At 60.7% G+C, this 55,133-nt stretch carries 55 protein-coding genes (1 of these 55 running past the window's edge); 32 read left to right on the top strand and 23 right to left on the bottom strand.

Annotated features, from left to right (window positions below; all coding sequences use genetic code 11):
* From N5D22_RS23675 to N5D22_RS23660, 4 genes are all read left to right on the top strand, one after another.
* Positions 1 to 756, top strand: the 3' portion of a protein-coding gene (locus N5D22_RS23675) for a choline ABC transporter substrate-binding protein (RefSeq protein ID WP_142840416.1). It extends 198 nt beyond the left edge of the window; 756 of the gene's 954 nt are visible here — the last part of the coding sequence; its start codon lies off the left edge, out of view; the stop codon is at positions 754 to 756.
* Positions 757 to 1,037: 281 nt separating this feature from the next.
* Complete coding sequence (gene choW, locus N5D22_RS23670) at positions 1,038 to 1,889, top strand: choline ABC transporter permease subunit (protein ID WP_279658347.1); 852 nt, start codon at positions 1,038 to 1,040, stop codon at positions 1,887 to 1,889.
* Positions 1,886 to 2,932 (top strand): choline ABC transporter ATP-binding protein, encoded by a 1,047-nt coding sequence (gene choV / locus N5D22_RS23665; protein ID WP_279658346.1) that lies wholly within the window; start codon positions 1,886 to 1,888, stop codon positions 2,930 to 2,932. The genes choW and choV overlap by 4 nt, the downstream gene beginning before the upstream one ends.
* 547 nt (positions 2,933 to 3,479) lie before the next feature.
* Complete coding sequence (locus tag N5D22_RS23660) at positions 3,480 to 3,800, top strand: metalloregulator ArsR/SmtB family transcription factor (protein WP_003524068.1); 321 nt, start codon at positions 3,480 to 3,482, stop codon at positions 3,798 to 3,800.
* A 130-nt stretch (positions 3,801 to 3,930) separates the two neighbouring features.
* Here the strand turns inward: N5D22_RS23660 and N5D22_RS23655 are convergent, their stop codons facing one another.
* A complete protein-coding gene (locus tag N5D22_RS23655) occupies positions 3,931 to 5,106 on the bottom strand; it encodes a DUF3095 domain-containing protein (protein WP_279658345.1) in 1,176 nt (391 codons plus the stop codon).
* A 283-nt stretch (positions 5,107 to 5,389) separates the two neighbouring features.
* Between N5D22_RS23655 and N5D22_RS23650 the strand changes: the two genes are divergently transcribed.
* From N5D22_RS23650 to queF, 4 genes are all read left to right on the top strand, one after another.
* The gene (locus N5D22_RS23650) at positions 5,390 to 6,496 is read left to right on the top strand and encodes a branched-chain amino acid ABC transporter substrate-binding protein (protein WP_279658344.1); all 1,107 of its coding nucleotides are present in this window, start codon (positions 5,390 to 5,392) and stop codon (positions 6,494 to 6,496) included.
* 66 nt (positions 6,497 to 6,562) lie between these two features.
* Positions 6,563 to 6,964 carry a glyoxalase superfamily protein gene (locus N5D22_RS23645; protein WP_279658343.1) on the top strand — a complete coding sequence of 134 codons (402 nt, stop codon included), beginning with the start codon at positions 6,563 to 6,565 and terminating at the stop codon, positions 6,962 to 6,964.
* A gap of 154 nt (positions 6,965 to 7,118) precedes the next feature.
* Entirely contained in the window at positions 7,119 to 8,021 is a 903-nt protein-coding gene (locus tag N5D22_RS23640; RefSeq protein ID WP_279658342.1) for a cation diffusion facilitator family transporter, read from the top strand.
* Positions 8,022 to 8,037: 16 nt separating this feature from the next.
* Entirely contained in the window at positions 8,038 to 8,502 is a 465-nt protein-coding gene (gene queF, locus N5D22_RS23635) for a preQ(1) synthase (RefSeq protein ID WP_004430149.1), read from the top strand.
* 25 nt (positions 8,503 to 8,527) lie between these two features.
* Here the strand turns inward: queF and N5D22_RS23630 are convergent, their stop codons facing one another.
* Both N5D22_RS23630 and N5D22_RS23625 read right to left on the bottom strand, forming a co-directional pair.
* Positions 8,528 to 9,265 (bottom strand): DUF2076 domain-containing protein, encoded by a 738-nt coding sequence (locus N5D22_RS23630; RefSeq protein WP_279658341.1) that lies wholly within the window; start codon positions 9,263 to 9,265, stop codon positions 8,528 to 8,530.
* A gap of 100 nt (positions 9,266 to 9,365) precedes the next feature.
* The gene (locus N5D22_RS23625; protein ID WP_279658340.1) at positions 9,366 to 9,956 is read right to left on the bottom strand and encodes a HupE/UreJ family protein; all 591 of its coding nucleotides are present in this window, start codon (positions 9,954 to 9,956) and stop codon (positions 9,366 to 9,368) included.
* A 233-nt stretch (positions 9,957 to 10,189) separates the two neighbouring features.
* Here N5D22_RS23625 and N5D22_RS23620 point away from each other — a divergent pair, with 233 nt between their 5' ends.
* Positions 10,190 to 10,771 carry an ATP-dependent Clp protease proteolytic subunit gene (locus tag N5D22_RS23620; RefSeq protein ID WP_003523060.1) on the top strand — a complete coding sequence of 194 codons (582 nt, stop codon included), beginning with the start codon at positions 10,190 to 10,192 and terminating at the stop codon, positions 10,769 to 10,771.
* Between the two features lie 71 nt (positions 10,772 to 10,842).
* Here N5D22_RS23620 and N5D22_RS23615 read toward each other — a convergent pair whose 3' ends face one another.
* A complete protein-coding gene (locus N5D22_RS23615) occupies positions 10,843 to 11,100 on the bottom strand; it encodes a pentapeptide MXKDX repeat protein (RefSeq protein ID WP_279658339.1) in 258 nt (85 codons plus the stop codon).
* A 185-nt stretch (positions 11,101 to 11,285) separates the two neighbouring features.
* On the opposite strand from N5D22_RS23615, the gene N5D22_RS23610 reads away from it, so the two are divergent.
* Positions 11,286 to 11,834, top strand: coding sequence for a sigma-70 family RNA polymerase sigma factor (locus N5D22_RS23610; protein ID WP_279658338.1), 549 nt, complete (start codon positions 11,286 to 11,288; stop codon positions 11,832 to 11,834).
* Complete coding sequence (locus tag N5D22_RS23605; protein WP_279658337.1) at positions 11,831 to 12,475, top strand: NrsF family protein; 645 nt, start codon at positions 11,831 to 11,833, stop codon at positions 12,473 to 12,475. Before N5D22_RS23610 ends, N5D22_RS23605 begins: the two co-directional genes overlap by 4 nt.
* A gap of 84 nt (positions 12,476 to 12,559) precedes the next feature.
* Here N5D22_RS23605 and N5D22_RS23600 read toward each other — a convergent pair whose 3' ends face one another.
* Positions 12,560 to 13,642 carry an esterase-like activity of phytase family protein gene (locus N5D22_RS23600; RefSeq protein ID WP_279658336.1) on the bottom strand — a complete coding sequence of 361 codons (1,083 nt, stop codon included), beginning with the start codon at positions 13,640 to 13,642 and terminating at the stop codon, positions 12,560 to 12,562.
* 277 nt (positions 13,643 to 13,919) lie between these two features.
* On the opposite strand from N5D22_RS23600, the gene N5D22_RS23595 reads away from it, so the two are divergent.
* From N5D22_RS23595 to leuA, 3 genes are all read left to right on the top strand, one after another.
* Positions 13,920 to 15,098, top strand: a complete 1,179-nt coding sequence (locus N5D22_RS23595; protein WP_279658335.1) for a benzoate/H(+) symporter BenE family transporter — start codon at positions 13,920 to 13,922, stop codon at positions 15,096 to 15,098.
* A 79-nt stretch (positions 15,099 to 15,177) separates the two neighbouring features.
* Entirely contained in the window at positions 15,178 to 15,420 is a 243-nt protein-coding gene (locus N5D22_RS23590; RefSeq protein WP_170985846.1) for a CopG family antitoxin, read from the top strand.
* Between the two features lie 317 nt (positions 15,421 to 15,737).
* Positions 15,738 to 17,447 (top strand): 2-isopropylmalate synthase, encoded by a 1,710-nt coding sequence (leuA, locus tag N5D22_RS23585; protein WP_279658334.1) that lies wholly within the window; start codon positions 15,738 to 15,740, stop codon positions 17,445 to 17,447.
* Between the two features lie 213 nt (positions 17,448 to 17,660).
* Here leuA and N5D22_RS23580 read toward each other — a convergent pair whose 3' ends face one another.
* Positions 17,661 to 18,611: a metallophosphoesterase gene (locus N5D22_RS23580; RefSeq protein ID WP_279658333.1), complete on the bottom strand. Its 951-nt coding sequence runs from the start codon at positions 18,609 to 18,611 to the stop codon at positions 17,661 to 17,663.
* A gap of 66 nt (positions 18,612 to 18,677) precedes the next feature.
* Here N5D22_RS23580 and N5D22_RS23575 point away from each other — a divergent pair, with 66 nt between their 5' ends.
* Positions 18,678 to 19,169: an NUDIX domain-containing protein gene (locus tag N5D22_RS23575; RefSeq protein ID WP_279658332.1), complete on the top strand. Its 492-nt coding sequence runs from the start codon at positions 18,678 to 18,680 to the stop codon at positions 19,167 to 19,169.
* A 13-nt stretch (positions 19,170 to 19,182) separates the two neighbouring features.
* On the opposite strand, the gene N5D22_RS23570 is transcribed toward N5D22_RS23575, so the two are convergent.
* Positions 19,183 to 20,175 carry a glutathione S-transferase family protein gene (locus N5D22_RS23570; RefSeq protein ID WP_279658331.1) on the bottom strand — a complete coding sequence of 331 codons (993 nt, stop codon included), beginning with the start codon at positions 20,173 to 20,175 and terminating at the stop codon, positions 19,183 to 19,185.
* A gap of 296 nt (positions 20,176 to 20,471) precedes the next feature.
* Here N5D22_RS23570 and N5D22_RS23565 point away from each other — a divergent pair, with 296 nt between their 5' ends.
* Both N5D22_RS23565 and N5D22_RS23560 read left to right on the top strand, forming a co-directional pair.
* Positions 20,472 to 21,041 carry an N-acetyltransferase gene (locus N5D22_RS23565; RefSeq protein ID WP_279658330.1) on the top strand — a complete coding sequence of 190 codons (570 nt, stop codon included), beginning with the start codon at positions 20,472 to 20,474 and terminating at the stop codon, positions 21,039 to 21,041.
* 284 nt (positions 21,042 to 21,325) lie between these two features.
* Positions 21,326 to 22,639, top strand: a complete 1,314-nt coding sequence (locus N5D22_RS23560) for an MFS transporter (RefSeq protein ID WP_279658329.1) — start codon at positions 21,326 to 21,328, stop codon at positions 22,637 to 22,639.
* 59 nt (positions 22,640 to 22,698) lie between these two features.
* Here N5D22_RS23560 and N5D22_RS23555 read toward each other — a convergent pair whose 3' ends face one another.
* Positions 22,699 to 23,664, bottom strand: a complete 966-nt coding sequence (locus tag N5D22_RS23555; RefSeq protein ID WP_279658328.1) for an MBL fold metallo-hydrolase — start codon at positions 23,662 to 23,664, stop codon at positions 22,699 to 22,701.
* 87 nt (positions 23,665 to 23,751) lie between these two features.
* On the opposite strand from N5D22_RS23555, the gene N5D22_RS23550 reads away from it, so the two are divergent.
* Both N5D22_RS23550 and N5D22_RS23545 read left to right on the top strand, forming a co-directional pair.
* Positions 23,752 to 24,705 carry a LysR family transcriptional regulator gene (locus N5D22_RS23550; protein WP_279658327.1) on the top strand — a complete coding sequence of 318 codons (954 nt, stop codon included), beginning with the start codon at positions 23,752 to 23,754 and terminating at the stop codon, positions 24,703 to 24,705.
* 152 nt (positions 24,706 to 24,857) lie between these two features.
* Positions 24,858 to 25,550, top strand: coding sequence for an alpha/beta hydrolase (locus tag N5D22_RS23545; RefSeq protein WP_279658326.1), 693 nt, complete (start codon positions 24,858 to 24,860; stop codon positions 25,548 to 25,550).
* 72 nt (positions 25,551 to 25,622) lie between these two features.
* On the opposite strand, the gene N5D22_RS23540 is transcribed toward N5D22_RS23545, so the two are convergent.
* The 5 genes from N5D22_RS23540 to N5D22_RS23520 all read right to left on the bottom strand — a co-directional run bounded on the left by N5D22_RS23540 (position 25,623) and on the right by N5D22_RS23520 (position 32,956).
* Positions 25,623 to 26,051 (bottom strand): GNAT family N-acetyltransferase, encoded by a 429-nt coding sequence (locus N5D22_RS23540; protein ID WP_279658325.1) that lies wholly within the window; start codon positions 26,049 to 26,051, stop codon positions 25,623 to 25,625.
* Positions 26,052 to 26,112: 61 nt separating this feature from the next.
* Entirely contained in the window at positions 26,113 to 28,197 is a 2,085-nt protein-coding gene (locus N5D22_RS23535; protein WP_279658324.1) for a hypothetical protein, read from the bottom strand.
* A gap of 1 nt (position 28,198) precedes the next feature.
* On the bottom strand, positions 28,199 to 31,009 hold the full coding sequence (locus tag N5D22_RS23530) for a DUF4159 domain-containing protein (RefSeq protein WP_279658323.1): 2,811 nt from the start codon (positions 31,007 to 31,009) through the stop codon (positions 28,199 to 28,201).
* A complete protein-coding gene (locus tag N5D22_RS23525) occupies positions 31,006 to 31,920 on the bottom strand; it encodes a DUF58 domain-containing protein (protein WP_279658322.1) in 915 nt (304 codons plus the stop codon). Before N5D22_RS23525 ends, N5D22_RS23530 begins: the two co-directional genes overlap by 4 nt.
* A 25-nt stretch (positions 31,921 to 31,945) precedes the next feature.
* Positions 31,946 to 32,956, bottom strand: coding sequence for a MoxR family ATPase (locus tag N5D22_RS23520; RefSeq protein WP_003523087.1), 1,011 nt, complete (start codon positions 32,954 to 32,956; stop codon positions 31,946 to 31,948).
* A 175-nt stretch (positions 32,957 to 33,131) separates the two neighbouring features.
* Between N5D22_RS23520 and N5D22_RS23515 the strand changes: the two genes are divergently transcribed.
* The 3 genes from N5D22_RS23515 to N5D22_RS23505 are packed head-to-tail and all read left to right on the top strand — an operon-like array spanning position 33,132 to position 35,643.
* Entirely contained in the window at positions 33,132 to 33,761 is a 630-nt protein-coding gene (locus N5D22_RS23515) for a DUF1285 domain-containing protein (RefSeq protein WP_279658321.1), read from the top strand.
* Entirely contained in the window at positions 33,758 to 34,390 is a 633-nt protein-coding gene (locus N5D22_RS23510; protein WP_003523089.1) for a CoA pyrophosphatase, read from the top strand. Before N5D22_RS23515 ends, N5D22_RS23510 begins: the two co-directional genes overlap by 4 nt.
* Entirely contained in the window at positions 34,387 to 35,643 is a 1,257-nt protein-coding gene (locus N5D22_RS23505; protein ID WP_279658320.1) for a CCA tRNA nucleotidyltransferase, read from the top strand. The genes N5D22_RS23510 and N5D22_RS23505 overlap by 4 nt, the downstream gene beginning before the upstream one ends.
* A 24-nt stretch (positions 35,644 to 35,667) precedes the next feature.
* Here the strand turns inward: N5D22_RS23505 and N5D22_RS23500 are convergent, their stop codons facing one another.
* The 3 genes from N5D22_RS23500 to hemF form a co-directional block, all read right to left on the bottom strand.
* Positions 35,668 to 35,853: a DUF1059 domain-containing protein gene (locus N5D22_RS23500; protein ID WP_003523091.1), complete on the bottom strand. Its 186-nt coding sequence runs from the start codon at positions 35,851 to 35,853 to the stop codon at positions 35,668 to 35,670.
* 228 nt (positions 35,854 to 36,081) lie between these two features.
* Complete coding sequence (locus N5D22_RS23495) at positions 36,082 to 36,351, bottom strand: hypothetical protein (protein WP_279659178.1); 270 nt, start codon at positions 36,349 to 36,351, stop codon at positions 36,082 to 36,084.
* Positions 36,352 to 36,473: 122 nt separating this feature from the next.
* Positions 36,474 to 37,385 carry an oxygen-dependent coproporphyrinogen oxidase gene (gene hemF / locus N5D22_RS23490; RefSeq protein ID WP_279658318.1) on the bottom strand — a complete coding sequence of 304 codons (912 nt, stop codon included), beginning with the start codon at positions 37,383 to 37,385 and terminating at the stop codon, positions 36,474 to 36,476.
* Positions 37,386 to 37,516: 131 nt separating this feature from the next.
* Here hemF and N5D22_RS23485 point away from each other — a divergent pair, with 131 nt between their 5' ends.
* On the top strand, positions 37,517 to 37,792 hold the full coding sequence (locus tag N5D22_RS23485) for a hypothetical protein (RefSeq protein ID WP_080790104.1): 276 nt from the start codon (positions 37,517 to 37,519) through the stop codon (positions 37,790 to 37,792).
* Positions 37,793 to 37,852: 60 nt separating this feature from the next.
* Here N5D22_RS23485 and N5D22_RS23480 read toward each other — a convergent pair whose 3' ends face one another.
* The 3 genes from N5D22_RS23480 to N5D22_RS23470 all read right to left on the bottom strand — a co-directional run bounded on the left by N5D22_RS23480 (position 37,853) and on the right by N5D22_RS23470 (position 40,756).
* Positions 37,853 to 39,505, bottom strand: coding sequence for a Na/Pi cotransporter family protein (locus N5D22_RS23480; RefSeq protein ID WP_279658317.1), 1,653 nt, complete (start codon positions 39,503 to 39,505; stop codon positions 37,853 to 37,855).
* 172 nt (positions 39,506 to 39,677) lie between these two features.
* Positions 39,678 to 40,139, bottom strand: a complete 462-nt coding sequence (locus tag N5D22_RS23475; protein WP_279658316.1) for a tRNA (cytidine(34)-2'-O)-methyltransferase — start codon at positions 40,137 to 40,139, stop codon at positions 39,678 to 39,680.
* 56 nt (positions 40,140 to 40,195) lie between these two features.
* Complete coding sequence (locus tag N5D22_RS23470; protein ID WP_279658315.1) at positions 40,196 to 40,756, bottom strand: nucleotidyltransferase family protein; 561 nt, start codon at positions 40,754 to 40,756, stop codon at positions 40,196 to 40,198.
* Positions 40,757 to 40,899: 143 nt separating this feature from the next.
* Here N5D22_RS23470 and N5D22_RS23465 point away from each other — a divergent pair, with 143 nt between their 5' ends.
* The 4 genes from N5D22_RS23465 (at position 40,900) to N5D22_RS23450 (ending at position 48,100) form a co-directional block, all read left to right on the top strand.
* Positions 40,900 to 41,775 carry a phosphodiesterase gene (locus tag N5D22_RS23465; RefSeq protein ID WP_279658314.1) on the top strand — a complete coding sequence of 292 codons (876 nt, stop codon included), beginning with the start codon at positions 40,900 to 40,902 and terminating at the stop codon, positions 41,773 to 41,775.
* A gap of 379 nt (positions 41,776 to 42,154) precedes the next feature.
* Entirely contained in the window at positions 42,155 to 44,005 is a 1,851-nt protein-coding gene (locus N5D22_RS23460) for an ABC transporter ATP-binding protein (RefSeq protein WP_279658313.1), read from the top strand.
* Positions 44,006 to 44,129: 124 nt separating this feature from the next.
* The gene (locus tag N5D22_RS23455) at positions 44,130 to 45,995 is read left to right on the top strand and encodes an ABC transporter ATP-binding protein (protein WP_279658312.1); all 1,866 of its coding nucleotides are present in this window, start codon (positions 44,130 to 44,132) and stop codon (positions 45,993 to 45,995) included.
* A 191-nt stretch (positions 45,996 to 46,186) separates the two neighbouring features.
* The gene (locus N5D22_RS23450; RefSeq protein ID WP_279658311.1) at positions 46,187 to 48,100 is read left to right on the top strand and encodes a methyl-accepting chemotaxis protein; all 1,914 of its coding nucleotides are present in this window, start codon (positions 46,187 to 46,189) and stop codon (positions 48,098 to 48,100) included.
* Positions 48,101 to 48,169: 69 nt separating this feature from the next.
* Here N5D22_RS23450 and N5D22_RS23445 read toward each other — a convergent pair whose 3' ends face one another.
* The gene (locus tag N5D22_RS23445; RefSeq protein WP_279658310.1) at positions 48,170 to 49,102 is read right to left on the bottom strand and encodes an endonuclease/exonuclease/phosphatase family protein; all 933 of its coding nucleotides are present in this window, start codon (positions 49,100 to 49,102) and stop codon (positions 48,170 to 48,172) included.
* Positions 49,103 to 49,412: 310 nt separating this feature from the next.
* Between N5D22_RS23445 and petA the strand changes: the two genes are divergently transcribed.
* The 5 genes from petA to N5D22_RS23420 all read left to right on the top strand — a co-directional run bounded on the left by petA (position 49,413) and on the right by N5D22_RS23420 (position 53,373).
* Positions 49,413 to 49,991 carry a ubiquinol-cytochrome c reductase iron-sulfur subunit gene (gene petA / locus N5D22_RS23440; protein ID WP_279658309.1) on the top strand — a complete coding sequence of 193 codons (579 nt, stop codon included), beginning with the start codon at positions 49,413 to 49,415 and terminating at the stop codon, positions 49,989 to 49,991.
* Positions 49,992 to 50,005: 14 nt separating this feature from the next.
* Positions 50,006 to 51,331 carry a cytochrome b N-terminal domain-containing protein gene (locus N5D22_RS23435; protein ID WP_279658308.1) on the top strand — a complete coding sequence of 442 codons (1,326 nt, stop codon included), beginning with the start codon at positions 50,006 to 50,008 and terminating at the stop codon, positions 51,329 to 51,331.
* 22 nt (positions 51,332 to 51,353) lie between these two features.
* Positions 51,354 to 52,262: a cytochrome c1 gene (locus tag N5D22_RS23430; protein WP_279658307.1), complete on the top strand. Its 909-nt coding sequence runs from the start codon at positions 51,354 to 51,356 to the stop codon at positions 52,260 to 52,262.
* 82 nt (positions 52,263 to 52,344) lie between these two features.
* Entirely contained in the window at positions 52,345 to 52,737 is a 393-nt protein-coding gene (locus tag N5D22_RS23425; protein WP_279658306.1) for a GFA family protein, read from the top strand.
* 93 nt (positions 52,738 to 52,830) lie between these two features.
* The gene (locus N5D22_RS23420) at positions 52,831 to 53,373 is read left to right on the top strand and encodes an adenine phosphoribosyltransferase (RefSeq protein ID WP_003494623.1); all 543 of its coding nucleotides are present in this window, start codon (positions 52,831 to 52,833) and stop codon (positions 53,371 to 53,373) included.
* A gap of 41 nt (positions 53,374 to 53,414) precedes the next feature.
* Here the strand turns inward: N5D22_RS23420 and N5D22_RS23415 are convergent, their stop codons facing one another.
* The 3 genes from N5D22_RS23415 to N5D22_RS23405 form a co-directional block, all read right to left on the bottom strand.
* A complete protein-coding gene (locus N5D22_RS23415; RefSeq protein WP_279658305.1) occupies positions 53,415 to 54,023 on the bottom strand; it encodes a class I SAM-dependent methyltransferase in 609 nt (202 codons plus the stop codon).
* Between the two features lie 65 nt (positions 54,024 to 54,088).
* Complete coding sequence (locus tag N5D22_RS23410) at positions 54,089 to 54,556, bottom strand: MaoC family dehydratase (RefSeq protein WP_279658304.1); 468 nt, start codon at positions 54,554 to 54,556, stop codon at positions 54,089 to 54,091.
* Positions 54,553 to 55,026, bottom strand: coding sequence for a MaoC family dehydratase (locus N5D22_RS23405; RefSeq protein ID WP_279658303.1), 474 nt, complete (start codon positions 55,024 to 55,026; stop codon positions 54,553 to 54,555). Before N5D22_RS23405 ends, N5D22_RS23410 begins: the two co-directional genes overlap by 4 nt.
* Positions 55,027 to 55,133: the final 107 nt, after the last annotated feature.

The following is a 55,133-nucleotide window of genomic DNA, read 5'->3' as shown; positions in this document are numbered from 1 at the left end:
CTCTCCGTACCCGTTACCTATACATCGCTGAAAAACAAGGACATCGACGTCTTCCTCGGCAACTGGATGCCGACCATGGAAGGCGATATCGCGCCTTACCGCGAAGACAAATCCGTGGAAACGCTGCGGGAAAACCTGACCGGCGCCAAATACACGCTGGCGACCAATGCCAAGGGCGCCGAACTCGGCATCAAGGATTTCAAGGACATCGCCGCCCATAGCGCTGATCTCGGCGGCAAGATCTATGGCATCGAACCCGGCAATGACGGCAATCGCCTGATCCTTGACATGGTGGCCAAGGACAGTTTCGGACTGAAGTCGTTCGAGGTGGTCGAATCATCCGAACAGGGCATGCTGTCGCAGGTGGCGCGCGCGGAAAAATCCGGCGAGCCGATCGTCTTCCTCGGTTGGGAACCACATCCGATGAATGCGAATTTCAAGCTGACCTATCTGACCGGCGGCGACGAGGTCTTCGGTCCCAATCTCGGCGGCGCGACGATCCATACCAATGTCCGCAAGGGTTATGTCGAGGAATGCCCGAATGTCGGCGCTTTCCTCAAGAACCTGCAATTTTCGCTGCCCATGGAAAACGAGATCATGGGCAAGATCCTGAATGACGGCCTTGAAGGCGAGGCGGCCGCAACCGCCTGGCTGAAGGCCAATCCGGCGGCGATCGAGCCATGGCTCGCCAATGTCAAGACCAGGGACGGCAGCGCTGACGCCCTGCCGGCCGCAAAGAAGGCGCTCGGCCTTTAAGCCGCAAGACGATGCATGACTGTATCCGGCCTGCATGGCAGGCCGGATCAGCGGGAAATAACGATGCCCATGCACGACCTTGCCTGTGAATTTTCAGAGATTGAAGGTCATGCGCCAGCACCGCGTCCGGCAGTTCCGCTGCCGGCCGTCATTTCTGCATTGGAGCAATCCGGTAACACGGGATAACGATGCTCCGTTTCTTTGTTGTCTGCGCAATTCCGGACGCAAAACCCAGTATTTTTGCCGGAATTGTTTTGGTTCACGAAAGGTCTTTTCTTACCGTGGAATGGCTCAGCGCTCCTGAAAACCGCCTGCCCGTCGGCCGATATGCCAAGGAGGCCATTGACTGGCTGACCGGCAATCTCGCTTTTTTCTTCGATTGGCTTTCCTTCATTTTCCAAAGCGTCATCAACGCCCTGCTTTATGTGCTGCAGGCGCCGCATCCGCTGATCATCGTGGCGATCCTGACGGCGCTTTCGGCCTGGACGCGCCGCTCCGTCGGCATGCCGCTCTTCACCGCGCTCGGCCTGCTGCTGATCATCAATCTCGGCTACTGGAAGGCGACGACGGAGACGCTGGCGCTCGTCATCGCCGCCAGCGCCGTTTGCATGATCATCGGCATACCGCTCGGCATATTGGCGGCGCGGCGCAAATGGATCTATGCCGGCATGCGCCCGGTGCTGGACCTGATGCAGACCATCCCGACCTTCGTTTATCTCATTCCGGCGCTGGTGCTGTTCGGTCTTGGCATGGTTCCGGGCCTCATCGCCACCGTCATCTTCGCCATTCCGGCACCCGTGCGTCTCACCCGCCTCGGCATCGTCTCGACGCCGCCGGCGCTGGTGGAGGCGGCGGTCGCCTTCGGCGCGACGCCGTCGCAGGTGTTGCGCAAGGTGGAGCTTCCCTTCGCTGCGCCGCAGATCATGGCGGGGTTGACCCAGACGATCATGCTGTCGCTGTCGATGGTGGTCATTTCCGCCCTTGTCGGCGCCAACGGTCTCGGCGTTCCGGTGGTGCGTGCGCTCAATACCGTCAATATCGCCATGGGCTTCGAGGCGGGACTGTGCATCGTCATTTTGGCGATCGTCCTCGACCGGTTGTTCCGCTTGCCCGGCCAGGAGGATGACCTATGAGTGACGCCATCATCTTCGGAAATGTCGATATCGTCTTCGGCGACCGGCCCGATGCGGCGCTGCCGCTGATCGACAGGGGCAGCACGCGTGACGAGATCAATGCCGAGACCGGGCTGGTTCTCGGCGTCGCCAATGCTTCGCTCTCGGTCAGCGAGGGCGAGATACTCGTGCTGATGGGGCTTTCCGGCTCCGGCAAGTCGACCCTGCTCAGGGCCGTCAACGGGCTTGCACCGGTGGTGCGCGGCAATGTCGGCGTGAAAACCAAGTCCGGTTACGTCGATCCCTATCGCTGCCCGGCGAAGGCGCTGCGCGACCTGCGCACGCATACGGTCTCCATGGTCTTCCAGCAGTTCGGCCTTCTGCCCTGGCGCAATGTGGCCGACAATGTCGGTTTCGGTCTCGAGCTTTCCGGCGTGCCGGAGGCAGAGCGCAAGCGCATGGTGGCCGAGCAGCTCGAGCTGGTGAACCTCTCGGCCTGGGCCGACCGCAAGGTGGGAGAGCTTTCCGGCGGCATGCAGCAGCGCGTGGGACTGGCGCGGGCCTTCGCCACAGGTGCGCCCATTCTCCTGATGGACGAGCCTTTCTCGGCGCTCGATCCCCTCATCAGAAGCCGCCTGCAGGATGAGCTTCTGGAATTCCAGAGCCGGTTGAAGAAAACGATCCTCTTTGTCAGTCATGATCTGGACGAGGCGTTCCGCATCGGCAACCGTATCGCCATGATGGAAGGCGGGCGCATCATCCAGTGCGGCACTCCGCAGCAGATCGTCAAGCAGCCGGCCACGTCCTATGTCGCGGATTTCGTGCAGAACATGAACCCGATCTCCATGCTGACCGCCGCCGACGTGATGAAGCGCGGCGTGGACGAACGCAACGGCCAGATGACCGTCGCCGCCACCGCCCGTCCATCATCGCCGCTGATCGATATACTCGATGCGCTGTCCAAACATTCCGGCGCGATCGGGGTTGTTGACAATGGTGCGATCATAGGCACGATTTCGGCAGATGAAATCGTGGCGGGGCTGACGCGTCACCGCAAAAAATAATGATTCGCCTGTGAGGGAAAAAACGAAGGGCCTTCCGCCATCGGAGGGCCCTTTTTCTTGTTCCGCAAGATCTTTGCAATGCAAGTTATACCTTCCCACGGTAGCAAAGAATATTTTTGATATCGCAAGTTATGCATTAAAATAATTACTAATAAAAATCATATTGCAAACTAAGAGAAAATTGCGCAAAGTTAATCTAGATTCTGTAGCTCGCTGCTAAATTTAAGGTGGTAATAGATTGCAACCCTAAAATCAGGCATTGGCTATCAAGATTTCGGCGCTCAACTTTTGATCGTTTATTGCTTATGAATACTGCCACTAATACATGTCTTTATCATTGAACCGACAAAAAACAGGCGAAAAGCTGATAATTTAGTCATAATGTCTTAAGTCAATAACGGATGAAGAATAGTCTTTGAAAGGGACACGATATAAGCAAGATTTAGGTATATACAACGTATCAGCTGAACTATAAAAACACCTTTTGGAACACCTATTATAGCCACCATGACCGTCTTTTTCGACTGTCATCAGGAGACTTGAGCGTATGGATAACCAATCTCTGTCGGAACATAGCATCGCCGCTGCAGACTTGCTCTCAGCGATGGCGAATCCCAAGCGCCTGATGATCTTGTGCACGCTGGTGGATACGGAAGTGCCGGTTGGTGTTCTCGCCTCACAGGTTGGTCTCAGCCAGTCAGCGCTCTCGCAGCATCTTTCGAAATTGCGTGCGCAGCGGCTGGTGAAGACACGACGGGACGCGCAGACCATCTACTATTCCAGCAACTCCGAATCCGTGAAAAAAATCCTCGCCTCCCTCGAGGAAATTTATTGTCAGGCGCAGAAGAGCAGCAAGACAGCCGCCTGATCCCACGGCCCTGTCTAGCCCCCCGGCAGCATCACTCGATTGAAACCGGCGCACGACGCCGGTTTTTCTTTTCAACGGCCTTTTCGTGGTTTCCAATGCGGTTATCGAGGATCGGGAACAGGCGTGGTTTTCAGCCGGATGCCGCAACCTGCATCTGCTGCTTGAGACGGCTTGCCGCAGCCGCATAGCCGCCGTCCGCGCCGTCCACGAAATGCATGTGGTCTCTCGAAAGCGGAGAGGGCACGATACAGGTCATCAATGCGGCCTCCTGTTCATGCAGGCCATAATAACAGCTTCCCGATACGCGGCCCTGTTCCAGCCGGGCGCGGATTTTTTCGAGCCGTGCGGCATCGATATCCACCGTCATTTTCAGGCCGTCGTCGAATTTCCTGAAATCGGTATTGCTGGCGACCGAGCGGCGGTAGCGAACGGCGTTGAACCGGCCGAGCGACAGCTGCGTCGCGCTGAGGAGATTGACGAGCAGGCTCTCCGCGAGAATGCGGAATGAACGGCGCATCTTGCCCCAGACATCGTGATGGGCCGCGCCGGCCCGCGCTTCGAGGCTGAGACCTTCACGCACGAAACCGAGTTTCGGCCCATCCTCGGGCACGGGGTGACCGTGCCTCGCATCCTGTTCGGCCAGATCGACAACATCGATGACCAGTTTGCGGAATGCCGGCATGTCCCGCGACGGCCCCGGTACGGCAATGATCGACACCACCTTGCCGTGGGTCGCGGGAATGGGGTTCCAGCGGCATGAAAGACCTGTCAGGTCCGGGTGCTCGCCTGCTTCGGCGGCGGCCAGGGCATATTGCCCCTCCTTCATCCGCGCCTCCGCCCAGCTGTTGCCGCCGCCTGAAAACATGGCGTAGGAGACATCCTCGCTCGCCTGAAAACGTGCGACACGAATATCGAAGCCATTGCTGCGGATATCCTCGACGGGAACCAGCGCCACACGCATGGTGAGATCGAGATCGTCCTTTACCCAGCGCTGGACACTGGACAGCGCGATGCGCGCAAGGGGCAGGCCGGAGGGCGGCACGGCAACGGCGGCGCCATCGCCGCCGAAAACGAAAGGCAGGTCGTGACGCCCGAGACTGTTCGATACGCCCGATATGACCGCCGCACCCGCCATGTTGACCGCCTTGTATCGGCCGGTGCCGATGGCCGAGGTCGAGTCGACGATATCGGCGATGGCCAGCCCCCATCCCGGCGGCAGGGCGCGGTAGAGCGCCGGGTCGGCCACGTCTTCAAAATGCCGGAAGACGGGCAGGCCCGTCAGAAACTCTTCATCTGCTGCGATCATGGCGTATTATCCTCCAGCGGCGGCCAAACGCCAAGCGTTTACGGAAGCTCGATTCGTCCTTCCACGGGGGTAATCCCGGCCAGCCTGGCGATTGATTTACCGGGAATAGAGTTAATCCAGCAAAGGTGACTTGCATAAATCATCAAACCTTCCGTATGAGTTGAGTGGAAGGCTCGGAATTCAAAAATGGAACGAGTTTTCGCCGGGAGGCGTCCGATAGTTTCATTCGGTCGACGCCCATGGCGCTCACCGGGTCCGCGACCCCTTTTAAGGAGACACCAGGATGAAACTGAAGACATTGACCAGCGTGACGCTCGCAGCGTCCTTCGCATTCGCACCTCTTGCCCATGCCGAAATCGTCATCGGCCTGATTGCGCCGCTCACCGGTCCTGTCGCCGCTTATGGCGACCAGGTCAAGAACGGCGCCCAGACGGCAGTCAATGAAATCAACAAAAAGGGCGGCATCCTCGGCGAACAGGTCGTGCTGAAGCTCGCTGACGACGGCGGTGAGCCGAAGCAGGGCGTTTCCGCGGCCAACCAGCTGGTTGCCGAAGGCATCCATTTCGTCGTCGGTCCGGTGACGTCTGGCGTTGCCATTCCGGCATCGGATGTCTTTGCCGAAAACGGCGTGCTGATGGTGACGCCGACGGCGACCGCGCCGGGCCTGACCAACCGCGGCCTTTCCAACGTCTTCCGAACCTGCGGTCGTGACGACCAGCAGGCGGAGGTTGCGGCGAAATATGTTCTCGCCAACCTCAAAGACAAGAAGATCGCCATCATTCACGACAAGGGCGCTTACGGCAAAGGTCTGGCGGACGCCTTCAAGACCACGCTGAACGCCGGCGGTGTGACCGAAGTTCTCTACGATGCCCTGACGCCGGGCGAAAAGGACCTTGGTGCGCTGACGGCTCGCCTGAAATCCGACAATGCCGACATCGTCTATTTCGGCGGTTATCATCCGGAAGCGGGTCTTCTGGTGCGCCAGCTGAAGGACATCGGCTCCAAGGCTGCCGTCATCGGCGGTGACGGCCTGTCGAACAGCGAGTTCTGGAACATCGGCTCGCAGGCCGGCGAAGGCACGATCTTCACCAATGCTTCCGACGCGCTGAAGAACGACGATTCCAAGGCCGCTGCCGAAGCGCTGAAGGCCGCCAACATTCCGGCCGAAGCCTTCACGCTCAACGCCTATGCTGCCGTCGAAGTCCTGAAGGCCGGTATCGAAAAAGCCGGAAGCGCCAAGGATTCCACAGCGGTCGCCACGGCACTGAAGAGCGGCGACGCTTTCCCGACGGCAATCGGCAAGGTCACCTATGGCGAAAACGGCGACCTGACCTCGCAGGCCTTCTCGCTGTTCAAGTGGCAGGACGGCAAGATCGTCGCAGCCGAATAAGCTGATCCTACCGGCCGCACCTGGTGCGGCCGGTTTCATTTTACGGACTGAAAAAGGTGACGCAGCATGACCAATGCCGGGACGGGCGTTGAAGGAGACATCGGTTTCCAGCGGATATTCCCGATCGTCCGGATATTCGACGAAGCCAAGGCGCGGGAGTTCTACGTCGATTTTCTCGGTTTCGAGATCGACTGGGAACACCGCTTCGGCGATAATTTTCCGCTTTACATGCAGGTTTCAAGGGCCGGAATGGGGCTTCACCTCAGCGGCCATCACGGCGATGCGACGCCGGGTTCCAACATCTTCGTCACCATGTATGGCGTTCACGCCTATCAACGGGAGCTGGCGGCGAAGGACTATCGTTTCATGAAGCCCGGCGTTGAACAATTGCCCTGGGGCGATGTGATGGAAGTGACCGATCCGTTCGGCAACCGCATTCGTTTCTGCGAGCAGAAAAGCGAAGAATGATGTTTTGGGCGTGAGCGCAAGGCCCTTGACCTTGTACTCCGTTTGAACGATAGAGACCTCAATAGCGAACCGCGCGCACGGAGACCCCGTGCGCGCGGTTCGTGCGTTTTGGCAATCGGTCATGCAATTCGTTCGCATCCGCACGGGGGCAAAAATGAACAGTGAAGGCAATGCGCTGGTAAGGAAGCTGGCATTCTGGAGCATCCCGCTTTCCCTTGGCGTGCTGGGTCTCAAGCTCGTCGCCTGGTGGGTCACGGGTTCGGTCGCGCTTCTGTCTGATGGCCTGGAATCGACCGTCAATGTGGTCGCGGCCTTCATCGCCTATTTCGTCATTCGTTATGCGCAGAAACCCGCCGATGACGACCACCAGTTCGGCCACCACAAGGCGGAATATATTTCCGCTGTCGTGGAGGGCGTGCTGATCGTCGTCGCCGCGCTGCTGATCGTGCAGGAGGCCTGGGGCGCGCTCTTCAATCCGAGACTGCCGGAAGCGCCGGTTCTCGGCCTTGTCATCAATGCGGCGGCGGGTGCGATCAATGCCGTCTGGGCGACGATCCTCATCCGCGTCGGCAGGAAATATTCTTCGCCTGCGCTCACCGCCGACGGCCATCACATCATGTCCGATGTCGTGACCTCGGCAGGCGTGCTTGTCGGTCTCGTTCTGGCGCTGCTGACGGGTTACGCCATTCTCGACCCGCTGCTCGCCATCCTGGTCGCCATCAACATCCTGTTTCAGGGCTCGAAAGTCATTCTGCATTCGCTGAACGGCCTGATGGACCGGGTGGTGGAGCCGGAAGAAGACGAGGCGATCAAGAAGGCAATCGCGGAAAATTCAGCCGGCGTCATCGGTGTGCATGATCTCAGGACGCGGCGCGCCGGTTCGGCCGCCTTCATCGATTTTCATGTGGTCGTTCCCGCCATCATGACGGTGCGCGAGGCGCATGATATTTGCGACCGCCTTGAAGATGCCATAAGGGACGTCATACCGGGCGCCAGCCTTGCCATTCACGTCGAGCCGGAAGGCGAAAAGGCGCATGGTGTCAAAGTGATTGTTTGAAAAACAGGAGTTTTCCATGTCCGTGACGGATGTTTCCGGCCTGTCGCAGCTGGGCACGAAGGTCGATACGCCTGAAAGCCCGGAAAAGGCCGTTCTCGAAAAGGTGCCGAACGGCAATGCCGGCACCGACTACGTGGTGCGTTTCACCGCGCCCGAATTCACCTCGCTTTGCCCGATGACCGGCCAGCCGGATTTCGCCCATATCGTCATCGACTATATTCCGGGCGATTTCCTGGTGGAATCGAAGTCGCTGAAGCTGTTTTTGCAGTCCTTCCGCAATCACGGCGCATTCCACGAGGATTGCTCGGTCTATATCGCCAAGCGACTTGTGGAGCTGCTGCAACCGAAATGGTTGAGAATCGGCGCCTACTGGTATCCGCGCGGCGGTATTCCGATCGATGTCTTCTGGCAGACGGGACCGGCGCCTGAAGGCGTATGGCTGCCGGATCAGGGCGTCGCCACCTATCGCGGTCGCGGCTGATCCGGCTGTTTATGCGATCCGGAATTCAGGCGAACGAACCGTCGTCGCCTGAATCGAAATCCGCATCGTCGGCGCTGTCGTCATCGGCCTGCTGGATATCGTCATCGTCGTTGTTCTGCGGGCTGGCGCCGTCACCGTAGTAATTATTGATGACGGTTTCCTCGGCGGGCGCGTTACCTGCGGCATTGCCGCCGCCGAAGGGCGAGCCAAGGCCGAGCGACGACATGTGGCTGCCGAAAATGCCGCTCAGCGAATTGGCGAGCAGCATGCCGCCCGCGACACCGGCAGCGGTGCCGAGCGCGCCTTGCAGAAATCCACCGCCTGAACGTCCGCCTGCGGCGGCCTGGCTCCATGGGCCACCGGGCTGCTGCTGATTGGCTGCCGCTCCCCAAGGGCCCGCCGTCTGGCCTGCGGTATCGTTGCGCCATGAGTTCGGCGCGGCCGCAGGGGCTGGTGCGGGCGGCTGCGGTTGGCCGGTTCCGAAGATGGAGCTCAGAAAACCGCCCTGCGCTGCGGCCTGCGGGGCGCCGTTGCCGCTTTCCAGCGCGTGGATACGGTCTTCGAGCTGCTTGATATGGGCTGCCGCCGCTTCCAGACCCTTTTCCTGAACGATCACCGCCTGGGCGAGATAATAGGGGGCTGCGGGCTGATCGCGCACGGCGTCTGCGATCAATGTTTCCGCCTCGCGGTCACGCGGAGTGGCGGATGCGGTTCTGGTCCTGTCGAACAGGCCCTTGAGAAGCTGGCTTTCTTCCGGTGACATAGGCTGCCTCCTTACCGTGAAGCGAAAATCCACGATAAGGAGGTAGGCCTCAATTCTGGCTTTTCAAAGCGGCCCGAATTTTAAATTTCGGTAATGATCGTCAGCCGCCGAAGGCGAGCGACAGGCCGGCGATTGCCGTTAGCGCGCCGAAGGTGCGGCTGGCTGCCGAGCCGAAACGGGCAATGCCGAGGCCAAGCGCGATGCCGGCCGCATGTAGGGCGGCAGTAGCGATCATGAAGCCGATGCCGAATTGAAGCGCGCCTGCGCTGCCGAGTTCACCGCCATGGGCATGGCCGTGGAAAAGCGCGAAAGCGCCGACAATGGCTGCCGCCGCCACCGTGGGAAGCCTTGCCGCCATGGCAACGAGCAGGCCGAGACCGATGACGGAGGCGAGGATTGCCGGTTCGACGAAGGGAAGCCCGATACTATAAACCGCCATCAGGAAACCGGCGGCCATGGTGCCGACGAAGGCGGAGGGCACGATCCACAGCGCCTTGCGGTCGCTCTGAGCGACGGCGATCTGCGAGGCCCAGATGCCGACAGCCACCATCGCCAGAATGTGGTCCGCGCCGAAAAACGGGTGGGAGACGCCAGCCATGAAGGAACCGTGTTCTTCCGGGTTCAGATGGGCGAAGGCGGGCAGGGCGGTGAGGCCGAGCGCGGCGGTGGTGAGGCTTAGTCTTTTCAGCATGATTCCCTCTTTAAATTATTGCCGTCCGCAGCGGTATATTGGGTTTCCCGCGGCGGCCGGCGCGGCAATGAGGCGTTGACGATATTGCGAAGGCGGACAGGCTGTCCATGCGTCATCTGCCGGGGGTGGTGTTTATTGTTGGCGGGCAAACCTTGCCTTTTTCGCTCATTGCCTTACGTAACAAGTCGCACTATGTCCGAAGGGCATGCAAGACTTACGCTGGAGAGCCGTTGATGAACGAAGACGAAGACGACAAGAGCAAGGAACTGCCGATCGGCAAGGAAACGGAAGCGAATCTTTTCAAGTCGCGTTCGATCTTCATCTATGGTGGCATCACGCAGGAACTGGCGCAGAAGGTCTGCACGCAGCTCGTGGCTCTCGCCGCCGCCAGCGACGACGACATTCGCGTTTACGTCAATTCGCCGGGCGGTCACGTGGAATCGGGTGATTCCATCCATGACATGATCAAGTTCATCAAGCCGAAGGTCTATATCATCGGCACGGGCTGGGTCGCTTCCGCCGGCGCGCTGATCTATGTTTCGGTGCCGAAGGAACGCCGCCTCTGCCTGCCGAACACCCGCTTCCTGCTGCACCAACCCTCCGGCGGTACGCGCGGCATGGCGTCCGACATCGAAATCCAGGCCCGCGAAATCATCAAGATGAACCAGCGCCTGATCAAGATCTTCTCCAAGGCCACCGGCCAGAGCGAAGAAAAGATCGCCAAGGATATCGATCGCGATTATTGGCTCGGCGCGGAAGAGGCCAAGGATTACGGTCTCGTCGGCAAGATCGTCGAAAGCCAGTCGGAACTCTGAGTTTCCGGTTTTCAGTTGAGAAAGCCCGCATCGGTGAAAACCGGTGCGGGCTTTTTCCGTTCAGGCCGGTGTTATTTCATCATGTCGCAGGCCTTCATCATGTCGGCTTTTTTCATCTTGTCCATTTCCATGCCGGCCTTGTCCATGCAGTCCTTCTTGCTGGCCATGGACATGCCGTCCTTTTTCATCGCTTCCGTCTTCATGGTGTCTTTCTTCATTGTATCGGTCTTCATCGTATCGGTTTTCATGCTCTCGGCGTGGGCGAGGCCGGTGAAGGAAAGAGCGGAGAACAGGGAAGCGGCGGCAATGGCGGTAAAAATGCGGGTCATGAAGGGTCTCCTCTGGACGTCGTCGAATGTCCGCCGGCATCGTGCCGGGGCTCACAATAGTCCATTCGGGCGGAAACGGCCGGTCGTTACATCTTCACGCGCTTGTGACGACAAGTTCGGGCGAGATTTTTTTAAAGCCACTATGTAACAATATCCTGCCGATTGCGAATAACCCGATAGTGACGATGACAGGCAGCCCTTCGGAAGAGACACTGAAAATGTTGATGCTGCGTTCCCTCGATGGGGACGACGGCGCCTACAGGCATTTGCTTCATGCCCTGAGGCGGCTGCTTGTCGCCTATTACGGCAGGCGCATGGCCGTCGCCTCCAGAGGCGATGTGGAAGATCTTGTGCAGGAAACCCTGTTGTCGCTGCATGCGAAGCGGGAGACCTATGATCGTGCGCGACCGTTCACGGCATGGTTCTTTTCCATAGCGCGCTACAAGCTCATCGATCACTATCGAGGCCGGGGCGCTCGCGCGCAGGCGGAAGTGGAACTCGATGAAACACTGGAGGCGGAACCCTCCGTCGATGCGGTCACGGCCCGCATGGATGTGGAGCGGCTGCTCGACGACTTGCCCGAGCGGCAACGCGATCTCATTCGCAGGGTGAAGCTGGAAGGCCAGTCGATTGCCGAAGCGGCACAAAAATCCGGCCAGACCGAACTTGCGGCGAGGGTTGGTATTCACAGAACGCTGAAAGTCCTGGCGGCGAAGTTGCGGGGGGACACATGAGGAAAACGGAAGACATCATCGAACAACTGGCGGGTGATCTGAAACCTGTGCCCGCTTTCGCGCTGAAGCGCAGGCTCGCATTCGCGGCCCTGCTTGCGCTCGGCGTTTCACTTCTCCTGATGGTCGTCATTCTGGGGCTTCGCGGCGATATGGATGAAGCCATGACCGAACCGGGTTTCTGGGTTAAATCCGCGTATAACGCCCTGCTGGCGCTGACGGCATTTCTGGCCGTCATGCGTCTTGCGCGGCCGGAAGGCGAGAGGGGCGCCCTGTTCGTGTGGATCGCCGCGATTTTTGTCGCCATGGCGGCGATAGCGCTTGTCCAGCTTGGATTTGCCGTGCCCGGCACCTATCGCGCCCTCATTCTCGGATCATCGGCGCTGCATTGCCCGTTTTTGATTTTTGCTTTCGCGACGCCGCTGTTGCTGGCGAATTTCTCGGTTCTCAAGCGCTCGGCTCCCGCCGATCCGACGCTAGCGGGTTTTGTCGCCGGTATAGCGGCCGGTGCGGCAGGGGCCTGGGTCTATTCGTGGTTCTGCACGGAAAACGGCATGGCTTTCGTGCTGATCTGGTATTCGCTGGGCATTCTTGCGACCGGAGCGATTGGGGCTTTCGCCGGTTCACGTCTGCTCCGCTGGTGAAGGTGGGCCCTGTGCCGGTGGTGTTCTGGCCATGATGCCGGCCCGAACCTGTTTGTTCTAGCCGGCTCTTGTGCCTCAGGGATATTACTGCCCCAGATTGGCGGGAATTGCGAATGCGGCAAACTGGGTGAACTGCTTGCCGGTGTTGAAATTGTCATCGGAGGCGATGACGAAGAGCTGCTTGCCATCCACCACCGGACCGAAGGCGAAGCTCTCGATATTGTCGATATCGAGGCCGAAATCGCCTTCGTTGATTTCAAACCAGGCCGATTTGGATACGGCGGCCACGGATGCCGGATCGATCTTGTCCTTGCCGAGAATATTGTCGGCGCGGGACATGTCAGCGATGAAGAAGCGGATATGATTGCCGACACCAGAGGCGAAATTGCGCTCGACGGCGACGAAACGGCCATCCGGCAGGGCCGCGATGGCGGAAAGGCCGTTGTCGTTATATTTCGGCTCGGCGGCTGTCGGCGTCTTCGAGATCGCCTCGGTGACATAGACATGTTCGGCGACCGGCTTCAGCGTCGCCGTGTCGATGACGAGGATACGGGCCGGGCTGCCCGCCTGCGGCGTCGCCTTGGGGCCGTCCTGGGTGAGCGCATTTTCGGTGGCGGCGATCAGCCGGCCGGGCATCAGCGTCAGGCCTTCGAAAGCGAGGTTGTTCTGAACGCCTTTGGTCTTGGCGTCATCGACCAAATAGGCGTCGGGCAGCTCCAGCCGCTTCACATTGCCGCCGTCGAGGTCCGATACGTAAAGCGCCGGCTGGTTCTTGAGATCGCGTTCGGAAGACCAATAGAGTTTGCCGCCCTTGCGGTCGAGCGCGATGCCCTCCGCATCGATGCCCTTCGGCGCGAAGGCAGCGCCGGTCTCGTCCTTCAATTCGTGCATGGCGGCGATGTTGAGCGTGGCGGCGCCTTCCGTCACGGCCAGTTCCAGCTCGTAATAACGGGCCGAGCCTTTTTCCACGCGGTCATCGGAAATTGCGAGATAACGGCCGGTTTCGCTGTCGAAGGCGAGATCGGAAATGCCGCCGAAGGTGACGCCATCGATGGAGAGGCCCGATGGAACGACGATCTGGCCGAGAAAGGCGGGCGGCGGCGGGGTCTGGGCAGCGGCCGGAAGAGCTGCAAAACAGCAGGCGACGATGGTGACGATGCGGAGCATGGCAAGGGTCCCTCTTGTGGCGGATGACCGGTTGTGATGCAGGGAGGATTAGCGCCGTGCCGCTAAACTTTGATGACGTTTTCCATGCTGCCGTACCTGAAGTCTGGCGGCTCATCTTGCCAAGCGGCGTCTTTTTTGATCCTGAATATAACCACGCTTCATCCAAAGCGTGTCGCCATCCCCGGATTCGCGCGTCACGCTTCAGTTTTGTTTCTGCCTGTCGCCAATGCGGACCGCTGCGGTTGTTTGCGACAGACAGCAGGCCGCAGAGTGCTTCATGCTGAAAGATTTTTCCGTCCAGAGCCTGTTCATGGGCTGCCTCACCGCCTTTGTCGGTTTCGCCAGCTCCTTCGCCGTCGTGCTGCAGGGCCTGAAAGCTGTCGGTGCGACGGATTTCGAGGCGGCGTCGGGGCTGATGGCGCTTTCGGTGGCGATGGGGCTTTGCGCCATTATTCTCTCCGCCGCCACCCGACTACCCATCAGCATCGCATGGTCGACACCGGGTGCGGCACTGCTTGCGACCACCGGCGTCATTGAGGGCGGCTTTCCGGCGGCCGTCGGCGGTTTCATCATCTGCGCCGTGCTCATCATCGTCGCAGGCCTGTTCAAGCCGCTTGGGCGGGCGGTGGCCTCCATTCCCGCGCCGCTCGCCAACGCCATGCTGTCAGGCGTCATCATTGGCCTGTGTTTCGCGCCCATCAAGGCGATCGGCTTCAACCCGGCGCTCGGATTGCCCATCATCCTCGCCTGGATCGTGGTGGGAGCCTTCAAACGGCTGTTCGCCGTGCCCGCCGCCCTTGCCGCCTTCGTGCTGGTGATGATTTTCGGCGTCGAAATTCCGGCGGGTGCACTTGATAGCGTGGCGCAATCGCTGACGCCGCCAATGGAGTGGGTAACGCCCGTCTTCAGTCTCCACGCGGTTGTTTCCATCGCGCTGCCGCTCTTCATCGTCACCATGGCCTCGCAGAATATTCCCGGTATCGCGGTGCTGAAGGTCAATCACTATGATCCGCAGCCCGGACCGCTTTTTGCCTCGACCGGCTTTTTTTCGCTGCTTTCCGCACCCTTTGGCGGCCACGCCGTCAATCTTGCCGCCATCACGGCGGCCATGTGCGCGGGCGAAGACGCCCATCCTGATCCAAAGCGGCGTTACTGGGCGGCGATCATCGGCGGTGTCGGCTATATTATTTTCGGCCTGCTGGCGGGCGTGGTCACCGCCTTCGTGGCGCTGGCGCCGCCCATCCTCATTCAGGCGGTGGCGGGGCTGGCATTGGTTGGGGCCTTTTCCGGTTCCGCTGTCGCAGCGTTCAGGGAGCCGGAAACCCGCGAGGCGGCGGCCATCACTTTCCTCATCACGGCTTCCGGCCTTTCTTTCGGCGGCGTTTCCGGGGCCTTCTGGGGCCTGATCGGCGGCGGGCTGATGATGGCGTTGCAGCGGATGGTGAAGCGTGGTTAGGTAGGGAGCTTATTGTTTCGAAGAAATATTATTTATGGATTCATTTCCGTCGCGCGTTCCGGGGATTGGGAGCAGCGTTATGAAGACGATCAGCGCTGAAGAATTTGACAGGAAATTCGACGATGGTGAAGACATCGACGATTATCTCGACTGGTCCAAGGCGAGCCGTCCTGGACTGGAAATGGTGCATGTCGATATTGATCTGCCTGAAAAGCTTTTGCGGAAAGTGGATGCGGAAGCGGTGCGCCTTGGCAGGACACGACAATCCCTGATGGCCGAATGGATTGCCGAAAGGCTGGAGAGCGGCAGGCAGGGAAAATAACCTTCCGCAGCACAAGATCACTTGTCAGACCGCCAGCCGCTGTTTATACACATCGCTATGAGCAACAGCATCGCAACCATTTCCGGCATGAGCGCGCAGATTTCTGCGAAGGCCTCGCCGTGCGGTGCACTCTCGCTTCTTAGCCTCGACCTTACACGCGGTTGCCGGGTCCAGTGAGGAGCGCCCGGCGGCCGAAAGCCCGCTGGTGCGAACGCTCCTCATCTCGAAATCTCATTTTATACTGGATTTAGGCCCTCAAGGGCCGCGCATCCGCCGATGGCGAAAGACGCCCGCGGACTGCGCAAGGAGGAAGCGAAATGGACGGCAAGATCACCAATATTTCCAAGGGCATGTCAGACGCGAGCGTGAAGTATCGCCCTTACCCGACCATCAATATTCCTGACCGCACATGGCCGGGCAAGACTATCGACAAGGCGCCGATCTGGTGTTCGGTGGACCTGCGCGACGGCAACCAGTCGCTGGTCAACCCCATGGGCCACGACCGCAAGGCCCGCATGTTCAAGCTGCTCTTGGAGATGGGCTTCAAGGAAATCGAGATCGGTTTTCCTTCCGCCTCGCAGACGGACTTCGATTTCGCCCGCTGGTGCGTGGAAGAGGGCAATGTGCCTGACGATGTTTCCCTGCAAGTGCTGGTGCAGTGCCGTCCGGAACTGATTACCCGCACGTTCGAGGCGCTGGAAGGCGCCAACAAGCCGATCATCCACTTCTACAATTCCACCTCGGAATTGCAGCGCCGCGTGGTGTTCGGCAAGGATGTGCACGGCATCAAGCAGATCGCCGTCGATGCGGCCAAGATGATCACCGATATGGCGGCGAAGGCCGGCGGCGGCTACCGCTTCGAATATTCGCCGGAGAGCTTTACCGGCACAGAGCTGGAAGTGGCGCTGGAAATCTGCAACGCCGTGGTCGAGGTTGTGAAGCCGACGGCCGACAACAAGCTGATCCTGAACCTGCCCTCGACGGTGGAAATGGCGACGCCGAACATCTATGCCGACCAGATCGAATGGATGTGCCGCAACATCGACAATCGTGAAAACGTCATCATCTCGCTGCATCCGCATAATGACCGCGGCACCGGCATCGCCGCGACCGAACTGGGCCTGATGGCCGGTGCGGACCGCGTTGAAGGCACGCTGTTCGGCAATGGCGAGCGCACCGGCAATGTCGACGTCGTGACGCTGGCGCTGAACATGTATACGCAGGGTGTGGATCCCGAGCTGGATTGCCGCGATATCGAGCGCATCAAGGCGGTCTACGAATATTCCAACGAGATGACGATCCCCGAGCGCCATCCTTATGTCGGCGAGCTGGTCTACACCGCCTTTTCCGGCTCGCACCAGGATGCGATCAACAAGGGCATGAAGGCGATCAAGGTCGCCAATCATCCCGTCTGGGAAGTGCCCTATCTGCCGATCGATCCGAAGGATGTCGGCCGCTCCTACGAGGCGATCATCCGCATCAACTCGCAATCCGGCAAGGGCGGTATCGCCTATATTCTGCAGCAGGATTACGGCATCAACCTGCCGCGCAACCTGCAGGTGGAATTCCGCGAGGATATCCAGCGCATCACCGATGAAGAGGGTGTGGAGCTGCCGGCCAAGCGCATCTACGAGCGCTTTATCGAGCGTTATGTGACGCAGCCGAATGCGCGCATCAAGTTCGTCGATCACCACACCTATCCGGCCGGCGATTTCAAGGGCGTGCGCATCGTGGCTGCCGAAATTACCGATAATGGCGAGGTGAAGCGTATCGAGGGCAAGGGCACCGGCCCGATCGACGGGTTCATCAATGCGCTGTCGGTCTATCTCGGCATCGATCTGTCGGTGAATGATTATTCCGAGCATTCGCTGCAGCATGGGTCGAATGCTTCGGCCATCGCTTATGTCGAGATGGAGCATCCGGGCGGCAAGCTGTTCGGGGCAGGCGTCAATACGAATATCGTGGCGGCGTCGCTGGAGGCGATTGTTTCGGCGGCCAATCGGGTGCTGGAAGAGCGGGCGAAGTAAGCTTGTCTTCAGGGTGGGGCAGGGCACCCCCCTCTGTCCTGCCGGATATCTCCCCCTCAAGGGGGGAGATCAGCAGGAAGCACCACCACCGCTTCATTCTCAAACATTGAGATGGCCGAGGGCAAGCCTCGGGTCGATCTCCCCCCTTGAGGGGGAGATGCCCGGCAGGGCAGAGGGGGGTAAGCCACAGGCTCGAACCTTAATCTTGCGAACCTATTCTCCCAGCCGCGAAAACCCCAGCGGCCGCCCATTCTCATAAAACACCCGCACATCCTCCAGCGCCACACCCGTCCCCGTCTCATTGAGGCTGTGGCGCTCGCAGGCGACATTCCAGGTGCCGGGGCCACCGGAAATGTGGAAGAGATTATAGGCCGCGCGCGGTTTTTCACCGCCCGGTCCCTGGCTGGCGGAGGAAATGCCCACGACCGGGATGTGGTCTTCCCCGTGGTGGGTGTTCAGCCAGTAGACCGTATTCAAATGGGTATGACCGTGCAGCACGAGTTCCGCGCCACCGACGCCGAGAGCGGCGGCAAAGCGACGAACGCCGAACATGCGTTTATGGGCGGCAGTGGCACCCCGGATCGGCGGATGATGGATCATCACAACGCGGAAGAGGCCCTGTTCACCGGCTTTTTTCAGAAGCTCCGCCGTGGCGCGCGCCTGCCGGTTGCCGAAATAGCCGGTTGCCGAAAAGGGCGGCGTCGCAATCGAGGTGGAGCAGCCGATCAGTGCGACGGGACCGCGCACGCGCATATAGGGGAAAATCTTGCGGTCATCGTCCCATTCCGGCGGGTCGCCGTCGCCACGCACATAAGGGTACCAGGCCTGCATGGCCTTGTCGTGCGCGCCGGAAACATAGGCGTCGTGATTGCCGGGAACGACGGAGGTCTTTTCAGGATCGCCCACTTCCTCCAGCCAGTCGGCGGCGGCGCGAATTTCGATGCCGGTCGCAAGATTGACGAGATCACCGGTAATAGCCAGATGATCCGGTGACTTCGTCTCCAGATCGTCGAGCAGCTTTTCCAAGGTGTCGGTGAAGAGATGCTTGCGGCGGTTGCGGTGCCAGTTGACGAAACCGGTGATACGCTTGGATGCAAGTTCCCGGAAAGTGAGTTTTGGCAGTGGCCCCAAATGGACGTCTGAAATATGGGCAAGTTTGAACATGGCGGCAGAGATAACCTATGATATGCCGCGCGTCCAATAAAAGCCGGCAGGCGGGGAGAAACCAGGGTGAATGACGAGACAACCGGGCGGCAGGCCCGTCCGTTCCATATGCGTGTCTTCATCCGTTTCCTGCATTTCGTTTTCCTGTTCACGCGGGGCGCAACCCTTGGCGTGCGGGCGGCGTGTTTTGATGAAAAGGGCAGGATTTTTCTGGTGCGGCACACTTACCTGCCCGGCTGGTATCTGCCGGGCGGCGGTGTGGAGCGTGGTGAAACCCTGCTGATGGCGCTGCACAAGGAAATCCGCGAGGAAGGCAATCTCGAAGCTGCCTCAAAGCCGGAGCTTTTCCACGTCTACCTCAATCTGGAGGGCAGCAATCGCGACCATGTGGCGCTTTACCGGCTGGAGGTCACCCAGACCCGGCCGAAAAAGCCGGATCATGAAATTGCCGAAAGCGGCTTTTTCGACCTGTCGGAACTGCCCGAAGGGGTGACGGCCGCAACCCGCCGCCGCCTTGCCGAACTTGCCGGCGAAGCGGCGCTCGCCGATCACTGGTAGCGGCGGCTTTCCGTCAGGAAAGCGCCTCGCGGCCATGGGCCATGGTCAGGTCCAGCTCGGGGCCGATGGGCACGATGCCGGTCGGGTTGATGGTGCGGTGGCTGCGGTAATAATGTTCCTTGATGTGGCGCATATCCACCGTGTCAGGCACGCCGGGCGTTTGGTAAAGATCGCGCAGATAACCCGTCAGGTGCGGATAGTCGTGGATGCGGCGGATATTGCATTTGAAATGGCCGACATAGACGGGGTCGAACCGCACCATCGTGGTGAACAGGCGCCAGTCCGCTTCCGTCTGTTCTGAACCGAACAGGAAGCGTTTGTCCTTCAGGCGGTCTTCCAGCATATCAAGCGTTTCGAACACCTTCACGGCATTCTGCTGATAGGCGTCCTGCGTGGTGGCGAAACCGGCCTTGTAGACGCCGTTATTGATGGTGTCATAGATCACGTCGTTCAGCGCATCGATCTCGGCGCGCAGCGTTTCGGGATAATAATCCTCTTCCGATCCGGTGAGATCGTTGAAGGCGGAGTTGAACATGCGAATGATTTCCGCCGATTCATTGGAGACGATGGTGCCGCGTTTCTTATCCCAGAGAACCGGCACGGTGACGCGCCCGGAATATTTGGGGTCTGCTTTGGTATAGACCTGCCAGAGCGTGGACGAGCCGAAGAGGTGGTCCTCGGTCGCGCCCGGCGTGCGTTCGCCCTCAGGCTTGAATTCCCAGCCGTTTTCCAGCATCAGCGGATCGACGACGGAGACGGAGATCAGGTCCTCCAGCTTTTTCAGCCTGCGGAAGATCAGGGTGCGGTGCGCCCAGGGGCAGGCGAAGGAGACATAGAGGTGATAACGATCCCTCTCAGCCTCAAAGCCGCCTTCTCCGGAAGGGCCGGGTGCGCCATCAGCCGTTATCCAGTTGCGGAATTGCGAGGCGCTGCGCCTGAAGTGCCCCTTGGTTTCCTTGGTGTCATACCAGACGTCTTTCCATACGCCTTCCACCAGCATGCCCATGACGATCTCCTTGATTGTTTCCTTGGCGGCGATCCTACCCGTTTTGCGCCACGCGGCGAACCCGCAAGGCATTGAACAATGCGTTTCCGGCCCCGAACAGGGTGAATGGGGAAGCGTCGAGATTTGTTCTGGACGGGTGGTGATTTTCCTGATAATTGCGATTTTCACAAATCTGAGGAAATTTTTGACTATGATCGAACCACGGATGCTCCGACGACGCTGACGCTCCTGAACGCCCTTACCGGCGCAGCCGTCATCTATTGTCGCATCCGCATTCTGGAAGTTTCGGTCTCTTCATGTCCAAGCACGATCTTGTCTACCTCACCGAGGACGCGTCGCACGACGCCATCATCGACGTCATCAACGAAGAAGCATTCGGCCCGGGCCGGCATACCCGTGCCGCAGCGCGCATTCGTGAGCAGGGGCCGCATGACCGGTCGCTGTCCTTCGTCTGCGCCGATGATGGCGAGACCATCGCTTCGGTGCGCATGACGCCGGTGCTGGCCGGCGGGGTGAAGGGCCATATGCTTGGCCCGCTTGCGGTGCGGCCTTCGCACAAGAATATGGGCATCGGCCGGGAACTTGTCCGGATCGCCATTGCGGCTGCAAGGCGCAAGGGCTCCGAGGCCGTGATCCTGATCGGCGATCCGCCCTATTACATGCCGCTCGGTTTTGAAAAGGTCGCTTATGCGGCGCTCGATTTTCCCGGCCCGGTCGACCCGAACCGGGTGCTCGTCGTGCCGATTGGTGACGACGTGCACCAGCGGCTGAAGGGTAAGATCGGCTGGCGCAAATGTGAGGCTGCTATGCCGGCCGCTTCGGCGGAAGATGAGGGTTTTGAGGAGCCGCTCAGGGTTTACGGCTGAGGGGTTTCCTACAAGGCAGCTTTGCCTTTTCTCGCCAGCGCTACTGTGTTCCCTCATTCCTGTGCTTGTCACAGGAATCCAGCCGGCGCGCGTCTGCGCGACGCGAGGACTCTTTTCAGCCCAAGGACTCGGGCTGGCTGGATCCCTGTGGCAAGCACAGGGATTCGCCTATCGTTGCGCCGAGCATTTCGTCCCAACCGAGCGCATCATTCCACAGAATTCAATTCCGTTTCCTCCACCCATGCGATAGCTAGTGAAAGTCGATTTCTGCAAAGGGGCGGGGCATGACGGCTATCACCATGAACGATGCGCTGGAGCGCGCAGGCGCAGGCGCCTATCAGCGGCGGCTGATGGGCATATTCGGCCTCGTCTGGGCGGCGGATGCCATGCAGGTTCTGGCCGTTGGCTTCACCGCCGCGTCGATTGCCGCGACCTTCGGGCTGACGGTGCCGCAGGCTTTGCAGACCGGCACGGCGTTCTTTTTCGGTATGCTGCTTGGTGCTGCCGGTTTCGGGCGGCTGGCGGATCGTTATGGACGTCGCCGTGTACTGATCGTCACCGTGGCCTGCGATGCCCTGTTCGGCGTGCTTTCGGTGTTTTCGCCCGATTTCACCATTCTGCTCATCCTGCGTTTCCTCACCGGCGCCGCCGTCGGCGGCACGCTGCCGGTGGATTATGCGATGATGGCCGAGTTTCTGCCCGCCAAAAATCGCGGGCGCTGGCTGGTCTTTCTGGAAGGCTTCTGGGCTGTCGGAACGCTGATCGTGGCGCTGGCGGCCTGGGGGGCGAGCCTTGCCGGTGTGGCCGATGCCTGGCGTTATATTTTCGCCGTGACGGCCTTTCCGGCTGTCCTCGGCCTTGGCCTGCGCTTTCTGGTGCCGGAATCGCCGCTTTACCTCTTGCGCAGCGGGCGGTCGGAGGAAGCCAAGGCCGTCGTCAACCGCATGCTGGTGACGAATGGCCGCGCGCCGCTCGATGCCGGGACCGGGCTTTTCCAGCCTGATGTGGCCAAGGGGCAGGGGATATTTTCACCGGCGCTCCGGCAGCGCAGCATCATGATCCTCGCCATCTGGTTTCTCGTCTCCGTTTCCTATTACGGCGTCTTCACCTGGATGCCGGCGAAACTGGCCGGGGATGGTTTCGGTTTCGTGCGCGGTTACGGGTTTCTGGTGCTGGTGGCGCTGGCGCAAATCCCCGGTTATGCGCTTGCCGCCCATGGCGTCGAAAAATGGGGCCGCAAGCCGACGCTGATCGGTTTCTGCCTGCTCTCCGCGCTCGGATGCCTGCTCTTCACGCTCGCCTCGGCGGGTGCGATGATCGCCGCCTCGCTTCTCATCATGAGCTTTGCGCTGCTCGGCACCTGGGGTGCGCTTTATGCTTACACGCCGGAACTTTATCCGACGGAATCGCGGGCGACCGGCATGGGCGCGGCGGGCGCCATGGCGCGGCTCGGCGGCCTCTTGGCGCCGTCCCTGCTCGGTTATGCCATTGCGCAGGGTTTTGGTGTCGCGATCGGCATTTTCGCCGGTCTGCTGGTGCTGGCCGCCATTGCCGCAACCATGATCAATGCGGAAACGCGGCAGGTGGCGCTGACCTGACCCGCGGCTCCCCTGCAATGGCCTGAGCCGTTCAGGATCAGGCCATGCCGTTTGGCAGCTTACAGCGCCGTGTAATTGACCGGCAGCCAATCATAGTTGGTGCTGTCGGTGCGCACATGGCCGATACCGGGGAAGGCGATATGCGCGCCTGCCACCAGATATTTGCCTTCCACCGCCTGTTTGAACGCCAGATCGCGTGCGACGACGGCGGCCTTCTGGTCGACATCGAACTCCACGGCGACATTGGGCTCATCGAACTGGAGGATATCGCCATGGGTGATGTCGCCCCAGAAGACGATCTTCTGGCCGTCGTTTTCGAGAGTGACGGCGCTGTGGCCGGGCGTGTGACCTGCGTAAAGGATCGAGCCGAGACCGGGCACCGGCGCGGCATTGTCGCCGAAGGTCTCGAACTTGCCGGCATCCACATAGGGCTGGATGCTTTCTTTCGCTTCGGCATAACCTTTCTTCAGCGCTTCAGGAGCCGCCTTGGCCTTTGCCTCGTCAAGCCAGAAGGCGGCTTCACGCGCATTGACCCTCAGCGTCGCATTGGTGAAGACGCGCTTGCCACCTGCCGACAGCCCGCCGGAATGGTCCGTATGGATATGGGTGAGGATAATGTCATCTATATCCGCGGTTTTGTATCCGGAGGCCTCGATATTGGCGACGAGCCTGCCGAGGCTCGGGCCGAGATAGGCGCCGGTGCCGGCATCGATCAGCACCAGCCTGTCTCCGGTGTTGACGAGAAACGCATTGACCGATGTGGGCGTCTCTTCCGGCAGGAAGGCATCCCGCAGCACCTTGCCCGCATGTTCCGGCGTGGTGTTGGTGTAGATCTTGGCGAGCGGCAGCGCGACGACGCCGTCCGAAAGCGCGGTGACCTCCACCTTGCCGATCATCAGCCGGTAAAAGCCGGGGGCCTGCGTGGCGGCAAGCGGCGCCTTGGCGAATGCGAGTGAGGGAGCAACGAAGGGGGCGGCGATGATGGCGCTGGCGGCGCCTTTGAGAAGTGAGCGACGTGACGGCATTGATGGCTCCTGGGTTGAGGCAACGTCTTGAAACTTTCCAAACTCCAGCTAAGTGTAGGAAAGCCAGCAATCAAATCGATGTGACTTATGCAGACTATCGATCATTTCAATCTTCGTTCTTTCGATCTCAATCTTCTCATCGCCTTCGATGCGATGATGGAGGAAATGAGCGTCACGCGCGCCGCGCGCCGGCTGAAAATCCAGCAGCCGGCCATGAGCCATAATATCTCGACCCTGCGCACCCTGTTTCGGGATGAGCTTTTCATCCGTGTGGGGCAGGAGATGAAACCGACGGCGCGGGCGCTCAATCTGGCGGGACCGGTGCGGCAGGCGCTCAGGCAGGCGCAGGCGGCGGTGCTGACGGCGGATGTGTTCGATCCGGCGACGGAACGCCGCACGTTCCGGCTGGCCATGTCGAGCGAGGTGGAGCTTTTGCTGTTGCCGGATCTGACGGCTCTGCTGCGTGAGATCGCGCCCGGCATCCGCCTTCTGGTCCGCGGCGGGCAGGAGCAGGAAGTCACGGCGATGCTGGATACGGGCGTCGTCGATATGGCCGTGGGGTGCACCTATTCGCAGGAGCAGCGCCATCATTGCGAGCCGCTTTATTCCTCCAGCGTTCTTTGCTGTTTCAACCCGGCCTTGCTTGATCTGCCCAATCCTGTGGGATTGGACGCCTATATGGAAGCCAAGCACGCGGTCATATCGCAGACGGATAGCCTGCATGGCTGCTTCAAGGATGCGCTGGAACTGAGCGGTATCGAGATCGACGTCGTTACCGCCGCGCCGGATTTCCTTTCGGTTCTGTCAACCGCGCGATCCTCGGCGGTGCTCGCGACCGTGTCTTCGCGCATCGCGCTGCGTTATGCGCCGATGCTGGGGCTTGAGGTGAGCCCGGTGCCGGTGACCTTGAGTTTCCCGCCTGTCGCCATGGTCTGGACCTTGCAGACGGATGCCGATCTTGGCGCCATGTGGCTTCGCCAGCAAATCCGCGAGGTCATGGGCCGAACCGTTGATTGCAGCATATCGGGTATCGCGGCCTAGATGGAATTTCAGGTTGCGAACCCATAATGCGGAAATGCCGTGTTGGGTCAAAAGCTGCCTCAGATGAGCGGTCTGGCAAGAATGTGCGTGTCTTGAACGGCAACATATTGTATCGTTCCCGCAGCCTTTAACGCCTTTCCTGGGAGGGAAACATGCCTGACAAGCCAAGCATCGTACTGGTACATGGTTTTTGGGGCGGCGCAGCCCATTGGGCGAAGGTCATCAATGAGTTAAGCAAGAATGGCTATGGGGCCAAGAATATCCACGCGGTCGAGAACCCCCTGACGTCTCTCGCGGACGATGTGGCGCGCACCAGCAAGATGGTTGCTCAGATTGAAGGTCCCGTCGTTCTGGTCGGGCACTCATATGGCGGCAAGGTGATTACGCAAGCGGGCGACATGCCCAATGTGAAGGCGCTCGTTTACATCGCCGCCTTCGCACCGGACGCCGGTGAGAGCGCGGGCGGGATTTCGCAAGCCAGGCCGCCGGCGGCCTTTGCGAATATCGCGCCGGACAGCGATGGCTTTTTGTGGATCAAGCCCGAGAAGTTCCGGGAGAGCTTCTGTCAGGATTTGTCGGAAGAGGAAGCGCTGGTCATGGCCGTGACCCAAAAGGCTCCGGTCGGGAGCACTTTTGGCGACAATGTTACGGCGCCCGCCTGGCGGAAGAAGCCGAGCTATTATCAGGTCTCGACCAGCGACCGGATGATTAACCCGGAAAACGAACAGATGATGGCCGATCGAATGAAGCCGGTGAAGAAGATCGAACTCGAAGCCAGCCACGCGTCGTTGGCTTCGCACCCGGTTGATGTCACTGCGCTCATCCTTGAGGCGGCGCACGCTTAACCAGCCGCCCAAATTTGTGCGTTTACCGAATGGGCCATGGTCCAAGGCGCCTTAATAGGGCCGTGGGAGCGCTTATGATTCGACGGCCTGGAAACGTTTCTCCAGCCATGTGATCGACTGGCCGGTGGAGAGCGGCGAAAGCGATCCGATTTTTGTGAAGCCGAAGCGTTGGTAGAGCCGAAGCGCATCCGGGTTCATCGTGTCGATATAGGCTCCCATGCAGCCGCGCTTTCTGGCTTCCTCCTCCGCCATTGCAAGCAGTTTCGGGCCTGTGCCCTGACCGCGCATGGCCTCCGGCACGAAAAGAAGCTGCACATAAAGCCAGCCGCGCGCGGTATAACCCACCAGACCGCCGGTGACGATATCTTCGCCATCGCGGATGGTGATGATGAGTTCGCGTTTGTCGCTTTCGCCGAAACGGGCGAGATTATAGGCCACCAGCGGATCGCGGATGGCCTTTTCGGCCTCCGCGTCCGCGACATCGCTCAAAATGAAATTCATGCTCTTCTCCAGACGCCGGGCGGCGACCGCTTTCTGTTTCTAACTGGAGACGGAAACGCCCTTACCGGCCCTCACGCCACCACAGCGCGGAGAAGGCGAGCAGCAGGGCGGCAAGCCCGGCAAAACCGGCAAAGAGCGGCAGGGTGTTGACGCCTTTCAGCACCGTCTCGTCGGTCACGCGTATCAGCATGCGATCCTCGTCGGCAACCCTGATATCTCCCCGCACCGGCAATATATCGGGCAGCGCGATACGGCCGGAATTATCGGCGACGCGGTGCACGCCGCCTCTGGTGGCGTCGGCCAGCGGTTTCAGCGTTTCGGTGGTCGAAATCATCGCCTTGAATTCCGGCGCATCCACCGCGCCGACATGGACGAGGGTGGTGAAATCGCCGTTCCTGATTTCGAACAGGCCGGTTTCGTCCATGCGGCGCTCGATCCTGTAAAGACCGGGCTCGGTGCTGGTGAAGGCCATGTTCTCGGTCCTGCCGGAAGGGAAACGCACGCTGGCCTGACCGGGATCGTCGCCGATGGTCTGGCGGGTGATCTGCAGGGTGCGACCGTTCGCTCGCGCCGTCAGCGCCTCTTCCTCAAGTTCGGGTTCCTTCATCAGCCAGTGGGCGATGCGGCGATAAAGCGCCACATGCGGGCCGCCGCCTTCGAAACCGCGCGCCCACAGCCAGCCCTGATCGGACAGCAGCATGGCGACACGGCCTTCGCCCTGACGGTTGAGCACCAGAAGCGGATCCTGCCCATCGCCCAGCATCACGGTCTGGCCCTGCGGCGGGTCGACGCTGATGGTGCGGAACCAGCGGCCCCATTGCGGCGGCTCATTGCCCGATCCCTCCAGCCCGCGGGTGACGGGGTGTTTTTTGCCCGCTTCCGAAAGGCGCGGATAAAAGGCGGCCTGATGCACCTCACCGGTCGGCTGGGCCGGCAGCACGGAGGCCAAAGGCGTCATGGCGATCGAATCCTGACCGGCATGTTCCGGTCCGGCTGCGATCAGAAGCGCGCCGCCCTTTTCGACATATTGGGCGATGTAATCGTAATAGAGGATCGGCAGTACGCCGCGATGCTGGTAGCGGTCGAAGATGATGAGGTCGAAATCATTGATCTTCTCGACGAACAATTCGCGGGTGGGGAAGGCGATCAGCGAGAGTTCGTTGATCGGCGTGCCGTCCTGTTTTTCCGGCGGGCGCAGAATGGTGAAATGCACCAGATCGACCGAGGCGTCGGATTTCAGGAGGTTGCGCCACGCCCGTTCGCCGGCATGGGGTTCGCCTGAGACGAGCAGCACGCGCAGGTTCTGGCGGATGCCTTCGATCAGGTGAACGGCGCGGTTATTGGCAGCCGTCACTTCACCCGGAAGCTCGGCGACGGAAAATTCCATGACATTGTTGCCGCCGCGCGGAACCTTGAAATTGAACGGCGTCGGCTGGCCGGGTGTGGCCTGCAACGTGGCGATTTCCTGCCCGTTCATCTTGACGGTCACTTCCGCCGAACCGCCGCCGGCGGGGCGGCCGTCATCGAAGACACGCAGCGTCAGCTGCTGTTCCTCATTGACGATGCCGAAGCGCGGGGCGCGGACGATCTCGATACGGCGGTCGAATTCATCGGCCTTGCCGGTGATCAGCCCGTGCACGGGGGCGCGGAAGCCGAGCGCCTGTTCGGCATTGGGCAGGGCATTCGGTATGTCATGAATCTGGCCGTCGCTGAGGAAGATCGCGCCGCCGACACGCGACGGCGAGACATCCGAAACGGCGGAGGAAAGTGCGGAGAACAGCTGCGTCGAGGGTGAGTCGTTCTCACCGTTGTCGCGCACTTCCACGATGCGCGGTTCGATGCGCGGGAAACGGGAGAGCCGGTCTTTCAGCGTCTCCAGCGCCGTATCGGTCATCTGCGGCCGATCCTGCACGTCCTGGCTCTGCGAACGGTCGACGATGACGGGAACGATGGTGGAGAGCGGCTCGCGCTCCTCCTGCGTCAGAAGCGGATTGGCGATGGCCGCAAGCAAAGCGGCAAGCGCCAGCCCGCGCAGCCATGCGCCGCGCACGCCGCGCCACAGGCCGATGAAGGAGAGGGCAAGGGCGGCGACGGCCAGAACGGCAATCACGATCCACGGCAGGAAGGGGGCGAAGGTCAATGTCATGTCACTGCCCCAACCGTTCGAGAAGTGCGGGAACGTGGACCTGATCGGCCTTGTAGTTGCCGGTCAGCATATACATCATGATGTTGACGCCGGAGCGGAAGGCGTGCTCGCGCTGCATCTCGTCCGGCGGCACTGTTGGCAGAACCGGCGCACCCTGCGGATCGACGGCCCAGGCGCCGGCGAAATCGTTGCCCGTTATCATGATCGGCGTCACGCCATCGCCGGAAGAAGAGAGGCCTGAGGTGGTCTTGGCGGCTCCCTGTCGCGATTCCACCCAGAGCGGTGAGCCATTGTAACGGCCGGGGAAATTGGTGAGCAGATAGAAGGACCGCGTCAGAACGTGGTCTTCCGGCACAGGCTCCAGCGGTGGGATATCGATATTGGCGAGGATCGCCTGCAGGCGTTCGCCGTTAGGGCTGGTCGCGCCGGTGTCGAGCGAAGAGAACTGGTCGCGTGTGTCGAACAGCACGGTGCCGCCGGCGCGCATATAGGCGTCGATGCGCGAGATGGCGGCGCTCGACGGCATGGGTGCCGTTGCGGAAACCGGCCAGTAGATGATGGGATAGAAGGACAATTCATCCTTGGAAATATCCAGTCCAACCGGCTGACCGGGTTCCAGCGTCGTGCGCCAGGTCAGGAACTCGCTGAGGCCCTGCAGTCCCTGCTCGGAAATACGGTCGACATCGTTTTCGCCGGTGCGGACATAAGCGAGATGCGTCGTATCCAGCCGCTCGAAAATCTGCTCGTCTCCGGGTTTCGGATCGGCGGCGCGGGCGTCGGTTGGCGACATGGCGGCAAAGGCGCCAAGCGCCAGCAGCACGGTGGCGGCGGTCGCGCTGCGGGCTTTTGGCAGGCGGGCGAAGGCGCCGTTCATGAAGAGCACGATCAGGCTGTCGGCAATCAGCATCAGGAAAGCGGCGATGAACAGAGCAGGGCGCAGCGATTTCGCCGTTTCGCCGATCAGGGCTTCGCTGGTGGTGCTGACACCGGCGGCGGACGTGTCGAGCGGGCGCAGCGTCGCGCCTGCCGGCAGGAGGTTTAGAGCCACGAAACCATCCTCTGTGCCATAGAGGCCGGGGGGATTGTCGAAACCGGTGCGGGGCGGCTGGCCGGCGCGCATTTCCAGCGGCCGGGCAGTGCCGATTTCGGCTGAAAGCGCGCCTTCGGCCGTCAGCAGCCGGAAGGGCGGCAGGGCGGCAGCCGGGGCATTGGCGTTGGCGGAAGCGCCGCCCGCTTTCGACAATTGCACGATACGGCGCAGCATATCGACGAAATGGCCCGAGATCGGCAGGTCGGACCAGCTCGCCTCGGCGCTGACATGGAAGAGCACGATGCGGCCCGCCTCGACAGTGCGGGTGGTGACGAGCGGCGTGCCATCGGCAAGGCTTGCCCAGGTGCGCTCAGCCAGATCCGGTGTCGGTTCGGCCAGAACCTGGCGTTTGACGAGAATGCCATCGGCCTTCGGCATGCCGGCGAAAGCGCCGAAGCTCGGGAAATCGGCCAGCGGCTGCGGCTCGGCCCAGGAGAGCGCGCCGCCAAGTGCGCGTTCGCCCTGTCTGAGCGTTACCGGCACCAGCGGATCGTCTGCGGGTGCCGCCGCAAGTCGCGGTCCGGCGAAACGGATCAGCGTGCCGCCGCCGGCGAGCCACCGCTGCATCGGCTCATAGGTTTCCTGCGGTATACGGCCGATATCGGCCATGACGATGACCGAAGGATTGGATTGCAGGATTTCCGGGATCGCCTGCGCCAGATCGGCCTGCCGCTGCGGAATGAGATCGGCGAAAGGCTGAAGCGCGCGGCTGATATAATAAAGCGGCTGCAGCAGCGGCTGGAAATCATTGCCGGTTTCGCCAGCCAGCAGCGCCACGCGGCGGCGGCGGAAGCCGTCGTCGAGAAGATGCACCGCGCCCGCCGTCGACGCGCCTTCGAGGGAGAGGCGGGCGAAATCGTTGCGCAGTTCGAAGGGTGCTTCGACCGTTGCCGTCGTCTCGGCTTCGCCGGGCGCGAAGCTGGCGGTGCCGTTGGCGAGAATGCGGCCCTGGCTGTCCTGTGCATTGACGGTCAGCCGGACGGCTTCGGCCGTGTCCAGACGCGAAAGCGTGACGCTCATGGCGTCGGCATTGTTGGTGGCGCCTGATATGGCGGTGATCGCCTTGCCGTCGCCCTTCACGATGCGGAATTCGGCCGGGGAGAGGCTGGCAAGCGTTCGCATGGCGCTTTCATCCTGCGCACTCTGCACACCATCGGTGATGTAGGCCAGCGTGCCGGGGGGCGTGCTGTTCAGCGCCTCGGTGATGGCCTCAGCCGTGCGGATACGATCGGGAACCAGTGGCTTTGGCGTTGCTGCGGCGAGCTTTTCCAATGCAACGGCTGTCGTTCCCGGCACGGCGTCATGTTCGGCGTCGGCGGTGAACGTGATGGAAACGGGGCGGTCGGCCCGCTCCGCATCGCCGATCAGGGCTTGCGCGGTTGCCACGCGCCGCTCCCAGTCGGGTGCGGAGGCCCAGCTATTATCGACGACGAGCACCAGCGGGCCGCTGCCGGCGATGCTGCTGTTGCGCGGGTTCACCACGGGGTCTGCCAGCGCAAAGATCACGGCCGCAGCGAGCGCCATGCGCAGCAGGGTCAGCCACCATGGGCTTTTCGACGGCGTTTCCTCGCGTTTCAGCACCGTCGCCAATATCTTCAGCGGCGGAAACACCTCCGCCTTGGGGCGCGGCGGCGTGAGCCGCAGCAGCCACCAGATGGCGGGCAGCGCCAAGAGGCCGAAGAGGATGTAGGGGCTGGTGAACACGAAAGGCAATGCGTTCATCGACGGCCACCGCCTTGCGCGGGCGCGCCGGAAAGATACATGTGCATGGCGACGAGCGCCTCGGAAGCCAGATGATCGGTGCGGTGGAACACGAAGTTCCAGCCGAGACGGCGCAGCGACGAGGACAGCGCCTCACGCCTGGCGAGATAGGCGCGGGTGTAATCCTCGCGAATGGTTTCGGCACGGCCGGACACCAGTTTTTCGCCGGTTTCCGGATCGGTGAATTCGGTACGGCCGGAATAGGGGAAGGTCTCTTCGGCCGGATCGGCAATTTCCACCACATGGCCGCGCAGGCCTCGCCGCGCGAGCGGCGAAATCCGCTCCATCACGGCTTTAGCATCATCGAGAAAATCGCCGATGAGGACGATGTCGCTCGCGCCGCGGATCATGCCCGTTTCCGGCATGCCCGTTGTCAGCGGCGCATGCATGATGGCGGCTGCCAGCCGTTCGGCGGCGTTTCTGGCCGAAGCCGGCTCCATGATGCCGGGGCAGCCGATGCGCTCGCCCGAACGTGCGAGAATTTCCGCCAGCGCCAGCATCAGCACCAGCGCCCGGCTTTCCTTGGAGACGGAGCCGAGGGTGGATTTGAACATCATCGATGGCGACATGTCGGCCCACAGCCAGATGGTGTGGGCGGCTTCCCATTCGCGGTCGCGTACATAGGTATGGTCGTCGCGGGCAGAACGCCGCCAGTCGATGCGCGACAGGCTCTCGCCTTCGGCATAGGGACGGAACTGCCAGAAATTTTCGCCGATGCCGCGTTTGCGGCGGCCGTGCCAGCCGGCGGTGACGGTGTTGGCGATGCGCTTTGCCTCGACCATGCAGTCCGGCACCAGGGCTGCGCGCTGGCGCGCGCGCGCCAGAACTTCGCTACCCGGCGTCTTGTCTACGATCTGGCCGATGGATGCCACATGCAGTCCTTTCGCGAACGTGCTTTCAGTTCTTCGCCTGCTCCACGAGGGCTGCGATGACATCGCGCACCGACATGCCTTCGGCGCGGGCCGCGAAGGTCAGCGCCATGCGGTGTTCCAGCACCGGTTCGGCCAGCGCATGGACATCGTCCAGCGACGGGGCGAGCCGGCCTTCGTAGAGCGCACGGGCGCGGGCCGTCAGCATCAGCGACTGGCCGGCGCGCGGACCCGGTCCCCAGACAACGTGTTTGTCGGTCAATTTGTTGCCATGGCCGGGGCGGGCGGAGCGGACCAGCGAGAGGATCGCATCCACCACCTTGTCGCTGACCGGCATCTGGCGGATGAGGGCCTGGATTTCCATCAGGCGCCCGGCATCGATCACGCCGCGCGCTTCGCCGGAGGCGGTGCCTGTCGTGTCGAGCAGGATCTGGCGTTCGGCGGCAAGCTCGGGATAACCGACATCGACCTGAAGCAGGAAGCGGTCGAGCTGGGCTTCGGGCAGCGGATAGGTGCCTTCCTGCTCCAGCGGATTCTGGGTGGCGAGAACGTGGAACGGCTTCGGCAGCTCATAGGTCTGGCCGGCCATGGTGATGTGATATTCCTGCATGGCCTGCAGAAGGGCGGACTGCGTGCGCGGGCTGGCGCGGTTGATTTCGTCGGCCATCAGCAGCTGGCCGAAAATCGGACCCTTGATGAAGCGGAAGGAACGGCGGCCGTTTTCGTCCTGATCCATGACTTCGGAACCGAGGATGTCCGACGGCATCAGGTCCGGCGTGAACTGGATGCGGTTGGCATCGAGGCCGAGCACGGTGCCGAGCGTGGTGACGAGCTTGGTCTTGGCGAGGCCGGGAACGCCGACGAGCAGCGCATGGCCGCCGGAGAGGATGGCGAGAAGCGTGTTCTGCACCACTTTTTCCTGGCCGAAAATGACCTTGGAGACTTCCGTGCGGATGGCCGCTATGTCGGAAAGCGCCTTTTCGGCCGCGGCGACGATGGCCTTTTCATCGAGGGTTTCGCCGGTATTCATCACGCCCATGTCGCTCTCCTCATACCTTCGCCGCTGTCACAGTCGCATCCCGGTTTTGCTGGCAGTGGGCCGGGACGGATTTTGCGCTGCATATAGCTTATTGCTCTCTTGGCCGCTGACAAGCGCCATTCGAATGACTATGTCGTGACTTAGTATTTCCTTATCGGCAAAGCGAGACTCGAATATGGCAGCGGAGACGATAAATTCGGCTGATGATGCGGCCGGGCTTGCGGCGATGATTTCCCGCGCCGCCGAACAGACCGGCGACGCCAAACGCGGGCCGGCCCCGGTGGAGCGCTGGAATCCGCCCTTTTGCGGCGATCTCGACATGGAAATCCGCGCCGATGGCACCTGGTTCTACCTCGGCACCCCCATCGGCAGGGCGCCGCTGGTGCGGCTGTTTTCCACGGTTCTGCGCAAGGATGAGGACGGCAAAACCTATCTTGTAACTCCTGTGGAAAAAGTTGGCATCCGCGTCGTGGACGCGCCTTTCGTCGCCGTGGAAATGAAGCTGACGGCGGGTGAGGATGATGGCGAGCCGCTGCTGACCTTCCGCACCAATGTCGGCGATGTGGTGGAGGCGGGGCCGGAGCATCCGCTGCGGTTCGAGGTTTTCGGTGAGAACCGGGAATTGAGGCCCTATCTTCTGGTGCGCGGCCGGCTGGAAGCGCTCGTGTCGCGGGCGGTGATGTATGATCTCGTCGCACTTGGCGAGGTGATCGAAGTGGAGGGCGTCGACATGTTCGCCGTGCGCTCGGGCGGGATCGTTTTTCCGGTGATGCCCGCCAATGAACTGGAACGGCTTTCGCAATGACGACAACGGCATTCAAGACTTTTACCGCCGCCGATTTCCGCTGCCGGGTGCTGCAGGAAGGCGAGGGCGTGGCGGAGCGGGAACATGGCGACCATGTGCTCAATCCCGGCGTGGTGCTGTCTGGAAACGGCATCAGGCTGAAGGACGCCGCCGTGCTGGTGCCGGTCATCGACGATGGCAACGATGCGCGGGTGATCTTCACCCAGCGCACGGCCACCCTGCGCAAACATTCCGGCCAGATTTCATTTCCGGGCGGCGGCATCGATGCCGAGGACCGGACGCCGGAAGAGGCGGCGCTGCGCGAGACGGAAGAGGAAATCGGCCTTTCGCGATCTTTCGTGGAAACGGTCGGGCGCCTGCCGGATTATATTTCCGGAACCGGTTTCCGCATCAAGCCGGTGCTGTCCATCGTTCGGCCCGGCTTCGACCTGACGCTCAATCCAACGGAGGTGGATGAGGTTTTCGAGGTGCCGCTGTCCTTTCTGATGGACCCGGCCAATCACGGGCGCGGCAGCCGCATCTTTCAGGGGAAGGAGCGGTTTTTCTATGAAATGCCCTATGGCGAACGTTACATTTGGGGCATTACGGCGGGCATCGTCAGGACGATTTACGAGAGGTTTTATTCATGAGCAGCCTTGCCGGGCGGGACTGGTTTCAAAAACCGGCGCTGAAGCGCATCTTTACGCTTCTGAATGCCGATGGCGGCGAGGTGCGGATCGTCGGCGGCGCGGTGCGCAATGCGCTGATGGACCTGCCGGTGGTCGATGTCGACATGGCGACGACGCTGACCCCTGACGTGGTTGTTGCGCGGGCCAAGGCGGCGGGCATCAAGGCGGTGCCGACCGGCATCGAACACGGCACGGTAACGCTGGTGATCGATGGCGAAGGTTTCGAGGTGACGACGTTGCGCCGCGATGTCGAAACCAATGGCCGCCACGCACAGGTGGCCTTCGGCACCGACTGGCAGACCGATGCCGAGCGGCGCGACCTCACGATCAATGCCCTCTATGCCGACGAAAAGGGCGAGATCATCGACCTTATCGATGGTCTTCGCGATATCGAGACCGGTACGGTGCGCTTCATCGGCGATGCGGCGATGCGTATTTCGGAAGATTACCTGCGGATTCTCCGGTTTTTCCGCTTTTTTGCCCATTACGGTTCCGGCCGCCCGGATGCGGACGGCTTGCGGGCAAGCGCGCGGGCCAAGGACAGGCTGGGCACACTTTCGGCCGAGCGGGTGTGGAGCGAGCTGAAAAAGCTGCTTTCCGCCCGCGATCCTTCGCGCGCCCTTTTGTGGATGCGGCAATCGGGCGTTCTGGCGGAAATTCTTCCCGAAACGGAAAAATGGGGCATCGACGCCATTCACGGGCTGGTGGCGACGGAGCAGGCTCTGGGCTGGGCGGTGGACCCGATGCTGCGGCTTGCCGCCATCGTGCCGCCTGACAGGGACAGGCTGGCCGCTCTTGCCGCGCGTCTTCGGCTGTCGAAAGCCGAAGGGGCTTATCTTGCCCATTGGGCCTCGGCTCCGGCTGTAGACCCCGAGATGAAGGAAACGGCGCTAGACCGGCTGCTTTATCGTCAGGGCGTCGAGGGCGTGAAGACGCGGCTGAAACTGGCACTTGCTTCGGCCCGTGCCGATCTTTCCGCTGGCGACACGGCCATGCAGAAAGTGGCGCGGCTTTCGACTTTGCTGACGAGGGCGGAAAAATTCCACAAACCCGGCTTTCCGCTGAGCGGTGCGGATGTGATGGCCGCGGGCGTCGAGGCCGGCCCGAAGGTGGGCGAAGTGCTGAAAAGCCTCGAGGAAAAGTGGATCGACGTCAATTTCTCACTCGACCGGGCAGCGTTGACCGCCCGGCTGAAGGATATGCTGGAAAATTGAGGTCAGCGACGGCGGCGCTGCGGCTCAGGCCGCATTTGCCTCGTCGCGAATGCGGGATTTGATGTTTTCGATCATGTTCTCGCGGATGACGGTCTCGCCGTGCGCCGATCGCATATGTTCCACGGTGCGACGCACAACTTCGGCGTCGTCATCTGCGCGCGTGTGCCAGGCACAGCCGGGCACGAGCGTTCCACATTCAAACAGTCTCATGGTCTTGCCTCCCTGTTTTAGAGCGCCATGCGTCCGTTCGGACGCATAAAGGACGCTCTAACATCTTGAGTCTGCACATTCTCCCTGTCGAAAACCGGAATCGATTTTCGACAGGGAGAATGTGCGAGAGTGAGGGACAGCAATTCAATTGCCTGCTGTCCCTCCGACAAGAAACGAATGTTCACCGCTTATGTTCCAGAGCGGCGTCCTTCGACCTTATTCAGGCCCCTATTCGGGCATCGCCCAGCACTGGAAAACAGAGGATGTGCCGGCTGCCGGAATTTTTGTACGAGGCATTTCGTCATTGGCTGCCCGCCGTGCCGTTTTTTCTCCGGCGAGGGAGCGTTTTACCTGTTCGACATAAAAGGAATGCGGCAGTTCGCGATCACCCGTGGCGCGCATTTCCGCGGCCAGGCGGTCGATCAGATCAGGGGTATCGATGGATTGCGGTGCTGCCTCGGGGGAAGCAGAAATAGGCATGCTGTCCGAAGTAATCATGACGATAGCTCCTCCAGTACGTCTGCGGGAGGAGACTATCACTGCCTTGATTTTTCCATAAGTCCTAATTTGCGCTATTTGCGACAAAATGGCTGATGAGCGTCAAATTTGCGTGAGGTTTTTTAGGGCCAGCGCACCACCGGCGGCAGGGAGGAGAGAATCGATTCGACATTGCCGCCCGTCTTCAGGCCGAAGATCGTGCCGCGGTCATAAAGCAGGTTGAACTCCACGTAACGGCCGCGGCGGATAAGCTGCTCGTCGCGGTCCTCTTCCGTCCAGTTCTGGTTGAAATTGGCGCGGACGATCTTCGGATAGACCAGATTGAAGGCGCGGCCGACATCCTGCACGAAGGCGAAATTGGCGTCCCAGCCGCCTTTTTCCTCATCAGGGTGCAGCCAGTCGAAAAAGATGCCGCCGGTGCCGCGCGGCTCGTTGCGGTGCTTCAGGAAGAAATACTCGTCGCACCAGGTCTTGTATCTCGGGTAGTCGGCGACGGGGTGGCGATTGCAGGTGATCTCGAAGGCGCGGTGGAACAGCTGGGTATCCGGGTCCTGCTGCGTCCGCCTGCGGCCAAGCACCGGCGTCAGGTCCGCACCGCCGCCGAACCAGTGGCTGGTGGTGACGACCATGCGGGTATTCATATGCACCGCCGGCACATTGGGATTGACCGGATGGGCGATGAGCGAGAGGCCGGAGGCCCAGAAGCGCGGGTCTTCTTCGGCACCCGGTATCTGCTTGCGGAACTCGGGCGAAAACTCGCCATAAACGGTGGAGGTGTGCACGCCGACCTTTTCGAAGACGCGGCCTTCCATCATCGACATCCTGCCGCCGCCGCCTTCGCCATTGTCGCGCAGCCAGTCTTTCTGGACAAAACGGCCGGGCTCCTGATCGGCAAGGGGCCCGGTGAGTTCGTTTTCGAGCGTTTCGAAGGAGGTGACGATGGTATCGCGCAGGTGCTGGAACCAGGCTTCGGCTGTGGCCTTCTTGTCTTCGATGTCCTCGGGCAAGCCCTTCGGCAAGATTGGCCGTTCCATATATTCTCTCTCCTGCGGTGAAGTCTGTTGCCTGCCGCGTCTAGCAGGTGTTTGCGCCGCGCACAAATTCGACTCGCCAAGGCGGCGCGCCGACACTATCTTTACCGGTGTAGGTGCCAGAGGTGAATATCATGACGAAATTTGCCGGACCGCCGCCCCTCGACGGGTTGAAGCGCAGGATCGCCAATCACCGCAGGGAACGCGAAAGCGCTGGCGGTGAACAAAAGCGCGACGGCATGTTCGTGCGCCAGACCTTCTGCCTCGGCCGTGAGGAAGCCCGCGCCAAGGCGCGCGAATGGTTCGACAGCTTTCCCAAAGCGGCCTATTGGACGGAAGTGGAAAGCTGGCGGCAGCTTGAGGGTGACCGCATCGAATTCACCATGCGGCGGCTGCCCTCGGCCGATTGAGTTTTAGAGCGTTTTCGCATTTCCGGACGGAAAACCAGGGGTCAGCTTTCCTGGAAATTCTCAGGCGCGCGGTTCCGCGTAACGCAGGCGGCTTTCGATCAGCACGCCGCTTTCATCCAGAATGGGATGCGCCACCGAAACGATATGGGCGTTGATGCGCTTCAGATCCCGCAACATGTCGAGATGCAGCGAACTGGTCTGCATGCTTTCCGCCAGCCCGTCGCGTAGCCGCTCAAGATGGCGGTTCGAGGACTGTTTTTCGAGCCGGCGTATATCCACCTTGCTCTCCATCAGCCGGCGGGCGAGCTCGAAATCGCCGGTTACCAGAATGCTCTGGGCGGCGCGCAGGTTCTCGATGGTCATGTCGAACAGGGTCTTCAGCTCCTCATAACCGTCATCGGAAAACTTGAAGCTGTTCAGCACCTTCTTGCGGATCTGCTCGCAGATGCCCTTTTCGATGATATCGCCGATATGTTCGAGGTTGATCGCATAGTCGATGATGGCGATCGAACGGCGTGCTTCCTCGTCGGAAAGTCCCTTGCGCCCCAGTTGCGACAGATAGACCTTCACCTCCTGCTGGCGGCGGTCGACCTTCTTTTCGAGCAGGGACACTTCCTGAAGCGGCGTGAGATCATTGTGCTTGAAGGCGTTTTCGGCACGGATCAGCATCCGCTCGATGCTGTCGCCAACGCTTAGGACTTCGCGGGTGGCGTTGGCAAGCGCCACGACAGGCATATCCAGCGCCTGCTGGTCGAGGAAATTCGGACCGTCCTCCGCCTTCGGATCGCCCGGCACCAGCTTGGCCATCAGGTCGGGTATCAGGCCGGAGAAGGGCCAGGCCAGCGCCGCCAGAATGACATTGAAGATGAGGTGGGCATCAACAGGCAGTTTTGCGGGCGAAAGCGGCAATTGCTGCAGATACGTGGCGCCATAGGAGGCGAGCGGCAGCGCGATGAGGCAGCCGACGGTGCGCACGACGAGATTGCCGATGGTGATGCGCCGCGCGGATGCGGGGCCGGAAAGCGTGGCGATGACGGGCGGAATGGCGCCGCCGAGATTGGCGCCGAGAATAAGGACGATGATGAGCCCGGCGGACAAGGTGCCGGTGGCGGCCAGCGACAGGATGAGCACGACGACGGCGAGGCTGGAGGAGGAGACGAAGGCGAGCACGGCGGAGAAGATCAGCGCGACGGGCCATGCGCCGTCGAGCAGGCCGATGAAAACGGCAAGAGCGGGCGAGGCGCGCATCGGTTCGGTGGCGCCGCTCAACAGATGCAGCGAAAGAAGCATCAGGCCGATGCCGACCAGCGCCGTTCCACCGCCCTGTCTGGCGTTGGAACTGCCCTTTTTGAGCACGATGCCTGAAAGGATCAAAAGCGGCGACAGCCATTCCACACCTGCGGCCACGATCCATGCGGTGACGGCGGTGCCGACATTGGCGCCAAGCAGCACCACCTGCGCCATGCGCGGCTTGATGAGGTCCCGTTCCGCGAAGGAGGCGACCGTCAGCGCCGTCGCCGTCGAACTCTGCAGGGCGACGGTGGCGAAGAAGCCGGAAAAGAAGGAACGGGGGCCGTTCCGGGTGCCGGTGGCCAGCACGCTTCGGAGTTTCATGCCGAAGGCGCGGGTAACCCCGTCCTTGACCTGGGCAAGACCGAAGAGCAGCAGCGCGACTGCGCCAAGAAGGTTGACGATGACAATGGTGGATTGCATGCGACGTCTCCTCACACCCGCCGGCGGACGTTTCCGGCGAGGGCGATTTTTATTGTCCGGCTAATTAGTATAGGGGCCTCAACGCCCCCGGTACAGGCCGGGTTGCGACAGTTTTGAAGTAAAAACGGTCAAGTTTTGTATTTGCCCGAAAAATTGGCGCTAAAAATGGCGCTTACGTCCATGTCGTCTGGCGCAAAGCCTCGCCGGCGACCATCGCCGCAGACATGGCGACGTTGATCGAACGCTGGCCTTCGACCATCGGGATGATGATTCGCTCATCCGCCTTTTCATGCACATGGTCCGGCACGCCCGCGCTTTCGCGGCCGAAAAGCAGGATATCGTCGGGGCGATAGGCGATTTTTACATAGGGCAGGGCGGCCTTCGTGGAGGCAAGCACGAGGCGGCGGCCGGTGGTTGCCCGCCACTCTTCGAAACGATCCCAGTTGACATGGCGCGTCAGCGAGGCCGCCGCGATGTAATCCATGCCCGCCCGCTTCAGGTTGCGGTCGGAAATATCGAAACCCGCCGGCTCGATGATGTCGACGCCGAGGCCAAGGCAGGCGGCCAGCCGCAGGATGGTGCCGGTATTGCCGGGAATATCGGGCTGGTAAAGGGCGATCCTGATGTTGTTCATGTTTCCGCTGATTCAATATTTTGCGTGTTGTTGCGAACGCTTAACACGGCTCGGCATCACACCGCCATCGTCAGCCACGGCCATCTTGCCTGGTAGTCGCGGCATTTGCGCTCGAAGAGATCGACCTGCGGATTGTTGGGATTGAGACGCAGGATGCCGTTCCACATATCGTCCAGCCCGTCCGGCGCATAGAGGCTGCCATCGTCGATCCGAATTCCAAGCCGGGTACAGGCAACCAGATATCGGTCGATGCCGTCTTCAACCCGCAAGAGCGGCGGGCAGGAAACGCCGAATTTCCGTTCATACCAGAGATGCACGCGCGCCTGGTTCCTGATCTCGACCTTGTCGGCGAGATCGCCAAGCAGCCGGTTGGCCTGCTGGATCACGGCGTCTTCGGCTTCCCATGAAAGATCGTCGGCGTCGAAATAGAAGACGTCATAATCCCTGATCGCCCGTTGCGGCTCGTCGCCGCTTTTGAGATTCCAGACGGTCTGGAACAGGCAGCCCGCCGTCAATGTCGCCTGCGGCAGCTGCAAACCGGAAAGCCTCTCCAGCAGCCATTTATTGGTGTCGTTTCGGGTGACGTATTCGATGAATTGCAGTTCGGAAATCGCCATGGTTCACCGTGAATCAGTCTACCGGTCAGGTCCCCATGTTCCAGCATGGAGCGCCATTGTCACGGGTTTTCGCCGTGCGGGGTCATTCGGCTGTCATGCGCCGATGTTAGTCATCCCACAATAGCGATGATAGGAAAAAAGCCATGTTCGAACGGGTGAATTTCGTCCATCTGACCGATCTCCATATCGGCAATCCGCAGGTGCAGGACGACGATCTTTATTCCGAGACCTCGGCCACGCTTGCCGCCACGCTGACCCAGGTCAAGGCGCTGGTGCCGGCGCCCGAATTCATCGTCGTCAGCGGCGATCTGACCAACCGGGGCGATGCCGGCAGCTATGAAGAACTCAAGCGCCTGATGGCCGAGGCGGAACTGGATGTGCCGGTGCTCTTCGCGCTCGGCAACCATGACCGCCGCGATGGTTTTTACCCCGTCATGCTCGACCGTCATGAGGATCTGGACGAACCCTATGACCATGCCGAGGTCATTGCTGGCATCCACATCATCGTCATGGACACCAGCGTTCCGGGCAAGGTCGGCGGCGCTTTCGAGCCGGGCCAGATCGAATGGCTCGAGGATGAACTTGAAAACCACCCCGACCTGCCGAAGCTGCTGGTGATGCACCATGCGCCGGCGCTGGATTTCGACCGCCCGGATGCGGAGTGGGAATCCCTGTCCTTCGCCGATACCGAAGCTCTGGACGATATATTGTTCGAGCACGATGTGATCGGCATTCTGGCGGGTCACATTCATTACGACCGCATGTCGCACTGGCAGGGCATTCCTGTCGTGGTCGGCATCGGCCAGCATTTCGCCACCGATCCGCTGTGGCTGCATGCCGGCGTGCGGATGCTGTCCGGTGCGTCTTTCGCCATCGGCACGATAAGGGACACGGGCCTCACCGTCACCTTCGCGCCCCAGCCAAGCGACCGCCGGGAGCTGAAGCGTCATACGCAGGCTGGAATGGCCGAGCTGATTGCGGAATATGAGAACGGGCAGGCGCAGGACGCAGCCGAATAAGGCGACGTCCACATCGTTTGACGGGTGGAGGCCCTTCGGCTTGTCTTCACCTGCTCGCCTTATGGGCGGCCATTGCATGTTTCTCGCGCATTCGGTGTCTTTCCGTCTGGTCATTGCTTAATTTTTGCGCTACAAGGCCATGTCTTCAACACCAGCCAAGGGAGGTTCTCATGCCAAATGACATTCGTATTCGCCTCCCGGCCCCAGTAGTTCGTCTGCTGGCTTAGGTGGTACCCTGCGGCCCGGCCGCATTTCCCATATTTCGATTCACCATGTGGCTGTTGCGGCCATGTTCAAAGACTTTTCCGTTCCCTCGTGAGCCATATTTGTGTCCGCTCACCATGTCACGATGGAACGATTGATTGCCGGAGTTCGGCCTATGTTTGGCTGGTTTGAAAAACGCCTCGATCCTTTTCCCGCTTCGGCGCCCTCCGTGCCGCCGAAGAAGCTTTTGCCGTTCCTGTGGCACTATGTGAAGCCTGCGTGGCCATGGCTGCTGCTGCTCGGCCTGATGTCCATGGGCATCGCCATTGCGGAAGCCATGCTCTACAAATTCCTCGGCAATATCGTCGACTGGCTTTCCACGGCCAATCGCGAGACGTTTTTTGCCGATGAAGGCTGGCATCTGATCGGCATGGCGGGGCTGGTGCTATTCCTGCTGCCGCTGATGGGCGCGATCCACACCATGACGATGCACCAGACGCTGGCCGGCAATTTCGGCATGATCGCGCGCTGGAAGATGCACCGTTTCCTGCTGCGTCACTCGATGAACTTCTTCGCCAACGAATTTGCCGGCCGGGTTTCGACCAAGGTGATGCAGACGGCGCTGGCGATCCGCGAAGTGGCGCTGAAGGTGATCGACGTCTTCGTCTACGCGATCAGCTTCGTTGTCTCGATGCTGTTCATGGTGGCGGCGGCGGACTGGCGGCTGGTCATCCCGCTGCTCGTCTGGCTCGGTATCTATATGGCAATCCTCGCTTATTTCGTGCCGAAGCTCGGCCGGCTGGCGCAGGAACAGGCCGATGCGCGCTCGATGATGACGGGCCGGATCGTCGACAGCTACACCAATATCTCGACGATCAAGCTGTTTTCCCATGCGGGGCGCGAGGAAAGATATGCGCGCGAGGGCATGAACGTGTTTCTCGGCACGGTTCACCGCCAGATGCGCAAGATTTCCGGCTTCAACATCCTGATCGACCTCAACAACGCCCTGGTGCTGTTTTCCACGGCGGCGCTCGGTCTTTATTTCTGGATGCAGGGCTCGGTCACGGCCGGTTCGGTCGCCATCGCCATCAGCCTTGCCATGCGCGTCAACGGCATGTCGCAGTGGATCATGTGGGAAGTCACCTCGCTGTTCGAAAACATCGGCACGGTCTATGACGGCATGTCGATGATGACGAAGCCGCACGATATCGTCGATGTCGCCAAGGCGCCGCAGCTTGCGGCTCCGCAGGGCGCCATCCGTTATGACAACGTCCGCTTCCATTACGGCAAGAGCAAGGGCGTGATCGACGGGCTGACGCTCGACATCAAGCCGGGCGAGAAGGTCGGTCTGGTCGGCCGCTCCGGTGCGGGCAAGACGACGCTGATGAACCTGCTTCTGCGCTTCTACGACCTCGAAGCCGGCAGGATCACCATCGACGGGCAGGACATCTCCAAGGTGTCGCAGGACAGCCTTCGCGAGCTGATCGGCGTCGTGACGCAGGATACGTCGCTGCTGCACCGTTCGATCCGCGACAACATCGCTTATGGCCACCCCGAAGCCACCGACGAGCAGGTGATCGCAGCGGCAAAGCGGGCGAATGCCTGGGACTTCATCGAGACGCTTGTCGACATGCATGGTCGCCAGGGCCTCGATGCCCAGGTAGGCGAACGCGGCGTGAAGCTCTCCGGCGGCCAGCGCCAGCGTATCGCCATCGCCCGCGTCTTCCTCAAGAATGCGCCGATTCTGGTGCTGGACGAGGCGACTTCGGCGCTCGACTCCGAAGTCGAGGCGGCGATCCAGGAAAACCTGTTCTCGCTGATGGAAGGCAAGACGGTGATTGCGATCGCCCACCGCCTTTCGACGCTGACCGAAATGGACCGGCTCATCATCCTCGACAAGGGCCGGATCGTGGAAGCGGGCAGCCATGCGGAACTGGTGGCGATGGGCGGCATCTATGCCGACCTGTGGCGGCGCCAGTCCGGCGGCTTCATCGCCGATCATGAGGCGGAAGTGGCTGCGGAGTAAGGAAAGACGAGAGGGCGGGGAACATTCCCCGCCCTTTTTCATTTCCCGAACGTTACCGAAATATAATCTCCTCCCTCAGCCTCCGCGGCTGTTCCCGCTCCGGGAATCCGCCTATATCCGGATCATGGTCATTACCCGCATCTTCGAGTTTTTCGAGAACTGGATAAAGCCCTTCGCCCGCAAGGACGATTTGCGGCCGCCTGAAAGCACGTTCGCCTTCATCTGGTTCTACATATCGCAGGCCAAGGCGCCGTTTTTCGCCATGCTGGTGCTGGGCGGGCTGACGGCGGCCATCGAGGCGGCGCTGTTCTGGTTCGTCGGACGTCTCGTCGATATTCTCTCGACGGTCAAACCCGAAGAAGGCTGGGCGGGGCTGCTTGCGGCGCATGGCGGCGAACTGGTCGGCATGCTGGTGCTGATCGGCATCGTCCGTTTTGTCGTCACCATGATCACCGCTCTGGTGGATCAGCAGATCATCACGCCCGGCTTTTACAATCTGGTGCGCTGGCAGTCCTATATGCACGTGGCGCGGCAATCGCTGACCTTCTTCCAGAACGATTTTTCCGGCCGTATCGTCACCAAGGTCTGGTCGGGCGGGCAGGCGGCAGGCGATCTCGTCACCTCGCTGATGGAGAGCGTGTGGTTCGTCGGCATTTATTCCGTTTCCATGCTGTTCCTGATCGGCGGGCTGGACTGGCGGCTTGCGATTGTCGTTGTCGTCTGGGTGGCGATCTTCTCGCTGCTGGCGCGTTATTTCGTGCCGCGTATCCGCCACCATTCGAAGGAAACGGCGGAAGCCGCCTCGATGCTCTCCGGTCGCATGGTGGATGCCTATAGCAATATCCAGACGCTGCGGCTGTTCGGGCGCGACGACGCCAATGACCGCTACATGCGTCAGGGTTTCGATATTTTCCAGCACGCGACCATGACGTTCACGCGCTTCATCACCGGCGTGCGCGCATCGATGGCGCTGCTGTCCGGGGTGATGATCACCTCCATGGCGGCGCTCTGCATCGATCTGTGGCTGTCCGGCAGGATCAGCTCCGGCGCCGTGGCTTTCACGCTGGCGCTGGTATTGCGTCTCAACTTTCTGCTCGGTCGGCTGATGACGCAGTTCAACGGCATCATGCGCAATTTCGGCACGGTGCAGAATGCCGCCGAATTGATTTCGCAGCCGATCGGTCTCATCGATGCGCCTGAGGCGACTGTGCTGGAAGTCAGGAAACCAAGTATCCGTTTCGAGAATGTCAGCTTCCATTACGGGCGGGCGAACGGCGTCATCGATAATCTCAATCTCGATATCAGGGCGGGTGAGAAGGTCGGTATCGTCGGGCGCTCGGGCGCGGGCAAATCCACCCTCGTCAATCTGCTGCTGCGGTTTTACGATGTCGAAAAAGGCCGCATTCTGATCGATGGGCAGGATATCGCCGACGTCACGCAGGAATCGCTCCGGGCCCATATCGGCATGGTCACGCAGGATACGTCCCTGCTGCATCGCTCCATTCGTGACAACATCATGTTCGGCCGCACCGATGCCACCGAGGCGCAGTTGCAGCAGGCGACGCGACGCGCCAAGGCGGATGATTTCATCGCAAGGCTCGAGGATCAGCGGGGACGCAAGGGGTTCGATGCGCATGTGGGCGAACGCGGCGTGAAACTCTCCGGCGGCCAGCGCCAGCGCATCGCCATTGCCCGCGTGATGCTGAAGGATGCGCCGATCCTGGTGCTCGATGAGGCGACGTCGGCGCTCGATTCCGAGGTGGAGGCGGCGATCCAGAGCAATCTGGACGAGCTGATGCAGGGCAAGACAGTGCTTGCCATCGCCCATCGCCTGTCCACCATCGCCGCTCTCGACCGGCTGATCGTGATGGATCGCGGGCGCATCGTGGAGCAGGGCAAACATAGCGAGCTTGTCGCGCAGGGGGGGCTTTATGCCGATTTGTGGGCACGCCAGTCGGGTGGGTTTCTCGCATCGAGCGAGAACGCGTGAGAGGTTTCGAAATTTCGATTATTTAAAACCGCATATCATGAAATTTAAAGTTGTTGTTAGTACTCGGTAAAATGTTAATTTACGAAAATATGCAATCAAAGATTTCATAACGCGCCGGTAAGCTCTTGTTTATCCCTCAATGCGAGAAAAATGTCTGGCCGTCTTGGCTGTGGGCTTTTGGGGATGAAATGATGAGTTTTTTCAAAATTCGTATTCTTTTGCCGACATTGTTTGGCGTCACGGTCTTTTTCTCTCTGGTGCAGGGCGTCGCCAGCATTCGTTCCGTGGACGAGATGGACAGACAGGCAAGCAATATTGTCCTGCGAATGGAGCGGTCGCTTGCAATCGCCGATCTCGGTGACCGGCTTGACGATATCCGGCGCAATTATCTGTCCGTTTTGACCGCCTCCACCCCGGAGGCGCGAAACGCGCTTTTCCAGCGCACGCTGCAATATCAGGAAGAACGGGCAAAAGCATTCGAGGCCTATGCGGCTGAACTGAAAATTGCGAAAATCCGCGAAAAATTCGAGCGTCTCAACACTGCGGTGGCGAAGTATGAGGCCATGGGCGCAGAACTGCGGAAGACGCTTGTTGCCGGTGATATGGATGGCGCCACCGCCATAATCGCCCGGATGACGCCGGTGGGCAACAGTGCAGGCGCGCTGTTGAAAGAAATGATCGAAGACAATCGCCAGCTCGGTTTGAGTGACAAGCAGGCCGCGGAAGATGCGGGCAATCTGGCCCTCATCATGTCGCTTGCCGTAATGCTCATCGCCGCTGCGGTTGCGCTTGGTGCTGCCTTCTTCAGTTTCAGGCGTATTTCCCGTCCCATCGCCGATATCACTTTCGCCATGAACGGTCTTGCGGCCGGGGACAAGGAGAGCGCCATCCCGCATTCGGGCCGTAAGGATGAGATCGGTGAAATGGCTGCGGCCGTTGCCGTTTTCCGTGACAACGCCATCGAACGTGAGCGTCTGGAACACGAGACTGAAGCCAACCGCAGCCTCAGCGAGCGGGAGCGGATCGAACATGAGGCAGAAAAGGCCAGAGAAGCGGAAGAAGTTCGTTTCGCGGTCGAAAATCTCGGAAATGGGCTGAATCAGCTTTCCCGTGGCGATATGACCGTCCGCCTGGACATGGCCTTTGCCGAGCGGCTTGACGGCCTGCGCGGCGATTTCAACGAATCCGTCGCCACGCTGCAAGCGGCATTGCGCTCGGTGGGTGAAAACGCACGGGCCATCGATGCGGGCGCCGGCGAAATTCTGGAGGCGGCAGGCGATCTTTCCCGCCGCACCGAACAGCAGGCCGCCTCCGTCGAGGAAACCGCAGCCGCGCTGGAAGAAGTGACGACGGCCGTGCAGGATTCGGCTCATCGCGCCGCCGAAGCCGGCCGGCTTGTGGAGCGGGCGCGTGAGAGCGCTGAAATGTCCGGGGAGATCGTTACCCGTACGGTGCTGGCGGTGCAGGACATCGAAAAATCCGCCAATGAGATCAGCAACATCATCAGCGTCATCGACGAGATCGCCTTCCAGACCAACCTGCTGGCGCTGAATGCCGGCGTGGAGGCCGCCCGTGCGGGCGATGCCGGCAAGGGCTTTGCCGTCGTGGCGCAGGAGGTTCGTGAACTGGCCCAGCGTTCGGCCAATGCCGCCAAGGAGATCAAAATCCTCATCAACCGCTCCGGTGAACAGGTGCGCGAAGGTGTCACGCTTGTCGGCAAGACAGGAGAGGCGCTTGCGGGCATCGTCGGTGAGGTGCGGGAAATCAACCGCCATGTCGCATCCATTGCCGTTTCGACGCGCGAGCAGTCGACAGGTCTTTCGGAAATCAGTTCCGCCGTGAACCTGATGGATCAGGGCACGCAGAAAAACGCGGCCATGGTGGAGCAGACGACAGCGGCGAGCGGCAGCCTTGCCTCGCAGGCCAGCGCCCTTAACACGCTTCTTTCCCAGTTCGTGCTGCAGAAGGGCGCGGACCATGTCGTTCCTGCCGGTCCGGCCTCTGTCGCCCAGCCTTCGCCGGCGCGCACCATGGGGCGTAAAATCGCCGCAGCCTTTGGCGGCGGGCGTCAGGCTGCCGCAGCCGAGGACTGGTCCGAGTTCTGAACGGCTCTGCGACTCGGGACCATCTGGACGGCGGCTTTCGGGCCGCCGTTTTGTTGCGGGTCTTTGCCCTTACCGGCCGATCATGAAATCCGCCATCAGGCCGAAATGGTTGGAGCCGAGGCTGTCGGGCAGGCGGGTGGTTTTCATGAGTGTTGCCGGTTCGCGCGCGAAGATGTGGTCGATGGCGATACCGAAACGGCCAGCCTCCGTCGGCCATGTGGCGGGTTCGAAGGTGGCTTTCTTCAGCTCGTTGGCGGCGAGGAATGCACGCATATCCGGGGCGATGCTGGACGAATTGAAATCTCCGGCGAGAATGAGCGGGCCGGTGACGCGAAAGAGGATTTCGCTGACTTCATCGAGCTCATCGCGATGATAATCGTCGAAATAGGGCTTGGTGATATGGCCGGCGGCGAGCGTCAGCTCCGTGCCGTCGAGATCGATACTGGCGATCGCAAACCGATCACGGCGCAGATCGCTCAGGCTGTGGAAACGGCCTTCCAGCAAGGGTCGTTTTGACAGAATGACCAGGTCGCATCCGGGCGTTCCCGCAAAGCAGCCGAGCCTGTAGGGATAGGTTTGCTGCAGACGCGGCAGAACCGATTGCAATGCCGCCGCCTCGAAGAGATAGACGGCGTCGGCACCCGATTCGAGGATCTTATCGGCAATCGCTTCCGCATTGGCGGCATTGTCCATCAAGACATTGAAGGACAGCAGCCGAAACGGCTTTGCCCCTGGCGTTGCGACGGCGGATGTGGAAAATTCCATCAGCATCATCACCGCATGGATGGCGAGCGCGAGCGACCAGACGACGAGGACCGCCGAAACCGCATCGCGCGTCAGCCAGAAAACGAGACATGACAGCAGGATACAGGCGACGGCGATGTGCAGCTGGAAGCTGGTGACAAAGGCGAGAAGCCAGAAATCGGTGACGTAGCGCAGGCTGGCAATGAAAAGAACGGCAGTCACCGCCGTCAAGACCATGCAAGAGAGCTTCGCCGTCATCCGAATCCCTGCTTTCCGCGCTCTCCCTTGAAGTCTCCTAACATGGTGCATGGATGCGCACAATGTTGCCCGCCTGCCAAGGACGGCGAAAAAATGCGAGCCAAATCGGCCCCCTCCGGCAGAATTACGGCAGCTTTGTGTGCTTTGCTCTTGCCAAGTCAGTCAATATTTTGCGATCAAACACATGACGCGGTTTTCTCAAATGCCGCGAGAATGACCAGGACGATGGGACGGAGTTTGTCTTGGATCAAATCATAGCGGGAGGACTCATGCGATTTACGGCAAAAACAGCGCAGAGGATGGTGTAGCGGTGAGCGAGCACGTAACCAATCACGACGCTTCGGGTGAACCGACCCGTCGCGATTTTCTTTATCTAGTGACGGGAATGGCGGGCGCCGTCGGTGCCGCCGCCGCCGCATGGCCCTTTATCGACCAGATGCGTCCTGATGCATCGACCCGGGCGCTCGCCTCCATCGAGGTGGATGTCGCGGCCGTCGAGCCCGGCATGTCCCTTACCGTGAAGTGGCGCGGCAAGCCGATTTTCATCCGCAACCGCACGGAGAAGGAAATCGAGGAAGCCAAGGCCGTCGCTCTCGGCGATCTCAAGGATCCCGTGGCGCGCAATGCCAACATCGCCGACGACGCGCAGGCGACCGATATCGACCGTTCCGCCGGCGAGGGCAAGGAAAACTGGATCGTCATGGTCGGTTCCTGCACCCATCTCGGCTGCGTTCCGCTCGGCCAGGCCGGCGATTTCGGCGGGTGGTTCTGTCCCTGCCATGGCTCGCACTACGATACGGCGGGCCGCATACGTAAGGGTCCGGCGCCGCAGAACCTCGCCATCCCGACATTTGCATTCACATCCGATACCGTGATCAAGATCGGATAAGGGGACAGATATTCATGAGTGGTCATTCCAGTTATCAGCCGTCCACCGGCATCGAAAGGTGGATCGATTCGCGGCTTCCCTTGCCGCGCATGATCTATGACAGCTTCGTTGCCTATCCTGTCCCGCGTAACCTGAACTACGCCTACACCTTCGGCGCGATGCTTTCCGTCATGCTGCTGGTGCAAATCCTCACCGGCGTCGTGCTGGCCATGCATTATGCGGCCGAAACGACGGTCGCCTTCAATTCCGTCGAAAAGATCATGCGCGACGTCAACCATGGCTGGCTGCTGCGCTACATGCATGCCAACGGTGCGTCGTTCTTCTTCATCGCGGTTTATCTCCACATCGCCCGCGGTCTCTATTACGGCTCCTACAAGGCGCCGCGCGAAATCCTCTGGATTCTCGGCTGCGTGATCTTCCTGCTGATGATGGCGACAGGTTTCATGGGCTACGTCCTGCCCTGGGGCCAGATGTCCTTCTGGGGCGCAACCGTCATCACCGGCTTCTTCACGGCGTTTCCCGCCATCGGCGAATGGATCCAGCAGTTCCTGCTCGGCGGCTTCGCCGTGGACCAGCCGACGCTGAACCGCTTCTTCGCGCTGCATTACCTGCTGCCCTTCATGATCGCGGGTGTCGTCATCCTGCACATCTGGGCGCTGCATGTGACCGGCCAGACCAACCCGACCGGCGTGGAAGTGAAGAGCAAGACCGACACGGTTCCCTTCACGCCCTATGCGACGCTGAAGGATGCGCTTGGGGTTTCGGTGTTCCTGATCGGTTACGCCTGGTTCGTGTTCTACATGCCGAACTTCCTCGGTCACCCCGATAACTACATCATGGCCGATCCGCTGAAGACACCGGCGCATATCGTTCCGGAATGGTACTTCCTGCCGTTCTACGCCATGCTGCGCGCCATCACCTTCAACATCTGGATCATCGATTCCAAGCTCGGTGGCGTTCTCGTGATGTTCGGTGCAATCGTCGTGCTGTTCTTCCTGCCCTGGCTCGATACGTCCAAGGTTCGTTCCGCCGTCTACCGTCCCTGGTACAAGATGTTCTTCTGGCTGTTCGTGGTGAATGCCATCTTGCTCGGCTGGCTGGGCTCGCGCCCGGCGGAAGGCAGCGGCCTGATCGGTCTGATTTTCTCCGGCGATCTCAAAGGCAATTATGTCGGTTATTCGCAGCTCGGTACACTCTACTACTTCGGTTTCTTCCTTGTCATCATGCCGATCCTCGGTCTGGTCGAAACGCCTCGGCGTATTCCGAATTCGATTACCGAGGCCGTTCTCGAAAAGAACGCCGCCAAGACGGGCGCCGCATCTGCGGCCGCTGAAGTGTGAGCGCGAAGGAAGGATGACGACAATGAAGAAGCTTGTAACGAGCATCGCGTTTATCGCCGCCATAGGCTGTTCCGCCGCCGCTCTCGCGGCGGAGGAAAGCCACGATCTCGCCACCCGGACGGAGCATGCGATCGCTGGCAATCACTTCCCGATCATCAAGCCCGAGGAGCAGAGCTGGTCCTTTGCCGGGCCCTTCGGCAAATACGACAAGGGCCAGCTTCAGCGCGGCCTGAAGGTCTATAAGGAAGTCTGCTCCGCCTGCCATTCGATGAGCCTCGTTTCCTTCCGCACGCTGGAAGATCTTGGTTATTCGGAAGATCAGGTGAAGGCTTTCGCCGCTGAATATGAAGTGCAGGACGGGCCGAATACCGACGGCGAAATGTATAATCGCAAGGCCGTACCTTCCGACCATTTCCCTTCGCCGTTCCCGAACCATGAGGCGGCGGCGGCCGCCAATGGTGGCGCTGCCCCGCCCGATATGTCGCTGCTGGCCAAGGCGCGCGGCGTGGAGCGTGGTTTTCCGCAGTTCATCATCGACATGATCCCGATCATCGGCGGTTATCAGGAAGGCGGGCCAGATTACATCCATGCGCTGCTGACCGGTTATCAGGACCCGCCGGCCGACATCAAAAACACGGATGGTTCGGAGTACAAGGTGCCGGAAGGTACGCACTTCAACCCGTACTACGTCGGCGCCACTTCCTTGAAGATGGCTCCGCCCATCAGCGCCGATCAGGTGACCTATGACGACGGCGCGCCGCAGACCGTGGACCAATATTCCAAGGATGTTGCCGCCTTCCTGATGTGGACTGCGGAACCGCATCTGGAGCAGCGCAAGCGCACCGGCTTCATGGTCATGGTGTTCCTGTTCATCTTCACGGCGCTGATCTACCTCACCAAGAAGTCGGTCTACGCCAACAAGGAACATTAACTGGCATCCAGATGCCGGCAATCATTCGCCTCCACGGTCTTCCGTGGAGGCTTTTTCATGTGTTGAGGGGAGTATGATGGACATGACAAAAATTCGCAGCGGCGGTTGCCTGTGCGGCTCGATCCGTTTTGAAGCGACAGGGGAGCCCGGTAACCCGCACACTTGCTCCTGCGATATCTGCCAGCGTCATTCCGGCGCCTCCAGCCTTGCCTGGGTGGAGTTCGACAGGGATGCGGTGACATGGACGGGTGAAGGCGGTGCGCCCTCGACTTTCCGGTCCTCCGATTATTCCAGCCGGGCCTTTTGCCCGGTCTGCGGCAGTACGCTTGGCGCCGTAGACGACGCGCCAACTGTCGCGCTGGTCTCGGGAAGTTTCGACGACAGGGACGATGAGGCGCTGCGGCCCCTGTCGCATTCCTTCGAGGATGTCTGCCCGGCATGGGCGCGGATCGAGGGAATGACGGCGGTCGAATGAGCACTGATGCCTTTTTAGTTGGTCGTCAGCCGTCAAGTTGATAGGGTAACCCGAACCCTCTGATCCATTTCCCTTGTCTCAACTGGAAATACCATGACCGTTATCGCTTCGGAGCTTTCCGCTGCCATCCGTTCCATTCCCGACTATCCGAAGCCGGGCATCATCTTCAGGGACATCACGACACTGCTCGGCAATCCACGGGCTTTCCGCCGTGCAGTGGACGAACTCGTGCAGCCCTATGCGGGAACGAAGATCGACAAGATCGCCGGCATGGAAGCGCGCGGCTTCATTCTGGGTGGGGCGGTGGCGCATCAGCTGTCGGCCGGTTTCGTACCGATCCGCAAGAAGGGCAAGCTGCCGCACACCACCGTGCGTGTCGCCTACAGCCTGGAATATGGTGTCGACGAAATGGAAATGCATGTGGATGCCGTGCAGCCGGGCGAAAAGGTCATTCTGGTTGACGACCTGATCGCCACCGGCGGCACTGCTGAAGGCGCGGTCAAGTTGTTGCGGCAGATGGGCGCGGAGATCGTTTCGGCCTGTTTCGTCATCGATCTGCCCGATCTCGGCGGACGCAAGAAGCTCGAAGACCTGGGTGTCGAGGTACGGACGCTGGTGGAGTTTTCCGGCCATTGAGGCTGAAAGGTCGATCTGGGCTGCTGCGGCAGCCCGCTCCTTTATCCCGTCTTCCGTAAGGCTATCCAGGTCCAGTGGACGCCCACAGCGCGGTTTCCCGCCTGAATGGAGGCGACTTCAGCCTGTCGGACCAGCGTGAAGCCGAAACGGGCGGCCTCGCCTGTGGTTTCCGCCGGTGAAATGGCAAAGGCGCGACGACCTTCGGGTGCGGGGCCGTGGCGCAGTGACATGATCAGCAAGCCGCCTGTCGCCGTCATTTCCGCTAGGTTTTCCATCGCGGTTTGCCTCGCTCCGTGATCGACGTGGTGCCAGACGCCGCACAGGACGACCAAATCGAAGACGCCCTGCAGACGGGCCTCTGCGAGATCGGGCAAGCTGTCATCCAGCCACGTAATCTTGTCCGACGGATGCAATCGCATGCCGGGTTCGCGAAGTTCCTCGACCGGCTCGACTGCCAGGACATCGTGACCCTGCGCTGCGAACCATGCGGCGTCGCGGCCGGTGCCGCTGCCGATATCTGCGATCCGGCACGGTGCCGAGGGCAGCAGGTCGATGACCGGCGCGTAAATTTCCCGGCAGTCTAGATTATCGAATCTGGAAATCAGCTCCGGCGTTGCCGCCTCGGCATAACCCTTGAGAATATCATCCATATTGACCCGCCCGCCGTGAAACCTGCTTCGAAGCTATCGCAGCGGGACGGTATGGGCCAGAGCCTCTATTCGAATTCCAGAACTCCGCTCTGGAAGGTTAGCACCGTCTCCCCCGATTGATTGACGCCTTCATTGAAGGTCGTGTTCAACCAGACGCCGGCTCTGGATTCCAGCGGACGGGCGTCGAGCAGGGTGACGAAGTAGGTGACATCGTCGCCGGCAAAAACCGGTTTTTTCCATCTGAGTTCGCGAAAACCGGGGGAGGGGCCAAGCTTCGGGGGTTCGAGGCCCTGCTGCTTCAGCCTCTTCACTTCCTTTACCCAGTGGGAGAGGAAACACTTCATCCAGCCCGCGCCGGTGTGCCAGCCGGAGGCGCAGAGACCGCCGAAAACGCTGTTCTTTGCGGCTTCGGCATCAAGGTGAAAAGGCTGCGGATCGAAATCACGGGCGAAGCGAACAATGTCTTCGGCGGAAAAATGCAGCGTGTCGAGGGTGACGCGTTCGCCGATCGGGGAGAGTTCTGCCAGTCTCATGCTGCAACGTCTCCGTTTGCGCGCGTCAGGAACATCACGGTGTTTTCGCCGTGCGAAACCAGAACGCCGCGCTGGTTATAAAGCTCGTGGCGAAATTTCACGAGGCCGATGCCGGGGCGCGAAGCGGAAGGGCGCTGTTCCAGCACGATGGATTTTCCCGAAAGCGTATCGCCCGCCAGCACCGGCTTTTTCCAGTCGACATAATCGATGCCGGGGCTGCCCTGCGATGTCGAATCCGAAATATAGCTGTCGGCCATCATCCGCATCAGCAGGCTGCAAGTGTGCCAGCCGGAGGCGGCCAACCCGCCGAGGATGCTCTGGCGTCCGGCTTCTTCTGAAAGATGCATGGGCTGGGGATCGAACTCGCTGGCGAATTCGATGATCTGTGCTGCGGAAATCGATTGTGGCCCGAGGGGGAATTCCCGCCCAACGGAAAAATCCTCATAGGCATATGTCGCGACCGGCGCCATGGTTTCCTCCCTTCGCACAGTCAATGTCGGCGCATCTAAGATGATTTTGCCCTTTACGTAAAGGTCAAATCGAGGATGCGACGCGGAGGAATGGGACGAGCAAGGGT

The sequence above is a fragment of the Agrobacterium sp. GD03872 genome, assembly GCF_029840625.1.
Taxonomy (GTDB): domain Bacteria; phylum Pseudomonadota; class Alphaproteobacteria; order Rhizobiales; family Rhizobiaceae; genus Agrobacterium; species Agrobacterium fabrum_A.
This window is presented reverse-complemented; position numbering and strand designations above follow the sequence as displayed.

Excerpts from the sequence above, each read along its gene's own strand:
- N5D22_RS23645 (WP_279658343.1), top strand. The coding sequence starts at position 6,563 with ATGACCAATGCCGGGACGGGCGTTGAAGGAGACATCGGTTTCCAGCGG.
- N5D22_RS23590 (WP_170985846.1), top strand. The coding sequence starts at position 15,178 with ATGAAGACGATCAGCGCTGAAGAATTTGACAGGAAATTCGACGATGGT.
- N5D22_RS23560 (WP_279658329.1), top strand. The coding sequence starts at position 21,326 with ATGACGGCTATCACCATGAACGATGCGCTGGAGCGCGCAGGCGCAGGC.
- choV (WP_279658346.1), top strand. The coding sequence starts at position 1,886 with ATGAGTGACGCCATCATCTTCGGAAATGTCGATATCGTCTTCGGCGAC.
- N5D22_RS23505 (WP_279658320.1), top strand. The coding sequence starts at position 34,387 with ATGAGCAGCCTTGCCGGGCGGGACTGGTTTCAAAAACCGGCGCTGAAG.
- N5D22_RS23540 (WP_279658325.1), bottom strand. The coding sequence starts at position 26,051 with ATGAATTTCATTTTGAGCGATGTCGCGGACGCGGAGGCCGAAAAGGCC.
- N5D22_RS23465 (WP_279658314.1), top strand. The coding sequence starts at position 40,900 with ATGTTCGAACGGGTGAATTTCGTCCATCTGACCGATCTCCATATCGGC.
- queF (WP_004430149.1), top strand. The coding sequence starts at position 8,038 with ATGTCCGTGACGGATGTTTCCGGCCTGTCGCAGCTGGGCACGAAGGTC.
- N5D22_RS23620 (WP_003523060.1), top strand. The coding sequence starts at position 10,190 with ATGAACGAAGACGAAGACGACAAGAGCAAGGAACTGCCGATCGGCAAG.
- N5D22_RS23430 (WP_279658307.1), top strand. The coding sequence starts at position 51,354 with ATGAAGAAGCTTGTAACGAGCATCGCGTTTATCGCCGCCATAGGCTGT.
- N5D22_RS23550 (WP_279658327.1), top strand. The coding sequence starts at position 23,752 with ATGCAGACTATCGATCATTTCAATCTTCGTTCTTTCGATCTCAATCTT.
- N5D22_RS23655 (WP_279658345.1), bottom strand. The coding sequence starts at position 5,106 with ATGATCGCAGCAGATGAAGAGTTTCTGACGGGCCTGCCCGTCTTCCGG.
- N5D22_RS23600 (WP_279658336.1), bottom strand. The coding sequence starts at position 13,642 with ATGCTCCGCATCGTCACCATCGTCGCCTGCTGTTTTGCAGCTCTTCCG.
- N5D22_RS23480 (WP_279658317.1), bottom strand. The coding sequence starts at position 39,505 with ATGCAATCCACCATTGTCATCGTCAACCTTCTTGGCGCAGTCGCGCTG.
- N5D22_RS23535 (WP_279658324.1), bottom strand. The coding sequence starts at position 28,197 with ATGACATTGACCTTCGCCCCCTTCCTGCCGTGGATCGTGATTGCCGTT.
- N5D22_RS23425 (WP_279658306.1), top strand. The coding sequence starts at position 52,345 with ATGACAAAAATTCGCAGCGGCGGTTGCCTGTGCGGCTCGATCCGTTTT.
- N5D22_RS23570 (WP_279658331.1), bottom strand. The coding sequence starts at position 20,175 with ATGGGCATGCTGGTGGAAGGCGTATGGAAAGACGTCTGGTATGACACC.
- N5D22_RS23580 (WP_279658333.1), bottom strand. The coding sequence starts at position 18,611 with ATGTTCAAACTTGCCCATATTTCAGACGTCCATTTGGGGCCACTGCCA.
- N5D22_RS23515 (WP_279658321.1), top strand. The coding sequence starts at position 33,132 with ATGGCAGCGGAGACGATAAATTCGGCTGATGATGCGGCCGGGCTTGCG.
- N5D22_RS23565 (WP_279658330.1), top strand. The coding sequence starts at position 20,472 with ATGTCCAAGCACGATCTTGTCTACCTCACCGAGGACGCGTCGCACGAC.
- N5D22_RS23500 (WP_003523091.1), bottom strand. The coding sequence starts at position 35,853 with ATGAGACTGTTTGAATGTGGAACGCTCGTGCCCGGCTGTGCCTGGCAC.
- N5D22_RS23605 (WP_279658337.1), top strand. The coding sequence starts at position 11,831 with ATGAGGAAAACGGAAGACATCATCGAACAACTGGCGGGTGATCTGAAA.
- hemF (WP_279658318.1), bottom strand. The coding sequence starts at position 37,385 with ATGGAACGGCCAATCTTGCCGAAGGGCTTGCCCGAGGACATCGAAGAC.
- N5D22_RS23405 (WP_279658303.1), bottom strand. The coding sequence starts at position 55,026 with ATGGCGCCGGTCGCGACATATGCCTATGAGGATTTTTCCGTTGGGCGG.
- N5D22_RS23495 (WP_279659178.1), bottom strand. The coding sequence starts at position 36,351 with ATGATTACTTCGGACAGCATGCCTATTTCTGCTTCCCCCGAGGCAGCA.
- N5D22_RS23555 (WP_279658328.1), bottom strand. The coding sequence starts at position 23,664 with ATGCCGTCACGTCGCTCACTTCTCAAAGGCGCCGCCAGCGCCATCATC.
- N5D22_RS23415 (WP_279658305.1), bottom strand. The coding sequence starts at position 54,023 with ATGGATGATATTCTCAAGGGTTATGCCGAGGCGGCAACGCCGGAGCTG.
- N5D22_RS23650 (WP_279658344.1), top strand. The coding sequence starts at position 5,390 with ATGAAACTGAAGACATTGACCAGCGTGACGCTCGCAGCGTCCTTCGCA.
- N5D22_RS23485 (WP_080790104.1), top strand. The coding sequence starts at position 37,517 with ATGACGAAATTTGCCGGACCGCCGCCCCTCGACGGGTTGAAGCGCAGG.
- N5D22_RS23520 (WP_003523087.1), bottom strand. The coding sequence starts at position 32,956 with ATGGGCGTGATGAATACCGGCGAAACCCTCGATGAAAAGGCCATCGTC.
- N5D22_RS23445 (WP_279658310.1), bottom strand. The coding sequence starts at position 49,102 with ATGACGGCGAAGCTCTCTTGCATGGTCTTGACGGCGGTGACTGCCGTT.
- N5D22_RS23420 (WP_003494623.1), top strand. The coding sequence starts at position 52,831 with ATGACCGTTATCGCTTCGGAGCTTTCCGCTGCCATCCGTTCCATTCCC.
- N5D22_RS23460 (WP_279658313.1), top strand. The coding sequence starts at position 42,155 with ATGTTTGGCTGGTTTGAAAAACGCCTCGATCCTTTTCCCGCTTCGGCG.
- N5D22_RS23545 (WP_279658326.1), top strand. The coding sequence starts at position 24,858 with ATGCCTGACAAGCCAAGCATCGTACTGGTACATGGTTTTTGGGGCGGC.
- N5D22_RS23410 (WP_279658304.1), bottom strand. The coding sequence starts at position 54,556 with ATGAGACTGGCAGAACTCTCCCCGATCGGCGAACGCGTCACCCTCGAC.
- N5D22_RS23615 (WP_279658339.1), bottom strand. The coding sequence starts at position 11,100 with ATGACCCGCATTTTTACCGCCATTGCCGCCGCTTCCCTGTTCTCCGCT.
- N5D22_RS23510 (WP_003523089.1), top strand. The coding sequence starts at position 33,758 with ATGACGACAACGGCATTCAAGACTTTTACCGCCGCCGATTTCCGCTGC.
- N5D22_RS23660 (WP_003524068.1), top strand. The coding sequence starts at position 3,480 with ATGGATAACCAATCTCTGTCGGAACATAGCATCGCCGCTGCAGACTTG.
- N5D22_RS23640 (WP_279658342.1), top strand. The coding sequence starts at position 7,119 with ATGAACAGTGAAGGCAATGCGCTGGTAAGGAAGCTGGCATTCTGGAGC.
- N5D22_RS23530 (WP_279658323.1), bottom strand. The coding sequence starts at position 31,009 with ATGAACGCATTGCCTTTCGTGTTCACCAGCCCCTACATCCTCTTCGGC.
- N5D22_RS23625 (WP_279658340.1), bottom strand. The coding sequence starts at position 9,956 with ATGCTGAAAAGACTAAGCCTCACCACCGCCGCGCTCGGCCTCACCGCC.
- N5D22_RS23435 (WP_279658308.1), top strand. The coding sequence starts at position 50,006 with ATGAGTGGTCATTCCAGTTATCAGCCGTCCACCGGCATCGAAAGGTGG.
- N5D22_RS23455 (WP_279658312.1), top strand. The coding sequence starts at position 44,130 with ATGGTCATTACCCGCATCTTCGAGTTTTTCGAGAACTGGATAAAGCCC.
- N5D22_RS23450 (WP_279658311.1), top strand. The coding sequence starts at position 46,187 with ATGAGTTTTTTCAAAATTCGTATTCTTTTGCCGACATTGTTTGGCGTC.
- leuA (WP_279658334.1), top strand. The coding sequence starts at position 15,738 with ATGGACGGCAAGATCACCAATATTTCCAAGGGCATGTCAGACGCGAGC.
- N5D22_RS23630 (WP_279658341.1), bottom strand. The coding sequence starts at position 9,265 with ATGTCACCGGAAGAAAGCCAGCTTCTCAAGGGCCTGTTCGACAGGACC.
- N5D22_RS23610 (WP_279658338.1), top strand. The coding sequence starts at position 11,286 with ATGACAGGCAGCCCTTCGGAAGAGACACTGAAAATGTTGATGCTGCGT.
- N5D22_RS23475 (WP_279658316.1), bottom strand. The coding sequence starts at position 40,139 with ATGAACAACATCAGGATCGCCCTTTACCAGCCCGATATTCCCGGCAAT.
- N5D22_RS23470 (WP_279658315.1), bottom strand. The coding sequence starts at position 40,756 with ATGGCGATTTCCGAACTGCAATTCATCGAATACGTCACCCGAAACGAC.
- N5D22_RS23595 (WP_279658335.1), top strand. The coding sequence starts at position 13,920 with ATGCTGAAAGATTTTTCCGTCCAGAGCCTGTTCATGGGCTGCCTCACC.